This is a genomic window from Saccharothrix sp. CCNWYY140, assembly GCF_037401995.1.
GTDB lineage: Bacteria > Actinomycetota > Actinomycetes > Mycobacteriales > Pseudonocardiaceae > Actinosynnema.
Window position 1 is genome coordinate 1 of sequence record NZ_JBBEGC010000059.1, and the last position, 46,443, is coordinate 46,443.

Consider the following 46,443-nt stretch of genomic DNA (forward strand, 5'->3'; position numbering starts at 1 on the left):
CCTGACCCGCCCGCGCCTGCGCCCGCCTGACCCGCCCGCGCCTGCGCCCGCCTGACCCGCCCGCGCCTGCGCCCGCCCGCGTCCGCGCCGCCGGCGTCTGCCCGCACGGTCCGTCACGCGCCTCGGCACCGCCCCCCGACAAGCCACCCGAAGAGCGACCACCGCCCCACGCACCGTCACCGCGCACAGCGGCCGTCCCCGAGCTGGTTGCACCCGAAAACTCTTCCTTCAAGCGTGTGAAACGTGCCCGTAACACCAGCCCCCGGACAGTTCACCCGCGCGAAACCTGACACGTGACCGCGCGAAACAGGACGTATCGATGCTCCTCCGCAACCGACGTGCAGTGGAGGTCGACGTGGATACAGGGGACACCGCCTGGTTGCTCACCAGCTCCGCATTGGTGCTGCTGATGACCCCGGGACTTGCCTTCTTCTACGGGGGCATGGTCCGGTCCAAGAGTGTGCTCAACATGATGATGATGAGCCTGGGCGCAATCGGCGTGGTCGGTGTGCTCTGGGTGCTGGTCGGCTATTCCACCGCGTTCGGCACCGATGTCGGCGCCGGCCTGCTGGGCAAGCCGTTCGAGTTCTTCGGCCTGGACGGGCTGCTGGGCAAGGAGTCGCTGTTCGGGACCATCCCGACCACCGTCTTCGTCGCCTTCCAGGCCATGTTCGCGATCATCACCGTCGCCCTGATCTCGGGCGCGATCGCGGACCGCGCCCGGTTCGGGCCGTGGCTGCTGTTCGCCGGCCTCTGGTCGATCGTCGTCTACTTCCCGGTCGCGCACTGGGTGTTCGACTTCGACGGCAAGGACGCCGACGGCAACGTGATCGACCCCGGCGGCTGGATCGCCAACAAGCTCCTCGCGATCGACTTCGCGGGCGGCACGGCCGTCCACATCAACGCCGGTGCGGCCGGTCTCGCGCTGGCGATCGTGCTGGGCAAGCGCGTCGGGTGGCCCAAGGACCGCATGAAGCCGCACAGCCTGCCGCTGGTCGTGCTGGGCGCGGGTCTGCTGTGGTTCGGCTGGTTCGGGTTCAACGCCGGGTCCGCGGTCGCCGCGAACACCACCGCGGGCGTCACCTTCGTCAACACCCTGGTCGCCACGTCCGCCGCGATGCTGGCCTGGCTCGTGGTCGAGCGGGTCCGCGACGGCAACGCCACCACGCTGGGCGCCGCCTCGGGCATCGTCGCCGGCCTGGTCGCGATCACCCCGGCCTGTTCCAGCGTCACCCCGCTGGGCGCGATCGCCATCGGCGCGATCACCGGCGCGCTGTGCGCCCTGGCGGTCAGCCTGAAGTACCGCTTCGGCTTCGACGACTCGCTCGACGTGGTCGGCGTGCACCTGGTGGGTGGCCTGTCCGGCACCATCCTGATCGGCTTCTTCGCCAGCTCCGCGGCTCCGGCGGGCATCGACGGCCTCTTCTACGGTGGCGGTGTGGACCAGCTGTGGCGGCAGGCGGTGGGCGCGCTGGCCGTGCTCGCGTACTCCTTCGTCCTGAGCCTGGTCCTGGGCTACCTGGTGAAGCTGACCGTCGGGTTCCGCGCCGACCAGGAGTCCGAGGTCGGCGGCATCGACGAGGCCGAGCACGCGGAGACCGCGTACGAGTTCGGCAGCGGCCTCGGTTCGCGTGGCAGCACCAAGCCGAGTGTCGCCGCCGGCGCCACCGCGGTCCTTGAGGGGAGCAACAAGTCATGAAGTTGGTCACCGCCATCATCAAGCCGTTCACCCTGGACGACGTGAAGGCGTCGCTGGAGCAGCTGGGCGTGCTGGGCATGACCGTCAGCGAGGTCCAGGGCTACGGCCGGCAGAAGGGCCACACCGAGGTCTACCGGGGCGCCGAGTACGCCGTGGACTTCGTGCCCAAGCTGCGCGTCGAGGTGCTCATCGACGACGCCGCCGTGGACAAGGTGCTGGACGCGCTCGTCGAGGCCGCCCGCACCGGCAAGATCGGTGACGGGAAGGTCTGGGTGACGCCGGTCGACACGGTCATCCGGGTTCGGACCGGGGAGCGCGGCTCGGACGCTCTGTAGGAACGGGGGACGGCCGTAATGGACAACGCCGAGGCGGCCGTCGTCACGGCTGACGACCTGGTGCGAGCGAGGGACCGCCTGCTCGCGCCAGGTCGGCGCCGTCTGACGGGGGAGTCGTTGCGCGAGGCGCTGGTGGACCTGCACGAGTTCTGGCTCACCGCGCACGCCTCGCAAGCGGGTGTTGGTGGACCGGGCGGTGGGCTGGCCCTGGTCGCCGTGGGGGGACTGGGCAGGCGCGAGCTGGTGCCCTACTCCGACCTGGACCTGCTCCTGGTGCACAACGGGCACAAGGGAGTGGACGAGGTCGCGGAGAAGCTCTGGTACCCGTTGTGGAACTCGGGGATCGGGCTGGACCACTCGGTGCGCACGGTCGGCGAGGCGCTCCGCGTCGCCGCCGGAGACCTGCGCACCGCGCTGGGGTTGCTGGACCTCCGGCACATCGCCGGAGATGCCGAGATCAGCGCCCGGCTCGCGGACAGCGCGCGCCAGGCGTGGCGGTCGGGCGTGCGGACCCGGCTGGACGAGATGGCCGAGTCGGCGCAGCGCCGGTGGGCGCGCAGCGGCGAGATCGCGCACCGCGTCGAGCCGGACCTCAAGCACGGCCGGGGCGGGCTGCGGGACGTGACGCTGCTGGACGCGTTGTCCGCCGCGCAGCTGACCGACCGGCCGTCGGCCGAGGTCAACGAGGCCCGCAAGCTGTTGTTGGACGTCCGCACCGAGCTGCGCCGCGTGGCCCGCAAGCCGCGGGACGTGCTGCGCGCCCAGGACGGCGACGAGGTCGCCGCCGCGCTGGGCCTGGCGGACCGGTTCCAGCTGGCCCGCTCGATGTCGTCGGCGGCCCGCACGATCGTGTACGCGGTGGACGTGGCCATGCGCACGGCCCGTGCGGCCGTGCCGAAACGGGGTCTGGGCGTGTTCGCCCGCTCCCCGCTGCGCCGCCAGCCCGCGCGCCGCCCGTTGGACGAGGGCGTGGTGCTGCACGGCACGGAGGTCGCGCTGGCCCGGGACGCCATCCCGAGCCGGGACCCGGCGCTGCTGCTGCGCGTGGCCACGGCCGCCGCCCGCAGCAAGCACCCGATCGCGGCGGGCACTCTGGCCAAGCTCGCCGACTCCGCGCCCGAGCTGCGCCAGCCGTGGCCGCGCGAGGCCCGCGAGGAGCTGCTGGCCCTGCTGGGCAGCGGCATCGGCCTGATCGACGTGGTCGAGGCCCTGGACCGCACCGGCTTGTGGGGACGCCTGTTCCCCGAGTGGGGCGCGGTCCGCGACCTGCCGCCGCGCGACGCCGCGCACATGTGGACGGTCGACCGGCACCTGGTGCAGGCGACCGCGCACGCGGCACGCCTGGTGACCCGGGTGTCGCGCCCGGACCTGCTGCTGCTGGGCGCGCTGCTGCACGACATCGGCAAGGGCCGCCAGCAGGACCACTCCGAGGTGGGCGCGGCCCTGACGACCCAGGTCGCCGAACGGCTGGGCCTGTGGCCGCAGGACGTCGCCACCCTCACCGCCCTGGTCCGCCACCACCTGCTGCTGCCGCACACCGCGACCCGCCGGGACGTCGAGGACGAGGCCACCGTGCGCCGCGTCGTGGACACCCTCGGCGGCGACCCGGTGCTGCTGGAGCTGCTGTACGCGCTGGCCGAGTCCGACGCGCTGGCGACCGGTCCGGGCGTGTGGTCGGAGTGGAAGGCGTCGCTGGTCGGCGACCTGGTGGCGCGCTGCCGGGCGGCGATGGCGGGCGACCCGCTGCCCAAGCCCGAGCCGCTGGACCAGCGGCAGCAGGACCTGGCGGCGGCGGTGCTGGAGTCGGGCAAGCCGGACGTGCTCATCGACCCCGGCGACCACACCGCGACCGTCACCGTGGTCGCCAAGGACCGTCCAGGACTGCTGTCCCGGGCGGCGGGCGTGCTGGCCCTGAACTCCTTGGAGGTCCACTCGGCGGTCCTGGGCTCGCACGAGGGCGCCGCCGTGGACGTGTTCACGGTGTCCCCGAGGTTCGGGTCCCTGCCGGACGTGACCCTGCTGCGCGAGCAGCTGACCCGCGCGGTGGACGGCTCGCTGGCCCTGGCGGACAAGCTGGCCGCCAAGGAACGCGACTACGGCGGTCCGCCGCAGGACCCGCCGCCGCCGAAGGTGCTGTGGTTCGACGACGAGTCCACCGGCTCGGTCGTGCTCGAACTGCGTGCGGCGGACCGGATCGGGCTGCTGCACCACGTGGCCGACGCGCTGGAGCAGTCCGGTGTGGACGTCGTGTGGGCGCGGGTGTCCACATTGGGCTCCACGGTCGTGGACTCCTTCGCCATCACCGCTTCCGGCGCGCTGGACGCGGCCCAGCGCAAGAAGATCGAACGCGCCGTCCTGGTAGCCGCCCGCTGAGGGAATGCGTAGGTCTACGCACAACCGATCGGGGGTGCTCACGCTGCCCCCGCCCCCTTCGTACCGGCAGGCTTTGTGCCGTGACGCGGGGGGCCGCCCGGTAGGAGGGCGGTGAGGAGCGTCACCGGCGAAAGACCGGGGGCGGTCCGTTCGAGGGGTACAGACCGCCCCCGGTTTCCACCGGGAACTCGGGGGCGTCCGGAACGTCTCTTTAGTATGGAAGCGATGACCGTCGTCGCCGTGGCACCACGATCCCTGGTCGTGCTGGCGGGACTGCCCGGCGCGGGCAAGACCACCATGCTCGCCGACGTCGACACCGGGGGTGCGGCGGCCGTCGTGCTGGACTCCGACCAGGTGCGCGGCTACCTGCGGACGGTGCTGCCGGCGTCCCTGCCCTACCGGTTCTACCGACCGCTGGTGCACCTGGTGCACCGGCTGCGCATCCTCTGGTTCGCCCTGTTCACGTCCGGCCTGCTGCTGGTCCACGAGCCGTCCACCCGACCGACGACCCGAGCCGGCCTGGTGGCGGTCGGCGTCCTGAGCCACCGCCCCCGCCACTTCCTCTGGCTCGACGCGAGCGCCGAACAGGCGTTGTCCGGGCAGGTGCGGCGGGGTCGCCTGATCCGCTCCAAGTCCTTCACCCGGCACGTCAAGCGGGCCGAGCGGCTGCGCAGGAGGTTCGCCGAGGGGCAGGCCCCGCTGGGGTGGCAGGCCCTGACCGTGCTGTCCCGCGGCGACCGCCTCCGACTGGCCGTGGCCTGAGACCGGCTACCCTGGCGGGTGGTCATTGGTCCGACGACGTGCGAGGTCTGACGGCATCGTGTTCAACACCCTTTCCGACCGGCTCACGTCGGTCCTCCAGAACCTGCGCGGCAAGGGCCGGCTCTCCGAGGCCGACATCGACGCCACGGCGCGGGAGATCCGGGTGGCGCTGCTGGAGGCCGACGTCGCGCTGCCGGTCGTCCGGACCTTCATCGCCAAGATCAAGGAGCGCGCCAAGGGCTCCGAGGTCTCCCAGGCGCTCAACCCGGCCCAGCAGGTCGTCAAGATCGTCAACGAGGAACTGATCGCGATCCTCGGCGGCGAGACCCGGCGGCTCAACCTGGCCAAGAACCCGCCCTCGGTGATCATGCTCGCCGGTCTCCAGGGCGCCGGTAAGACGACCCTGGCGGGCAAGCTCGCCAAGTGGCTGCGCGGCCAGGGGCACACGCCGATGCTGGTCGCCTGCGACCTCCAGCGGCCCAACGCGGTCACCCAGCTCCAGGTCGTGGGCGAGCGGGCCGGCGTGCCGGTGTTCGCCCCCGAGCCGGGCAACGGCGTGGGCGACCCGGTGGACGTGGCCCGGCGCGGCATCGAGGAGGCCAAGCGGGCCCAGCACGACATCGTGCTGGTCGACACCGCGGGCCGCCTCGGCGTGGACGAGGAGATGATGCGCCAGGCGATCGACATCCGCGCCGCCGTGCAGCCCGACGAGGTGCTGTTCGTGGTCGACGCGATGATCGGTCAGGACGCGGTCAACACAGCGACCGCGTTCCGCGACGGCGTCGGCTTCACCGGCGTGGTGCTGACCAAGCTCGACGGCGACGCCCGCGGTGGCGCCGCGCTGAGCGTCCGCGAGGTGACCGGCCAGCCGATCCTGTTCGCGTCCAACGGCGAGAAGCTGGAGGACTTCGACGTCTTCCACCCGGACCGGATGGCGTCGCGGATCCTGGGCATGGGCGACATGCTCACCCTCATCGAGCAGGCCGAGCAGGCCTTCGACGCGGAGCAGGCCGAGGCCGCCGCGGTGAAGATGGGGTCCGGCCAGCTCACGCTGGAGGACTTCCTGGAGCAGATGCTCACCCTGCGCAAGATGGGCCCGATCGCGAACCTGCTGGGCATGCTGCCCGGCGCGGGCCAGATGAAGGACCAGCTCGCGAACCTCGACGAGAAGCACCTGGACCGCGTGCAGGCGATCATCCGCGGCATGACCCCGGCCGAGCGCGAAGACCCGAAGATCATCAACGCGTCCCGCCGGCTGCGCATCGCCAACGGCTCGGGCGTCCGGGTCAGCGACGTGAACGACCTGGTCAACCGGTTCTTCGAGGCCCGCAAGATGATGTCCCAGATGGCCGGCCGGTTCGGCCTGCCGGGCGCGCGGGGCCCGAAGGGCAAGGGCAAGAAGGGGAAGAAGGGCAAGAAGGGCCGCGGCCCGACGCCGCCGAAGATCCGCGGCGGCTTCCCCGGCATGCCCGGCATGCTCCCCGGCGGCATGCCGCCCGGCATGGGTGGCCCCGGCGGCATGGGCCAGCTCCCGCCCGGCCTGGACGGCGGCGGCCTCAACGACCTGCCCCCCGGCTTCGACCCGACGAAGTTCAAGTTCCCGAAGTGAGTGGCCTGCACCTGCGCGGTGTCGTCCTGCCCGAGGGCGGCGAACCGCGCGACCTGTGGGTGGTCAACGGACGCGTGCGCACCCGCCCGGTCCCCGGCGCGCGGACCGTCGTGGACGGCGGCTACCTCGTGCCGGGCCTGGTCGACGCGCACTGCCACGTCGGCCTGGGCCCGGAGGGCGCCGTGGACCTGCCTGCGGCGGTCGACCAGGCCCTGCTCGACCGCTCGGCCGGCACCCTGCTGATCCGCGACTGCGGCTCCCCGCTGGACACCCGGCCGTTGCAGGAGCGCCTGGACCTGCCGCGCATCATCCGGGCGGGACGGCACATCGCAAAGCCGAAGCGGTACATCAAGTACATCGGCGTCGAGCTGGAAGACGAGCGAGACCTCCCCGCGGCCGTGGCAGAGCAGGCGGCCCAGGGCGACGGCTGGGTGAAGCTGATCGGCGACTGGATCGACCGCTCGACCGGCGACCTGGCCCCGCTGTGGTCCGACGACGTGCTGGCGGAGGCGATCAAGGTCGCCCACGAGGCCAAGGCCCGGGTCACCGCGCACGTCTTCGGCGGCGAGGCCCTGCCGGGTCTGCTGGCGGCCGGCATCGACTGCATCGAACACGGCACGGGCCTTGACGACGACACCATCGCCCTCATGGCCGCCTCCGGCACGGCCCTGGTGCCGACTTTGATCAACATCGAGAACTTCCCCGGCATCGCCGACTCGGGCGCGGCGAAGTTCCCGAAGTACGCGGCCCACATGCGTCACCTGTACGCCCGCAACAAGGCCACCATCGCTTCGGCGATCGAGGCCGGCGTGCCGGTGTACGCGGGGACGGACGCGGGCGGCGGCATCCGCCACGGCCGCATCGTGGACGAGATCGCCGCTCTGCACGCGGTCGGCATGAGCCGCACGGACGCCTTGGCGTCGGCTTCCTGGGCTGCCAGGGAGTGGCTGGGCTTCCCATCGCTGACCGAGGGCGCGGCAGCGGACGTCGTGGTCTACGAGACCGACCCGCGAACCGACCTGGAAGCGCTGCGACACCCGAAACTAGTCATGCTGCGGGGCCGCATCCACTAACGCTCGAAGACCCGCCCCAACACCTCAACACCCGCCACGCACCGAAATGTCGTACCCCCGCGGGACAATGGAGACGGGGGCCGGAGGCCACGCCCACCGCACGTCCACCCCACCTCCAACACCACCGCACCACCACCTGCGCACACCCAGCCAGCCGCCCGCCACTGCCGCCCGCCGCTGCTGAGGCCTGCCCGCTGCCGCCCGACCCTGCCGCGCCGCTGCTTGCCCAGCGACCGCCCCTCCCCCCCCAAGCCGCCGCCCACCCCCAGCCGCCGCCCGCGCCTGCCGTGCCGCCACCCGCCGTGCCGCCGCCCGACCCCGCCGTGCCGCCACCTGCCGCGCCAGAGCCCGCGCCCGCCGCCCGTCCAGCCACCGCCGCCCAACCCGAAGCCGCAGTTAGGCGGGTGCCGGCCGGGATCCGACGCCGCCGTCAGGGTGATCTTGAACCCTGCACAGCGTCCGTTCAGCCGGTGCCGCTACGTTCGGACGAGTGGAGGAACGGCAGGACACCGGGCGGGCGCACTGGGGTTTCCTGGCGCTGTTCGTCGGCCTCGGCGGCTACCACCTGTCCTCCCTGGTCTTCACCGCCGTCACCGCCGACCGGTTCGCCGAGGTCGACGTCACCGACCCGCCCGTGCTGGGACCGCTGCTCCTCCTGGTCTTCCTCCCCAACGTCCTCCTCGGCCTCGGCCCCGTCGTCGTCTCCCACTTCCGCGGTCACGGTCCGGAGCGGGACTTCGGGCTTGTCCCCCGGGCGCGTGACATCAAGGTGGGCTTGGCCTGTGGTGGGTTGTCACTGCTCGCCGCCTGGGTACTCGGAGTCGTGCTGCTCCGCCTCAACCGCGACACCGGGTCCTCGCTGGAGCAGATCGAGGCGTTGTCCGGTGGCCAGTCCGTCTGGCTGGCGTGCGCGGCCCTGTTCGTCTTCCTGGGTGCGCCCCTGACGGAGGAACTCCTCACCAGGGGCGCCCTGTGGAGCGCGCTGGAGCACTACAAAGTCCCCAGGTACGCGATCCTGGGACTCACGGCGTTGATCTTCGCGTTCCTCCACGAGGAGTCGTGGCGCACCATCAGCCTGTTCGCCCAGGGCCTCGCCATCGGGGCCGCCCGGATGATCACCGGGCGGGTCTCGGCGAGCGTCGTGGCGCACGCGGCCAACAACCTGCTCCCCGCCGTCTACCTGTACGTAGGCGCCTCCTAGCTAGGGTTATCGACTGTGAATCCTCCGGATGAACCCCCGACAGGGCTGATCGAGGGCGTGCGCGCCGTCCACCGCGAGCCGGTGCCCGAACGCACCGGGCAGCGCTGGGGTTTCGGCGCGTTCCTGCTGGTCGAAGCGGTGTTCGTGCTCTCGGCGGTGTTCATCACCGCGACCGCCCGCGTGTCCGGCACGGACATCGGCTCGTCGGTGGCGTTCATCCTGGTCGGGTCGATGGTGCCGACCGTCCTGGCCGCCGCCGTCGCCGTGGTGATCACCCGGCTGCGCGGCAACGGTCCGCTGGTGGACCTGCGGCTGGGCTGGAACTGGGCGGACGTGAAGGTCGGCCTCAAGCTGGGCGCGCTGGGCCTGGTGCTGACCTACCTGGCGGCGCTGGTCTGGTCGCGCGTCGTGGGCGACCAGAACGCCACCTCCGCGATCGGCGAGCTGGTGGACGGCGCCGGGCTGCCGCTGGCCGCCGCCATCGCGATGTTCCTCTACGTCTGCTTCGTCGGGCCGATCTGCGAGGAGCTGATCTACCGCGGCCTGCTGTGGGGCGCGATCGAGCGGCAGGGCTGGAGCCAGTGGGCCGCGTTCGTGCTGACCACCCTGATCTTCGCGGCGAGCCACCTGGAGCCGCTGCGCACGTCCCTGCTGATCGTGATCGCCCTGCCCATCGGCATCGCCCGGCTGATCACCCGCAGGCTCACCGCGAGCGTCGTGGCGCACGTGGTCAACAACTTCCTGCCCGGTCTGACGCTGCTGCTGGTCTCCGTCGGGGTGATGCCGACGTGATCGACCTCAACTCCGACCTCGGCGAGGGCTTCGGCATCTGGCGGCTCGGCGACGACGCCGCCCTGCTCGACGTCGTGACCAGCGCGAACGTGGCCTGCGGGTTCCACGCCGGCGACCCGTCCACGATGCGCCGGGTGTGCGTGGAGGCCGCCGCGCGCGGGGTCGCCGTGGGCGCGCAGGTGTCGTACCGGGACCTGGCCGGGTTCGGGCGGCGGTTCATCGACGCGGACCCGGGCGAGCTGGCCGACGAGGTGCTGTACCAGATCGGTGCTTTGGAGGCGTGTGCTCGCGCGGCCGGTACGCGGGTGTCGTACGTCAAGCCGCACGGCGCCCTCTACAACGCGACCGTGCACCACGATGCGCAAGCCGCCGCCGTGGTGGCCGGCGTGAAGGCGTTCGGGGACCTTCCGGTGCTCGGACTGCCCGGTTCGCGTCTTCTTCATCACGCCGAGCAGGCGGGCCTGCGGCCGGTGCGCGAAGCCTTCGCCGACCGCGCTTACACCGCCGAGGGCACCCTGGTGTCGCGCAAGGACCCCGGAGCCGTGCTGACCAGCACCGAAGCCGTCCTCCAGCAGGTCCTGCGGCTCGCTGAGAAGGGTGAAATCATCGCCACAACGGGTGAAGTTGTGGCCGTCGAAGTGGACTCCCTGTGCCTGCACGGGGACACCCCGGGAGCCGTCGAGCACGCCCGCGCGGTGCGGAAAGCGTTGACCGGATCGGGTGTCGAAGTGGCCCGATTCGTGGTCGAGTAGACCTGTCTGGCAGAATGGTTGGCTGTTCGCCGTGGTCGGTCCCTCTCACCGTGCCCTGGCGCCAAGACCTCTGGGTTTTCCCACCCGTGCCCCACTCGGGTGAGGAGCGCCCGCACGTGAGCAAGAGAGAGCCTGAGGAGTACCCACACCCGTGGCCGTCAAGATCAAGCTTCAGCGGCTTGGCAAGATCCGTCAGCCGTACTACCGGATCGTCGTCGCCGACGCGCGCACCCGCCGCAACGGCAAGGCCATCGAGACGATCGGCAAGTACCACCCGAAGGAGGAGCCCTCGTTCATCGAGGTCAAGTCCGAGCGGGCGCAGTACTGGCTGGGCGTCGGCGCGCAGCCGACCGAGTCCGTCCAGCGCATCCTCGAGATCACCGGCGACTGGCAGAAGTTCAAGGGCCTGCCGGGCGCCGAGGGCACGCTGAAGGTCAAGGAGGCCAAGACCTCCAAGGCCGACCTGTTCGCCGCCGCGCTCGCCGCGGCCGGTGACGCGCCGACGACCGAGGCCACCACGCCGAAGAAGAAGGCGGCCAAGAAGTCCGATGAGGCCGAGGCTCCCAAGGACGAGGCGTGAGCTTGTTGGCTGACGCCCTCGAACACCTCGTTCGGGGCATCGTCGACCACCCGGACGACGTCCGGGTGAACCTGGTCACGACCCGGCGCGGTCGCACGCTCGAGGTCCACGTCCACCCGGACGACCTCGGCAAGGTGATCGGCCGCTCCGGCCGCACCGCGACCGCCCTGCGCACCGTGATGGCCGGTATCGGTGGTCGTGGCGTGCGCGTCGACGTGGTCGACACCGACCGCTGAGCGCGCGCATGGACGTCGTCGTCGGCCGCGTGGCCAAGGCGCACGGCATCCACGGTGAACTCGCCGTGGACGTGCGCACCGACTCGCCCGACCAGCGGTTCGCCGTCGGGTCGGCGCTGGTCGGCAAGCTGCGCGACGGCACGCGCCGCACCCTCACCGTCGCAGCCGCCCGGAACCACTCCGGGCGGCTGCTGGTGCGTTTCGAGGAGGTCCTGACCAGGGACGTCGCCGAGACGTTGCGCGGCACGCTGCTGTTCGTCAGCACCGAGGACCTGCCGCCGACCGGCGACCCGGACGAGTTCTACGACCACGAGCTGGAAGGCCTGCGCGCCGAACTGCTCGACGGCACGGTCGTGGGCACCGTCCTGGAAGTCGTGCACGGCCCCGGCGGCGAACTGCTGGTGCTCAAGCGGGACAGCGGTGAGGCGCTGGTCCCGTTCGTCAAGCAGATCGTGCCCACGGTGGACGTGCCCGGCGGGCGCGTCGTGCTCGACCCGCCCGAAGGCCTGCTCGATGCGGATTGACGTCGTCACGATCTTCCCGGAGTACCTCGACCCGCTGCGCGCCGCACTGCTCGGCAAGGCCATCGACAAGGGCCTGATCAGCGTCGACGTGCACGACCTGCGCAAGTGGACGCACGACGTCCACAAGGCGGTCGACGACAGCCCTTACGGCGGCGGTCCGGGCATGGTCATGAAGCCCCAGGTGTGGGGTGACGCGCTGGACGAGGTGTGCGCGGGGGAGCCGACCCCGCGCTTGATCGTCCCCACGCCCGCGGGGCGTCCTTTCACCCAAGCGCTGGCGCATGAATACGCCGCCGAAGAGCGTTTGGTGTTCGCGTGCGGCCGTTATGAGGGCATCGACCAGCGTGTGGTGGACGACGCGTCCCGCCGCATGCGGGTGGACGAGGTGTCCATCGGCGACTACGTGCTGGTCGGCGGCGAAGTCGCCGTGCTGGTGATCGTGGAGGCCGTGGTGCGGCTGCTGCCCGGCGTGCTGGGCAACCCCGCGTCCGCCGCGCAGGACTCCTTCTCCGACGGCCTGCTGGAAGGCCCCTCCTACACCCGGCCCGAGGTGTGGCGGGACCTGGCCGTGCCCGACGTGCTGCGCTCGGGCAACCACAAGGCGATCGACCGCTGGCGGCGCGACCAGGCGCTGCGCCGCACGCGGGAACGCCGCCCCGACCTGCTGGCCGCCCTCCCGGAGGGCGCGCTGGACAAGCACGACCGCAAGCTGCTGGACGAGCTGGGCTGAGCCCCGATTTCGTGGGGGACAGCCCCGTCTGGCACACTGGACAGGTTGCTGCACCCGGGTAGACCGGTGTGCGCTTTGAGCCCGCCCCCATGCACGTGTGCGAGTTGAGATGGCACGCGCCTCTGGGGAAGTGAATGAAAACGTAGAGGACGGACCATGAACACCCTGGACGCTCTTGACGCCCAGTCGCTGCGCTCCGACATCCCGAGCTTCCGGCCGGGCGACACGCTGAAGGTCCACGTCCGCGTCATCGAGGGCAACCGCGAGCGCGTCCAGGTGTTCCAGGGCGTCGTCATCCGCCGCCAGGGCGGTGGCATCCGCGAGACCTTCACCGTGCGCAAGGTCTCCTTCGGCGTGGGCGTCGAGCGCACCTTCCCGGTGCACTCCCCGAACATCGCGGAGATCGAGGTCGCCTCCCGCGGCGACGTGCGTCGCGCGAAGCTGTACTACCTCCGCGACCTGCGCGGCAAGGCCGCCAAGATCAAGGAGAAGCGGGACGCGAAGCCGGCCTCCTGACGCCGGATCGACGCGTTACCGATAACCTGCCCCACGTGGCAGAACCCGTGCACCGCGCCGCAGGCGAAGACGGTCAGGACGAACCCGACGCCGAGTCCCCCGAGGGCTCGGCGTCGGGCGGTGAGCCCCAGAAGGGCAAGCCCCAGAAGAAGAAGCCCCCGCTGTGGCGGGAGCTGCTCGTCCTGGCGGCGACAGCCCTGGTGCTCACCTTCCTGATCCAGACGTTCCTGGCCCGGGTGTACGTCATCCCGTCGGCGTCGATGGAGAAGACGCTGCACGGCTGCACCTCCCCGTGCTTCGGCGACCGGGTCCTGGTCGACAAGCTCGTCTACGACTTCGGCGAGATCGAACCGGGCGAGGTCGTGGTGTTCCGCGGCCCCGAGTCCTGGGGCCAGAACGACTTCCAGTCGCCCCGCTCCGAGAACCCCGTCGTGCGCGGCTTCCAGGGCCTGATGTCCCTGGTCGGTCTCGCGCCGCCGGACGAGCGCGACTTCGTCAAGCGCGTGATCGCCGTCGGCGGCCAGACCGTGGAGTGCTGCGACGAGCAGCACCGCATCAAGGTCGACGGCAAGCCGCTGGACGAGCCGTACATCTACTGGCAGCCCGGCACCGGTCCCGAGGACCACGAGCCGTTCGAGCCGGTCAAGGTGCCCGAGGGCACCCTGTGGGTGATGGGCGACAACCGCACCAACTCCACCGACTCGCGGCGCCAGGGCGGCGGCAAGGTCAACGGCGTCGTGCCCGAGGAGAACGTGATCGGCAAGGCGCGCGTGATCGTGCTGCCGCCGGGGCGCTGGCAGGGCATCAGCGACCACAACCCGCAGGCCGTGGCGCTGGGCGCGCCCGCGTGGCAGCAGGGCGTCCCGCTGGGCATGGGCCTGCTGGGCGCCTTCCCGCTGGTGTTCTTCGGCAAGCGGCTGCGACGTCGGTTGACCAGGTCCACACAGGGCTGATGGGTAGGCTGGGAGGGTGGTAGACGTCGCACCTTCCCACGGTTCCTCCGACGAGGACTCCTCCCGTGCCTCCGACGAGGAGAAGATCGAGGCGTGGCGTCAGCGCTCACGCAAGAAGGCCAAGAAGAAGGGGTCCTTCTGGCGTGAGCTGCCGATCCTGGTCGTGGTGGCGGTCGGGCTCGCGTTCCTGATCCAGACGTTCCTGGCGCGGGTCTACATGATCCCGTCGGAGTCGATGGAGCAGACCCTGCACGGGTGCACCTCACCGTGCTTCGGGGACCGGGTGCTGGTGGACAAGGTCACCTACAACTTCACCGAACCGTCGCCGGGTGACGTCGTGGTCTTCCACGGGCCGGACGCGTGGATCAACCAGGAGTTCGCGCCGCTGGAGCCGAACAACCCGGTGGTCGGGTTCTTCCAGGGGCTGGGTTCGCTGGTCGGGGTGCCGACGGCGAACAAGGAGGACTTCGTCAAGCGGGTCATCGCGGTCGGCGGGCAGACGGTGTCGTGCTGCGACAACCAGAACCGGGTCATGGTCGACGGCAAGCCGCTGGACGAGCCCTACCTGTACTGGGAGCCGGGGCGCGGGACGTCCCAGGACTCGTTCGCCGAGGTCACGATCCCGGACGGGTACCTGTTCGTGCTCGGCGACAACCGCAACGACTCGTGCGACTCGCGGTGCCAGGCGCGGGACCAGGGACCGCAGGCCGGGCTGGTGCCGGTGGACAACGTGGTGGGCAAGGCGCGGGTGATCGTGCTGCCCCCGTCGCGCTGGCAGGGCGTGGGCGACCACAACCCGCAGGCCGTGGCGCTGGGCGCGCCCGCGTGGCAGTCCGCGGTGCCGCTCGGCGTGGGCTTGGTGGGCGCGTGGCCGTTGCTGCTGCTCAGCCGTCGGGTGCGCGCTCGGGTCCGGCTCTTCCGGGAGCGCCGTTCCGGGCTGGGATAGGGTCGGGTGGTGATCCGCAAGCCGCCTCGCGCGCAGGTACGGCAGACCGCGGGCATCTGGGCGTTCCAGGCCGCGTTGGACCGGCGCGGCCTCGGCCCGGTGGCCGGGGTGGACGAGGCCGGGCGCGGTGCGTGCGCCGGGCCGCTGGTCATCGCGTCGTGCGTGCTCAAGCCGGGTGACGCGGCCCGGTTCGAGGGCCTGACCGACTCGAAGCTACTCACCGCCGCCGCGCGCGACCGCATGTACGACCTGGTGCTCAAGCGCGCCGTGGACTACGCGGTGATCGTGGTGCCCGCGGCCGAGGTGGACCTCATCGGCGTGCACGTGGCCAACATCGAGGGCATGCGGCGGGCGGTGGCGCAGCTGTCCGCGCACCCCGGGTACGTGCTGACCGACGGCTTCCCCGTCCCGGGCCTGACCGCGCCGAACATGCCGGTCGTCAAGGGCGACCGGGTGGCGGCGTGCGTGGCGGCGGCGTCCGTGCTGGCCAAGGTCACCAGGGACCGCATCATGACCTCGCTGCACGCCGAGCACCCGGTGTACGGGTTCGACGTGCACAAGGGCTACAGCACCCCCGAGCACCAGGCCGCGCTGCTGGAACACGGGCCGAGCGCGGAGCACCGCTGGTCGTATGCGAACGTGGCCTCGGCGGGGGCTCGACACGGCTTGACCGCGCCGCACCGGGTGGCGCGCGACGTGCTTTCGCCCGCCGTGGTCCAGAATGGAACATCGCCGCAGACCAGCGGTGGCAGGCTCGCGACGAGGAGGGGCGCGGACTCGATGAGCACGACCCGCGCGGAGGCGCAATGAGTGCAGAGGATCTCGAGAAGTACGAGACCGAGATGGAGTTGTCGCTGTACAAGGAGTACCGCGACATCGTCAGCCAGTTCTCGTTCGTCGTGGAGACCGAGCGGCGGTTCTACCTGGCCAACTCGGTGGACGTGCAGGTCCGCAACGCGGACGGCGAGGTCTACTTCGAGGTGCGGATGTCCGACGCCTGGGTGTGGGACATGTACCGGCCTGCCCGGTTCGTGAAGAACGTCCGGGTGATCACGTTCAAGGACGTCAACGTCGAAGAGCTCGACAAGCCCGACCTGCGCCTGCCCGAGGACGGTCCGTTCAACTCCTGACCGCCGCTCAGCTTCGGAAGGGGTCCACCCACCACGGGTGGGCCCCTTCCGTGTTTCTCACTCTTTCGTGTTACTTGGTCGCCTGAAGTTGTCCACAGGCCCGAAGTTGTCCACAGTTCCGAATTCACTGCCGGCATTGATCCTCCCGCTCCGCCACAGTCGAGGCACGATAACTCGACCTCCCGGAGGCGGAAATGGACACCCAGGAACTCGGCCGACGCGGTGAAGACCTCGCGTGCCGGTACCTAGAAGAGCACCAGCGCCTGGTCATCCTCGCGCGCAATTGGCGCTGCAAAGCGGGCGAACTGGACGTGGTGGCGACCGACCGCGAACAACTGGTCGTCTGCGAAGTCAAATGCCGCTCCGGAACCACCCACGACCACCCCTTGGAAGCCGTCACCCCGGAGAAATTGGGCCGGATCGGCGACCTGGCGAGGCGGTGGCTGCGCGCGCACGGCCTGGGCTGGATGCGCATCCGGTTCGACCTGATCGGCATCCACTGGCCGCCCACGGGTCCGGTCCGGCTGCACCACGTGCGAGGAGCCTGAGATGGCACTCGCACGGGCGTGGTGCGTCGCCCTGTTCGGGGTGGACGGCGTACCGGTGGAGATCGAAGCGGACGTGGGCGCGGGCGCCGTGCTCACCAAGCTCGTCGGCCTACCCGACGCGGCCCTCCAGGAGTCCAAGGACCGCGTGCGCGCGGCCGTGAGGAACACCGGACACGAGTGGCCCACCCAACGCGTCACGCTGGGCCTGTCACCGGCGTCCCTGCCGAAGGTCGGCTCCAGCTACGACCTGGCCTTGGCGTGCGTGGTCCTCGCGGCCTCGCAGGCCGTGCCGGCGGAGCGCCTGGAGGGCACCGTCCTCCTGGGCGAACTCGCCTTGGACGGCCGAGTCCGCTCGGTCCGCGGCGTCTTGCCCGCCCTCCTGGCCGCCCGCAGAGCCGGCCTACCCCGAGCAGTGGTCCCCACGGCGTCCCTACGCGAAGCAGCACTGGTGGACGGTGTCGAGCTGTACGGCGCCGACTCGCTCGGGAACGTCGTGGATTGGCTAGCCGGCAACAACAGCGCACTACATCGCCCGCCGCCCTTCACACCCCCACCTCCGACTCCTGGCCCCGACCTCGCAGACGTGGTCGGCCAGCCGGAGGCAAGGTGGGCACTCGAAGTCGCTGCCGCCGGCGGGCACCACGTCCTGCTCACGGGTCCTCCCGGCACCGGCAAGACGATGCTGGCAGAACGCCTGGTAAGCCTCTTGCCACCGCTTACTCCGGACGAGGCGCTGAGTGTCACCGCCGTGCACTCCATCGCCGGTTTGTTGGAACCCGAGACACCACTGGTCTCGACGCCGCCGTTCGTGTCACTCCACTCCACCGCCTCCACCGCGGCGTTGGTGGGCGGTGGCAGCGGATTGGCGAAACCGGGCGCGGTGAGTCGGGCGCACAAAGGTGTCTTGTTCATCGACGAGGCCTGTGAATTCGGTTCCACGAAACTCGACGCATTGCGCACTGTTCTGGAGGAAGGTGAAGTACGGATCGCCAGGCTCCACGGCATCGCGCGCTATCCGGCCCGCTTCCAATTGGTGCTGGCCACCAATCCGTGTCCCTGCGCTCCTGCGAAGGACATCGACTGCACCTGCGTCCCGGGCATCAAGCGCCGCTACCAGGCCAAACTGTCGGGCCCACTCCTGGATCGCGTGGATCTCCGAGTCCTGATGCGCCCGCTCACCGTGATGATGGACGCCGGTCTTCCCGACCCGGAATCCACCGCGACGGTGCGACAACGCGTGGCGAACGCCCGCGCCCGTGCCCACGCCCGCTGGTCCCGCCACGGCTGGCACACGAACGCCGAGGTCCCGGGCCCGATCCTGCGCCGCGAGTACCGCCTCCCCAGGCAGACGACATCCCTCCTGGACCGAGCGCTGTCCAGGGGCGCACTGACCGGCCGAGGCGCGGACCGCTGCCTGCGCGTCGCCTGGACCTTGGCCGACCTGGCCGAAACCGACCTCCCCACCGAGGACCACGTCGGCGCGGCCCTCGAATTCCGCGAACGGAGAACCCCATGACCCACCCCCACCCCCACCCGTGGCGCATCCGCCAGGTGACCCCCCAACCCCACGCACACCCACCCCCTCCCGAGACCGCCCGAGAGGGTCCCTACGCCGGCCGCCCCACCCTCCGCCGCCCCACCCTCCGCCGCCTCCAGGACAAGTCCGCCGGCCGAACTTGGACCCTCGGCTGGCCAGGCACCCGAATCCGCCTACCGATCCAACCCCAATCCCAACAACGCCAATCCCCACCACGAGAGGACAGGTCGTCATGACCACCAACTGCCCCGGAACCAACCACCCCCACCACACCGCCACCCCCGCCTACGCCGGGACGACCAACGGACGCGGTGGTCCCCATGCCTGCCGCGACTACCGATGTCGAGCCGCAGGCAGGTGCAGGTACCCGTGCCCGACGAACGCCGGTCACGCCCTCACCTGCCCTTGTCTCGACTCCGGCGGTGGCGGTGGCGGTGGCGGTCCGTCGCCGCAGGCCCCGGATGGCGAGTGCGCGGCGCTGGCTTCTGGCGGCAGTGGCGAGTGCGCGGCGCGGGCGACCGGTGGCAACGGCGGGTGCCCGGCTGGGGTCTTCGGCTGCGATGGCGGGTGCTGGTCTTGGCCCATTGCTGCTCATGGCGGCGCTCACGGCAGTGGTCATGGCAGCGGCTATGGCAGTGGTCACGGCGGTGGTCACAGCGGTGGTCACAGCGGTGGTCTTGGCGGCGGCTACGGCGGTGGTCATGGCGGTGGTCGTGGCGCTGGCCGTCACGGCGGGCGTGGGCGGTGGCCGGGGGCTGGTGTTGGCGGAGTCGGGCCGGGTTGGGGTGGGGTGGTGGGTGGTGAGCCGCGATGAGGTTCGGCTTGCGCGTGCCTACCTGTCCCGGGTGGCCGAGCCGCCGGCGACCGCGCTTGCCGAGTTCGTCGCCGAGTTCGGTGCCGTGGAGGCGGCTCGGCGGGTGCGGAAGGGCGAGGTCCCCCAATCCGTCGCCAACCAGACCTCGGCCCGGCGTGACGACTACCGGGCCGAAGAAGACCTCGCGGCGGTCGAAGGACTTGGCGGTCGGCTGGTCATCCCCGAAGACGACGAGTGGCCGGAGTGGCCGTTCAACGCACTCGCCATCGCCGCTGCCCACGGCCTGCGGTGTGGGCTGGCGCCGTTGGCTGTCTGGGTGCGTGGCTCTGGTGACCTCGCCGCGTTGGCCGAGCGGTCGGTTGCGGTGGTCGGTAGTCGGGCGGCCACGGGGTACGGGCAGCACGTTGCCGCCGAGTTCGGGTTCGGGCTGGCCGAAGCCGGGGTGACGGTGGTGTCCGGTGCCGCGTACGGCATCGATGGTGCCGCTCACCGGGGAGCGCTGGCCGCGGGCGGTCCGACGATCGCCGTGCTCGCGTGCGGGGTGGACATCGCCTATCCGGCGGGGCACCAGGGGCTGTTGGAGCGCATCCCGCAGCACGGTCTGGTGGTGAGCGAGTACCCGCCCGGCTGTCGACCCGCTCGGTACCGGTTCATCACCCGGAACCGGCTCATCGCGGCGCTCGGCGAGGGCACGGTCGTGGTGGAAGCCGGGCGGCGCAGCGGGGCGAAGAACACCGCCGCCTCTACCGCGGCGCTGGGGCGGGTGCTGATGGCGGTGCCGGGGCCGGTCACGTCCTCGACGTCGTCCGGGTGCCACGACCTGCTGCGTTCGGGCGAGGCGCAGCCGGTGAGCAGTGTGGCGGAGATCATCGAGTCGACCGGGCGGCTCGGGGTGGACCTCGTCGAGGCCACGCGGAACACCGAAGCCGGACTTCCACAGGGCGAGGCGCTGCGGGTGTACGAGGCGCTGGGTCTGCGGACGGGTGCGAGCGCGGAAGCCATCTCGGTCGAGTCGGGGGTCGAGCTGTCGCGGGTGCGGGCGCTGCTGCCCGAACTCGAGCTGATCGACCTCGCGCAGCGGGTCGATGCGGGCTGGAAGCGCTCCCAGGAAGGAGGTGCGCGTGGCGATACTTGACCAAGTGCGCCCGAGGGCGCAGCGTCAGGGGTTATGTCCCCGCCGCCGCACGCTCGGACACCCCGCGTCGACCTGGTCGGCCTGCGCCGTGAGCTGCCCGAGGACGTGGCGGCCGTGGTCGATCGCTACGAACACCACCTGGCGATGGAGCGCGCGCTGTCCCCGCACACGGTCCGCGCCTACCTGGCGGACGTGGTCGCCCTGCTGGTCCACCTCGCTTCCGGCACGCCCGCCGACGCCGCGGTGGAGGCGGTCGACCTGGCCGGACTCCGCTCGTGGTTAGCCGCGCAGCACGCCGCCGGTGCCAGTCGCACCTCGCTGGCCCGGCGCGCGGCCTCCGCCCGCGCGTTCACGGCGTGGGCGACCCGCACCGGCCTGCTCGCGGACGACCCGGGGCCGCGGCTGGCCGCGCCCAGGCCGCACCGGACGCTGCCCGCCGTGCTCCGTCAGGAGCAGGCGAAGGCGGCGATGACAGCAGCGGAAGTAGGTGCGGAACAGGGCGATCCGGTTGCGCTGCGTGACCAAGCCGTGGTGGAGTTGCTGTACGCCACAGGTGTTCGGGTCGCCGAGTTGTGCGGCCTCGACCTCGACGACATCGACTACTCCCAAAGGGTGATCCGGGTTCTGGGCAAGGGCAGGCGCGAACGCACCGTCCCGTTCGGCGTACCGGCTGAACGGGCAGTACGGCGCTGGGTGGAACAGGGCCGATCGGCGCTGGTCAGCGACCGTTCACACCGGGCGCTTTTCGTCGGCGCGCGCGGCGGCAGGCTCGATCCGCGTACCGCCAGGAGGGTTGTTCACGATGTAGTGGGTGCGGTACCGGAGTCCGCCGACATCGGCCCGCACGGTCTGCGGCACTCCGCGGCCACGCACCTGTTGGAAGGGGGAGCGGACCTGCGTACCGTTCAAGAGCTTCTCGGTCACGCTACGCTCGCAACGACTCAGCTCTACACACACGTCACCGTCGACCGGTTGAAGGCGATCCATGACCGAACCCACCCCCGCTCCTGACGTCGCAGGGGGAGGTTCGCGGACCGCAACCGTGACCTCTCCCACCGCCGCGCACGTCGGGACTTCGTCGGAGGCGCCCTCCCCAGCCGCGCCCGCGCCGACCGGGACGAACGGTCACCACGGAGCCCCCGACGACTCCCGCCGCAACGGCCACACCCACACCCGAGCCACAAAGACCGCAACCACCAAAGCCGCAACCGCCAAGACCGCAAGCGCCAAGACCACCCTCGCCGAAGCTCCTGCCGCCAAAGCCGCGACCGCCGCAGCCCCAGCCGCCGCTGACATCCCGCCCGCCGACCGCACCACGGCGAACCACCTCGCCGATGACCTCGCGGCCACCACCCAGCACGCCGCCGCCGACCGCGCCGCAGACGAGCACGCTGCCCCTCGCGCCGCCGCTGACGACCGTGGTGCTGAGGCCGCTGCCGGCCGCCCGGAGCTGGGCGGCGTTGTTGCCGGCCGGCGTGTGGAGGCTGGTGCGGAGGAGGGCTCGGCTGCTGGAGGCGTTACTGCCGGCGGTGTGGCTGCGGGCGGTGTGGCTGCGGGCGGTGTGGCTGCGGGCGGTGTGGCTGCGGGCGGTGTGGCTGCGGGAGGCGCTGTGGTCGGTGAGCCTGGGGTTTGGGCTGGTGGTGAGGGTGTTGTCGACCTGCCGGGTGTTGATTCGATGGCTGACGACGTTCCGGTGATCCCACCGTCCGCACGACCCGCTCACCCGGCCTCCGAGTCGCGCACCGCGGACGACGTCGAGGCCGGGATCATCGCCCTCTGGCACACCTACGGCGAGTCCCACCAGCAAGCTCTGCGCGATCGCCTGGTCCTCCACTACGCGCCGCTGGTGAAGTACGTCGCCGGTCGGGTCGGTACCGGGTTGCCCGCGCACGTGGACGTCGCCGACCTCATCCAGTCCGGCATCTTCGGTCTGGTCGACGCGATCGAGAAGTTCGAACCTGAACGTGGCCTGAAGTTCGAGACCTACGCGATGCAGCGCATCCGGGGTGCGATCCTCGACGACCTGCGCTCCCAGGACTGGGTGCCGAGGTCGGTGCGCAGCCGTGCCAGGGACGTGGAACGCGCCCTCGAACGGCTCGGTGCCCGGCTCCAGCGCACGCCCACCGACCGGGAGTTGGCCGCCGAGCTCAAGATCGGGCTCGCCGAGCTGCGCGAGCTGTACGCCCAGCTCCAGCTCACCAGTGTCGTGGCCCTCGACGAGCTGATCGCCGCCGGTCGCGCCGCCGGAGGCGCCGGGGGCGCGTCGTTGGCCGAGTCGCTGCCCGACGAAGGGGCGGAGGACCCGATCGCGACGCTGGTCGACCAGGACAGCCGCCGTCAGCTCGCCGACGCGATCGCCCAGCTCGCCGAGCGCGACCGGGTCGTGGTCACGCTCTACTACTTCGAGAACCTGACGCTCGCCGAGATCGGCAAGGTGCTGGGCGTCACCGAGTCCCGCGTCTGCCAGCTGCACACCCGGGCCGTCCTGCGGCTGCGCACGAAGCTCAACGAACAACTCGAATCCTGAGCCCATCGGTGCCGCCCCCGGGCGGACCCGTGGGCAGCAGGCGCACTCGGCCGGCGGCCACCAGTGCCAGCGGGTCCAGGTAGGTGCGGCCGGTCTTGGGGGTTGTTCGGTGTGCGCCCCAGTGCAGGCAGGGGGTGGGGCAGCCGGCGTGGCCCGGTTCGAGGGTGGCGATCGGGGTTCCCCTCGTCACGCGGCGGCCCGGTTCGACGGTGGGGATCACCGGTTCGTAGGTCGTGCGGATGCCACCTTCGTGGGACAGCGCGACCACCTGGCGGTCGCCCACCGGGCCGGCGAACACCACGGTCGCGTCGGCTGCCGCCATGACCTGGGTGCCGGCCGGAGCGCCCAGGTCCACGCCGCGGTGGCCGGGGCCGTAGGGCGTGGTGGGGGCCTCGAAGGTCCTGAGGACGACCGGTGGCGGGGGTAGCGGCCAGGCGTAGCGGGGTGGGCGTGCGGTCGCCGGAGTGGTGATGGTGCACGTCAGGAGGGTTGCCAGGGCCACGGCCAGGAGCGCGGTCGGGGTGGCTGGGGCGCGGTGCGTGGTGGTCATGTGTTCGACGGTCCTCACCTGGGCGGATGGGTGCCAGGGGGTGATCGCGAACTGTGGACAACTCCGGGGCTGTGGACAACTCGGGGGCGGTTCGGGGTTCTGCCCGCGGCGGCGTACACTCGTTGCGCGGCCCGTGTGAGCGCGGGACGACTTCGCGTGCCATTGCAGATCCGATCCACCTCTCGTGGTCGAGTCACGGCGTCCGGCGGTCCTGAGGTGAAACTCCGGTTCGGGCGGCGGCAGGGGCACCAGGGCGGCGGTCCGACCCGGAACGCCGCGACCAACCGGAACGCGTGCCGGCCCGCCCGGCGCGCCTGATCGAAGAGGTGCGAAACCGGCTATGGCCGTCGTCACCATGAAGCAGCTGCTCGACAGCGGCGTGCACTTCGGGCACCAGACCCGTCGCTGGAACCCGAAGATGAAGCGCTACATCTTCACCGAGCGCAACGGCATCTACATCATCGACCTCCAGCAGACGCTGTCGTACATCGACCGCGCCTACGAGTTCGTGAAGGAGACCGTCGCGCACGGCGGGTCCATCCTGTTCATCGGCACCAAGAAGCAGGCGCAGGAGGCCATCGCCAACGAGGCGCTCCGCGTCGGCATGCCCTACGTGAACCAGCGCTGGCTGGGCGGCATGCTCACCAACTTCTCCACCGTGCACAAGCGCCTCCAGCGGCTCAAGGAGCTGGAGTCGATGGAGCAGACCGGCGGTTTCCAGGGTTTCACCAAGAAGGAAATCCTGATGATGAACCGCGAGAAGGACAAGCTGGAGCGCACGCTCGGCGGTATCCGCGACATGTCCAAGGTGCCCAGCGCCGTGTGGATCGTGGACACCAAGAAGGAGCACATCGCGGTCGGTGAGGCGCGCAAGCTCAACATCCCGATCGTCGCGATCCTCGACACCAACTGCGACCCGGACGAGGTCGACTACCCGATCCCGGGCAACGACGACGCCATCCGGTCCGCCGCGCTGCTGACCAAGGTCGTCGCCGAGGCCGCCGCCGCCGGCCTCATGGCCCGCTCCGGCGCCCGCACCAACGCCGCCGCCGGCGACGACAAGCCCGAGCCGGGCGTCGCCACCGACGAGCCGCTGGCCGAGTGGGAGCAGGAGCTGCTCGTCGGCGCCGAGGCGACCGACAAGCCGGCCGCCGCCGAGGGTTCCGAGACCGTCCAGTCCTGATCCGTCGCGCGCCGCGCCCGCACTCACCCGCGGGCGCGGCGCGCACCGGGCCGCCCCTATCCCCGCGCGTATCCCGCAGAAGGAACGGAAAACCGCACGATGGCGAACTACACCGCCCAGGACGTGAAGCGCCTGCGCGAGCTGACCGCCGCAGGCATGATGGACTGCAAGAAGGCGCTGGAGGAGACCGACGGCGACTTCGACAAGGCGGTCGAGCTCCTGCGCATCAAGGGTGCGAAGGACGTCGACAAGCGCGCCGCGCGCACGACCTCCAACGGCCTGGTGGCCGCCGAGGACGGCGTGATGATCGAGCTGCGCTGCGAGACGGACTTCGTCGCCAAGAACTCCGACTTCCAGGACCTGGCGTCCCGGATCGTCGCCGTCGCCAAGGCCTCGCGCCCGGCCGACGTCGAGGTGCTCAAGGCGACCGACCTCGACGGCCAGACCGTCGACGCCGCCGTCCAGGAGCTGTCCGCCAAGATCGGCGAGAAGCTGGAGCTGGCCAAGGTCGCCGTCTTCGACGGCACCGTGACCACCTACCTGCACCGCCGTGCCGCCGACCTGCCGCCCGCCGTGGGCGTCGTGGTCGAGTACACCGGTGACAGCGAGGACGCCGCCCGCGGCGCCGCCATGCAGATCGCCGCGATGCGCCCCCGCTACCTCACCCGCGACGAGGTGCCGGCCGACGTCGTCGCCAACGAGCGCCGCATCGCCGAGGAGACCTCGCGCGAGGAGGGCAAGCCGGAGGCGGCGCTGCCCAAGATCGTCGAGGGCCGGGTGAACGGCTTCTTCAAGGACGTCGTGCTGCTGGAGCAGGCTTCGGTGACCGAGTCCAAGAAGACCGTCAAGGCCGTGCTGGACGAGGCCGGGATCGCCGTCACCCGCTTCGCCCGGTTCGAGGTCGGCGAGGCCTGATTCGCGTGAGGGCGGGGTTGCGCGAGGATGCAACCCCGCCCTTGCCGTGTCCAGAGGAGGACCTGTGAGCGCAGAGGTAGCCCACCCGGGCCCAGACGACGCCGAATCCGGCGGTTACCGCCGGGTCATGCTCAAGCTCGGCGGTGAGATGTTCGGCGGCGGCGGCGTGGGTGTCGACCCCGACGTCGTCCAGACCGTCTCCCGCCAGATCGCCGCGGTCGTCCGAACAGGCGTCCAGGTCGCCGTCGTCATCGGTGGCGGCAACTTCTTCCGGGGCGCGGAACTCCAGCAGCGCGGCATGGACCGCAGCCGCGCCGACTACATGGGCATGCTCGGCACGGTGATGAACTGCCTCGCCCTCCAGGACTTCCTGGAGCGCGAGCACGGCATCGAGACCCGGGTGCAGACCGCCATCACGATGGGCCAGGTCGCCGAGTCCTACATCCCCCGCCGCGCCATGCGCCACCTCGAGAAGGGCCGCGTGGTCATCTTCGGCGGCGGCGCGGGCATGCCGTACTTCTCCACCGACACCACCGCCGCGCAGCGGGCGCTGGAGATCGGGTGCGAGGTCGTGCTGATGGCCAAGGCCGTGGACGGCATCTACACCGCCGACCCCAAGACCGACCCGGAGGCGCTGATGTTCGACCACATCACCCACCGCGAGGTGCTGGAGCGCGGCCTCAACGTCGCCGACGCCACCGCGTTCAGCCTGTGCATGGACAACAACATGCCGATCATGGTGTTCAACCTGCTCACCGAGGGGAACATCGCGCGCGCCGTGCGTGGTGAGAAGATCGGGACGCTGGTGAGCACCCCCGGTGGTCGCCCGTCCTTCTAGACCTGCTGGGATTCGAGCCGAACTGCGCACACCACAAGGAGTAGCCGTGATCGACGAGACCCTCCTCGACGCCGAGGAGAAGATGGAAAAAGCGGTGTCCGTGGCGAAGGAAGACCTCGCGTCCGTGCGCACCGGCCGCGCTACACCCGCCATGTTCTCCCGCATCGTCGTCGAGTACTACGGTTCGCCGACCCCGTTGAACCAGCTGGCCAGCGTCGCCATCCCGGAAGCCCGGATGGCGGTCATCAAGCCCTACGACACCAGCCAGCTCAACTCGGTCGAGAAGGCCATCCGCGACTCCGACCTGGGCGTCAACCCCAGCAACGACGGCTCGGTCATCCGCGTGGTGATCCCCCAGCTGTCCGAGGAGCGCCGCCGCGAGATGGTCAAGGTGGCCAAGGGCAAGGGCGAGGACGCCAAGGTCTCCATCCGCAACATCCGCCGCAAGGCCAAGGAAGAGCTGGACCGCCTGGTCAAGGACGGCGAGGTCGGCGAGGACGACGGCTCCCGCGCCGAGAAGGAGCTGGAGAACGTCACCCACCGCTACGTCGCCCAGGTCGACGAGCTGGTCAAGCACAAGGAAGCCGAGCTGCTCGAGGTCTAGCTGTGTTGGATGGCGCCGCCTCCGGCGTCGCGGCGAGGCCGCCTGGAAGTCGGCTCGTCGCGCCGCGTTTCCCGCCGATCGAAAAGCGTGATCGTCGGGAAAGGCACCGCGACAAGCCGACGCGGCCTCGCGGGTCGGGTTGGCGGGGTCGCCAGTCGTGTGGTTGGGTCGGCCGGGTCCCCGGCCGCGAGGTCGGCTCGGCCGGGTGACCGGTCGTGATGGGAGCACAGGTGTCAGGCGGCGGTGAGCAGGGCGCGGTCCCGAAGAGCCCGTCGCGGGCGGGTCGGGACCTGCGCGCGGCCATCGCCGTCGGCGTGGGCCTCGGCGTGGTCATCCTGCTCGCGCTGTTCACGGTGCGGCAGTTGTTCATCGGTGTCGTCGCCATCGCCGTCGCCGTGTCCGTCTACGAGCTGACGGGCGCGTTGAAGCGCGCCGCGGACATCCGGGTCGCGCTGGTGCCCGTGCTCGTGGGCGCCCAGGCCGTGGTGTGGCTGGCCTGGCCGTTCGGGCGCGACGGCGTGCTGACGGCGTTCGTCGTCACCGTCCTGGTGTGCCTGCTGTGGCGGCTCAAGGACGGCGCGGACGGCTACCTGCGGGACGTCACCGCGTCCGTGTTCACGGTCGTGTACGTGGCGGTCTTCGCCTCCTTCGCGGTCATGCTGGTGGTCCCCGAGGACGGGGTCTTCCGGGTCCTGGCCTTCCTGATCGGCGTGGTCCTGTCCGACACCGGCGGCTACGCGGCCGGCGTGTTCTTCGGCAAGCACCCGATGGCGCCCACCATCAGCCCGAAGAAGTCCTGGGAGGGCTTCGCGGGGTCGATGGTGGCGGGCGTGGTCGGCGGCGCGCTCACCGTGAGCCTCATGCTGGACGGCCAGTGGTGGCAGGGCGCGTTGTTCGGCGCGACCCTCGTGGTCACCGCGACGACCGGCGACCTGGTCGAGTCGCTGATCAAGCGCGACCTGGGGCTCAAGGACATGGGCAGCCTGCTGCCCGGCCACGGCGGTCTCATGGACCGCATGGACTCGCTGCTCCCTTCCGCGGTCGTCTCCTGGCTGCTCCTGAACGCTTTCGTGCCGGTGTGAGGCACCGCCCGAGCGCACGGCACCGCTGGCGGTTGAACGGCTCCGACCCCTCGTGCGGGGCCGTTCCGCCGGTGGCGCGGGTCGCTCAGGCGTCCGGTGTTGTCGGCCAGGCCGGGGTGATCAGCGAGAACACCGAGCCGTAAGGGTCGCGCACCACCGCGATGCGGCCGTAGGGCGAGTCGAACGGCGCCACGTCCACCGTGCCGCCCAGCTCGGGGATCCGCTCCGCCGCCTTGTCGGTGCCGACCTCGGGTGACACGGCGAAGTACACCATCCAGTGCGGCGCCAGGTCCGGCGGGAAGTCCGCGCCCATGCGCAGCCGACCGGCCACCTCTGTGCCGTCGACCGACCAGACCACGTAGTCCAGCTCGCCATCGCCCACCTGGCGCTCCTCGTAGCCGAACAGCGAGCGGTAGAAGTCGTCTGCCACATCGGTGTCGCGGGTGACGACCTCCTGCCACGCCAACGCGCCGGGTTGCCCGACCAGCACCGACTCGTCCGCTGTGGCCTGCCAGAACCCGATGACCGCGCCCGCCGGGTCGGTCACCAGCTGGACGTGGCCCTTGCCCGGGATCTCCAGTGGACCCATGATCGTCTTCGCGCCCAGCTCGGCGGCCTGCGCGGACGTGCGGGCGAGGTCGGCTGTGTGCAGGTAGAGCGACCACCCCGGCGGTGTGCCCTGCGCCGACGTGGACGGCGGGTAGAGGCCTGCCACGGGTGTGCCGTCGACCAGCGCGATCGTGTAGCCCTCGAACGCTTCCTGGTAGGTCCAGCCGAGCAAGCCCGTGTAGAAGTCGCGGCTCGCGGCCAAGTCGCCCGTGGGCGCTTCCAGCCAAGCCGGGGTTCCGGGGGTGGACATCTCCCTCTCCTGCCGTCGATGCGGGTGTGGTGTGGATCGCATCGGACGTTACGGGAGGGGTACGACAATTCCCGGCATGCGCGCTCGGGAGGGATCCGGGTCAGTCGTCGAAGGGGTCGTCGACCGGCGCGCCGATCTCCTGTTCCGACAGCGGCACGGCCCTGGACGGGTCGATCACCGAGAACACCGAACCGGTGTGGTCCGCGACCACGGTCACGCGCCCGTACGGGGTGTCGTACGGCTCCACCGTGATGCGTCCGCCCAGCTCAAGCACCCTGGACGCGACCGTGTCGGCGCCGATCTCGGGCGCGGCGGTGAAGTACACCATCCAGTGCGCGGGGGTGTCGGACGGGAACGCCCGGCCCATCCGCTGCCGCCCCAGCACGGTGTGCCCCTCGACGCCCCAGATCGTGTAGTCCACCGCGTGCCCGTCACCGATCTGGGTGATTTCGAAGCCGCACAGCTCGCGGAAGAACTCGTCCGCCACCGCGCCGTCCCACGTGTTCAGCTCGGCCCACGCGTAAGCGCCGTGCCCGTCGGTGCCGAACAGCCAGTCCTGCGGCACGTGCCGGAACCCCACCACGCCGCCGGTCGGGTCCGCGACCAGCGTGGACACCTCGTCCGGCTCGCGCAGGACGTGCCCGCCCAGCGCGTGCACCCGCTCCGCCGTGGCGCGGGCGTGCGGGGTGTTGAGGTACAGCGTCCACCCGAAACCGCCGTCCGCGGGCACCAACTCCGCCACCGGCAGCCCGTCCACCACGGCGATCGTGCGCCCGTGCACGTCGGCGTAGGTCCAGCCGAACAGCCCGGCGTAGAACTCGATGGCGGCCCGCTCGTCCACCACGGGCAGCTCGACCCAGCAGGGCGCGCCGTGGTGCAGCTCGGCCAAGGCGGGAGAGTTGGGGACGATCGACACCGTCTACCTCCTGCGAAGCCGGGGTGGATGATCACGCTACGGCTCTACAGTCGTCCCGTGAAGGGATTCGTCCGCGCCGCGTTGGCGGCCGTCCGTCCGGCCACGGTCCTGCCCAGTCCGAACATCTGGCACTGGCCCGACGTGTACGAGGTGGAGAACCGCGCACAGGACGTGGACGGCGCCATCTGGCAGGCGCTGCGCGAGGCCTGCGACTGGACCGGCGGGGACGTGGTGGACGTGGGCTGCGGCGACGGGTTCCACCTCGCCTGGTTCGCCAAACACGCGAAGTCCGTGATCGGCGTCGAACCGCACCCGCCGCTGGTGCAACGGGCGGCGAAACGGGTCGCGGACGTGCCCAACGCCTCCGTCGTGGCCGGTCCCGCGCAACGCCTGCCCCTGCCGGACGCGAGCGCCGACCTGGTCCACGCCCGCACCGCCTACTTCTTCGGGGCGGGCTGCGAGCCGGGCCTGGTCGAGGCCGACCGGGTGCTGCGGCCCGGCGGCACGCTCGCGATCGTCGACCTGGACGGCACGGCCGAGCCCTACGGGCCGTGGCTGTGCGCCGACGAACCCCGCTACCACCCGGCGGAGGTGGAGGAGTTCTTCGCCGCGCAGGGCTTCGCGCTGCGCCGGGTGCGGGCGCTGTGGCGGTTCGAGACGCGCGCGGACCTGGAGGCCGTCCTGCGCATCGAGTTCTCCGCGCGGATCGCGGCACGGGCGATCGCTCAGGTCCAGGGCCTGTCGTTCGAGGTCGGCTACCGGGTCCACACGAGACGGAAACCCACCGGTCTCGTGCTGCGGTGAGAGCGTGCACATAGGATCGGGGGCGTGGAGAACCGGAACGCGGTCAGGTTGGGACGCCGGGTCGGCGTGGTGGGTCTGGGGTGCTGGCAGCTCGGCGCCGACTGGGGCCAGGTGGACGAGTCGGACGCGCTGGCCGTGCTGCACGCCGCCGCCGACACCGGGGTGACGTTCTTCGACACCGCCGACGTGTACGGCGACGGGCGCAGCGAGCAGCTGGTGGGCCGGTTCCTACGGGAACGCGGCGACGCGGGCCTGACCGTGGCGACCAAGATGGGGCGCCGGGTCGAGCAGGTCCCGGAGAACTACACCCGCGAGAACTTCCTGGCCTGGAACGACCGGTCCCGCGCGAACCTCGGCGTGGACACCCTCGACCTGGTCCAGCTGCACTGCCCGCCGACGCCGGTGTACTCCACCGACGAGGTGTTCGACGCGCTGGACGAGATGGTCGAGGCCAAGCGGATCGCCGCGTACGGCGTGTCCGTGGAGACCGTCGAGGAGGCGCTGACCGCCATCGCCCGACCGGGGGTGGCCAGCGTGCAGATCATCCTCAACGCGTTCCGGCTCAAGCCCCTTGAGCAGGTGCTGCCCGCCGCCGCCGAGGCCGGTGTCGCGATCATCGCGCGCGTGCCGCTGGCGTCCGGGCTGCTGTCCGGCAAGTACACGCGGGACACACAGTTCGGTTCGGACGACCACCGCAACTACAACCGGCACGGCGAGGCTTTCGACGTCGGAGAGACGTTCTCCGGCGTGCCTTACGAGGTGGGGCTGGAGGCCGTGGAGCGGCTGCGCCCGTTGGTGCCGGCCGGTGCGACGCTCGCGCAGTTCGCGCTGCGCTGGATCATCGACCAGCCGGGCGTCACCGTGGTGATCCCGGGCGCTCGCAACCCGGAGCAGGCGCGGGCGAACTCGGCGGCGGCGGACCTCGCCCCGCTGACCGTGCAGGACGAGGTCCGCGCCGTCTACGACGAGCTGGTGCGACCGTTGGTGCACGACCGCTGGTAGGTCAGCCGGTGCACCGCCGCCGGTAGGTCACGCCGGCGGTAGGTCACTCCTCGTCTTCCTCGACGTCCAGTTCGCCGAGGATCGCGTACAGCTTGCGCCGGGCCTCGTTGAGGACCTCCACGGCGCGGGCCTGCTGCTCACGCGTGCCCGCGTGGGCCATCTGGTGCATGGCCGCGCCCAAGTGCCGCGCGGCCGTGCGCAGCTTCGCCGCGCCCGCGTCCTGGTCGTCGGTGACCTGCTGCCACGGCGGGGTGTCGCCGAGCTTGGCCGCCTCGGCGCTGCCCGCCTCGGTGAGCGCGAACAGCTTCTTGCCGCCGGCCTCCTCGGTGGAGGTCACCAGGCCCTCGTCGGCCAGCAGCTGGAGGGTCGGGTAGACCGAGCCGGGGCTGGGTCGCCACAGGCCGTCGGTGCGCTGCCCGATCTCCTGGATCATCTCGTAGCCGTGCATGGGCCGTTCGGCCAGCAGGCTCAACACCGCCGCGCGCACGTTGCCCTTGCGCTGCCGGCCGCGTCCGCCGCGCCGGAAGAAGTCCGGCGGGCCGGGCGGGATCGGCGGTCCGCCGAAGCCCGGGAAGCCGCCGAAACCGCGTCGCGGGTCGCCGAAGCCGTGGTCGCGCTGGAAGCGCTCGTGGAGCCGGTGTCCTGGGTGGTGGGGGTGCATACGCATGTCGTTGCTCCTTCATCGATCGGTTCTGACACATCAACGATATATCGGAACCTGTCGCGATGCAACGGTCGATGCCGTCGTGCGGTCGTGGGACACTGGGAGGTGCTATGACTGCCCTTCCCCTCGTGTTCGACGCGCCCAAGCGCGGCCTGCCGCCGCGCCACCTCGCCGACCTCACCGCCGACCAGCGGAAAGAGGCCGTGGCGGCGCTGGGTGAGAAGCCCTTCCGGGCCGCTCAGCTGTCCCACCACTACTTCAGCCGGCTCACCGTCGACCCGGCGGAGATGACCGACATCCCGGCGGCGTCACGCGACCGCCTGGTGACCGACCTCATGCCCCCGCTGTGGACGCAACTGCGCGCGGTGGAGGCGGACGGCGGCACGACCCGCAAGACCCTGCTGCGCGCGCACGACGGCACGCTGGTCGAGTCGGTGCTGATGCGCTACCCGGACCGGGCGACCCTGTGCATCTCGTCGCAGGCGGGCTGCGGCATGGCGTGCCCGTTCTGCGCGACCGGCCAGGGCGGCCTGACCCGCAACCTGTCGACGGCCGAGATCGTGGACCAGGTGCGGCGGGGCGCGGCGGCCATGCGCGACGGCGAGCTGCCGGGCGGGCCGGGCCGGTTGTCGAACATCGTCTTCATGGGCATGGGCGAGCCGCTGGCCAACTACAAGCGGGTGGTCGAGGCGGTGCACCGGATTTGTGATCCGGCGCCTTCCGGGCTAGGGATCTCGCAGCGGTCGGTGACGGTGTCGACGGTGGGTCTGGTGCCCGCGATCCGTCGTCTGACCGAGGAGAACTTGCAGGTCAGGCTAGCGGTGTCGCTGCACACGCCGGATGACGAGTTGCGGGACACGCTGGTGCCGGTGAACACGCGGTGGAAGGTCGCCGAGGTGTTGGAGGCGGCGCGTGGGTATGCGGATCGGACTGGTCGGCGGGTGTCGATCGAGTACGCGTTGATCCGGGACATCAACGACCAGCCTTGGCGGGCGGATCTGTTGGGGAAGATCCTGCGCAAGCACTTGGGGCAGTTGGTGCACGTGAACGTGATTCCGTTGAACCCGACGCCGGGGTCGAAGTGGGACGCGTCGCCCAAGCCGGTGGAGCGGGAGTTCGTGCGGCGGGTCAACGACCAGGGTGTGGCCTGCACGGTGCGGGACACGCGGGGCCAGGAGATCGCTGCGGCGTGCGGCCAGCTCGCGGCCGAGGGCTGAGGTCTGGAGGGCTCACGGCCAGGTGTGCCACAATTGTGGCCATGACCGTTGAACCGCTGCGATCGGTGCGCGACCACCTGTCGGACTTCGTCGACCGGGCTGAGCGCGAGCACGAGCGCGTGGTGGTCACCCGGAACGGGCGGCCCGCGGCCGTGCTGATCGGGTACGAAGATCTGGCGGCGCTGGAGGAAACGCTGGAGATCCTCAGTGACCCGAACGCGATGGCGGCGATCCGGGAGAGCCGTGACGAGGTGGCCCGCGGCGAGGTGGTTCGCGGCGTGGAAGCCATTCGGGCACTGCGGCCTCGTTCGTGACCCAGCCGTACGACCTCCAGGTTTCCGCCAGTGCGGTGCGCACCATCCAGGACAAGTTGTCCGATGGAGTGGCCTCGGCCGTGATCGAGTTCATCACGCACACGTTGCTGGACAACCCCCACCGCGTGGGCAATCCGCTGCGTTACGAGCTGGAGGGAGTCCACTCTGCTCGGCGTGGAGCCTTCAGGGTGCTTTACGAGATCGATGACGAACGACGCGAGGTCACGGTGCTTCGCGTTGAACACCGCGCTGACGTGTACCGACCGCGTTGAGGCGGCGGCGGTTGTAAGACGGTGGGCATGGGTGAGCCGCCGGCCAACTACAAGCGGCGGTCAGAGGGCGCTGAGCAGCAGTTCCCCGACGAGGGCTATCTCGTCGGAAGTGGTGCCCGCGCCGGCCGGAGTTGTCCGCGCCAGGCGCAGCGTCCGGCCGGCTCGTTCGACGAACCAACTTCGAACGTGCAACGCCGCGTCGAGTTTCAACTGCGTGGCTGAAGCCGCCAATTGGGTGCGGACATCCGGCCCGGTCCGGTGGTCGAGGACGAGCCGGACGATGTCGACCAGATCCGTGGCTTCCTTGGCCTTCGACCGGTTCGGCAGGGCTTGCAGTTTCGTGGCGACCAGCGGACCCGGCTCGGCGACCCGCACGGTGTGCTCGAACGCCGTTCCCCCTGCGGTCGCGCGGATCGCGAGCGGTGTCGCCGATCCGAGTGCCCAGTCGTGAGCGAGGGTGTACAGCCGGTCGGTGGGATCGTCGGGCAGGTGCACGAGGTCCAGTTCGCTGATCTCGAGCACGTCGATCCGCACCTCTCCGGCCGGTGTCGGCACCAGTGCGCCGGCCCCGTCGATCGCGGTCGCGCCGCCCGCGAGCAGGACTTCCAGTTGTCCGGTCTCACCGGTCGCGCGTCGGCTGACGGTGTCGACGTCGGTGGTGACGCGATGTGCGGCCGTTCCGAGTCGGGACAACACGGCCAGACCGCCGACGAGCGTGATCGCACGGCCCAGTCGGCGCTCGACCTCGGGGATCGCGAGGAGCAGTGCGAGCGTGCTCGGGCCGTACAGGTCGACCCTGGCGACAGGATCACCAGACACGGATCACGTCCGCGGGTGGGGTCCACCCCTCGAGGATCTCGCGGCCACGGCCCGGATCGGCTGCGAGGTCGAGTGCGACGAACAAGGGATGAGCCAGCGGTCGGCCTTGGCCGCCTGGTGCCGGACGGCGGGTCGTGCACACCTGTGGCACCGGCGCGACGCGCAGTGTCGCACCCCGGGTCGATTCGGACGGGGGAACGCCGAGCATCGTCGCTGCGCGTTGGGCTGTCATCTCGTTCGGCACGTAGAAGTCCGGGGGGTAGTCGGCGCGAACGCCCGCCGGGGCTCCGTACTCGACCGCGGCCAGGGTGTCCGTGAGTGCCCAGCCGACGCCTGCGGGATCGTCCCAGGCAGTCCCCAGAACCTTGGCGATCGTGGGGTCGTCGAGCAGGTCGATCCTGCTCACCGCGGTCGTGGTCGGCCTCCAGGCGTCCGCGGTGTCCCAGAACAGGTCCGGCAGGACCGGGAGCCTCGCGTCGTCGACGAGACCTGCGTCGCGCAACGCGGACATGGCGGCGGAGACGGTGCTCGGCGAACGGCTCAGCGCACGGGCCAGAGTGCGGACCGAGGCGGGCCGGTCGGGTGCGAGGAGCATGGCCGAGGCCACCTCGAGGGTCGCGTTGCCGGCGAACACGTTCCGGGGGCGTTCGGCGAGCGGGGCCACCGGCACTGCGGTGTCGATGTGCACACCGGGACCGACCAGGCGCAGGTGGCCGCGCCGGTCGAGCCAACCCCAGCCGTTCGCCGCCAGGAGCTTCCGCGCTCCGGCGACGACCCGATCGGCGACCACGAGGTGAACCACGTCGTCCGCCGGCTTGGTTCGTGGCAGCCCGCTGAGCCACTTGGCCACGCTTTCCGGGGTGGCGGTCGCCATGCTTTTGACCTCGACGGCCACCGGCACTCCGTGGACGTCGAGCACGAGGTCTGCTCCGGCGTCGGAGGCAGTTTGCGGTGTCACTCCGAGGCCCAGGGCCGTGAACACGGCCGCCACGAGCTGCTCGAATTCAGCACCGGGGTGCACAGTTAGATACTCAGTCCTGTTCGGTGTTCTGTCAATACCGAACACCGAACAGGACTGTCAGGAAGTTCTGACCACGATGGCGGTGGCGTTGTCGTTGCCGCCTGCGGCTTCCGAGTCGGCTAGCAGGGCCTGTACCGCCGCCTCCGGCGAGGATGTGCTCAGGATCTCCAGGATGCGGTGGTACGGGACCTGTTCGGCCACCCCATCCGTGCACAGCAGGTACACGTCGCCAGAACGTGGCTGGACCTGGAGCAGGTCGGGGTCCGGGTGGGATGGGTGGCCGACGTAGCGGGTGAGTTGGTAGCGCGCCGAGTGGGCTTGGGGGGAGTCGTGGGGCCACCAGCCGTGGACTGCGCCCAGCCAGGCCATTGTGTGGTCCACGGTCAGCAGTTCCAGTAGGCCCGAGCGCAGGCGGTAGGCGCGGGAGTCGCCCAGCTGGGCTATCCACAGGCTGTCCGGGGTTTCCACCAGGGCGGTCAGGGTGCAGCCGGCCAGGGTGGATGAGCGGCGGCCGAAGTCGGCTACCTGCTGGTGTGCCTCGGTCAGGGCTGGGCGGATGCCGGCGATGCCCGATGCCCGGACGTGGGAGACGACCAGGTCCACTGCGGTGCGGCCGGCCATCGCGCTGCCGGGGCCGTCGCCCATGCCGTCCGCCACGACCGCCAGGAGCGGCTCGGTGGACAGGTGGGCGACGTCGAAGTTGGCGTGGTAGCGGCGGCCGGGGTCAGAGCCCGCCGCGGCGGAGTGCACGGGTCAGCGACGCCACGAGGTGCGGCTGCGGACCTGCTCCCAGATCAGCAGGATCGCCATGCCGGCGCCGAAGGCGACCACCCAGATGTCCTCGGTGCGCCCGTGGTGGTTGCCGATGAGCAGCGAGAACGTCGCCAGCACGGACAGCCAGCCCGCGATGCGGATGCCCTTGGGGAAAGTGCCGTGCCAACCCCACTCGGCCGACGGCTCGTCGTGGGTGTCGACCGCCGGACGCTTGTCCAGTTCCGAGGACGAAGACACAGCCGCACGACCTTCCTGCCCGATCAAGTTCACGTACGGCGTCATCGTCGCACATCATGGGCACGGGGGAGACGTGAGGTGCGCGGCACTGCCCCGGCGTCCAACGTCACGCGCTGTGCGAAAGGCGACGAGTTGACCGACCAGCCCGGCTTCCACCCGGCACGGCAGCCCACCCCGGACACGTCCGCACCCGTCGACGTCGGCCTGCACGGGGTCACCAAGCGCTTCTCCGACCAGACCGCGGTGGACGACCTCTCGCTGCGGGTCCACGAAGGTGAGTTCTTCTCGGTGCTCGGCCCCTCGGGCTGCGGCAAGACGACCCTGCTGCGCATGATCGCCGGGTTCGAGCACCCGGACGCGGGGCGCATCGAGCTCGACGGCGTCGACATGGTCGGCGTGCCGCCCTACCGTCGGGACGTCAACACCGTCTTCCAGTCCTACGCCCTGTTCCCGCACATGTCGGTGTGGGACAACGTGGCGTACGGCGTGAAGCGCAAGGGCGTGCGCGGCGACGCCTTGAAGAAGACCGTGGGCGAACACCTGGAGCTGGTGCGGTTGAGCCAGTACGCCAAGCGGCGCCCGGCGCAGCTGTCCGGCGGGCAGCAGCAACGGGTGGCGATCGCCCGTGCGCTGGCCGCCGGACCCCGGCTGCTCCTGCTGGACGAACCGCTGGGCGCGCTGGACGCCGTGTTGCGCAAGGAACTCCAGATGGAGTTGATGCGCATCCAGCGCGAGGTGGGCACGACGTTCCTGTACGTCACCCACGACCAGGAAGAGGCCTTGGTCCTGTCGCACCGCGTGGCCGTGATGAACGCGGGGAAGGTCGAGCAGGTCGGCTACCCCGAGGACGTCTACGAGCGGCCCGCGACCCGGTTCGTGGCCGGGTTCATCGGCACCTCCAACGTCCTGGACGCCAAGGTGTCCGGTGTGGACGGTCGGTGGGTCGAGCTGGACGCGGCGGGCGCGACCACGCTGCGCGCGCCGCTGGTCGGCGAGGTCCGCCACGGGCAGCGGGTGGCGGCGACCGTGCGGCCGGAGAAGGTCCACCTCTACGACCACGCCGCCGAACCGCCCGCGGGCTGGTGCGTGGTCGCCGGCACCGTCCGCGACGTCGTGTACACCGGGGTGTCGACCCAGTTCGTGGTCGACGTGCCCGGTGGCGGCGAGCTGGTCGCGTTCGTGCAGAACACCCGCAGGATCGACGACGCGGGTGCGCCCGGCCAGCCCGTGCGGATGGGCTGGGACCCCGACTTCACCGTGCTGTTGGAGAGCGCCGATGACTGATCGAAACCTCCGGATCGCCCGCCTGTGGGACGCCGGGGTGAGCCGCCGCACGATGCTGCGCTCGACCGCGTTCTTCGCGCTCGCCGCGACGGGCGCGTGCGGCGTGGGCGAAGCGCCGTCGAACCCGGCCGCGCCGACCTCGAAGGCCAAGGCGGTCAACGCGAAGGACGAGCCGAAGCTCAACTTCTACAACTGGACCGACTACATCGCGCCCGACACCCTGTCCGGCTTCAAGACGGCCAGCGGGATCGACGTCACCTACGACAACTTCAGCACCAACGACGAGATGGAGGCCAAGATCGCCTCCGGGGCGGCGGGCTACGACCTCGTCGTGCCCAGCGACAACTTCCTGCGCCGGTTCCTGCGCGCGGGCCTGCTCTCGCCGCTGGACCACGACCTGCTGCCGAACCTGAAGAACCTGGAGAAGCGGTTCACCGAAGCCGACTACGACCCGGGCAACGTCTACTCGGTGCCGTGGGCGTGGGGCACGACGGGCCTGGCGTACGCGAAATCGCAGGTCGGCGACGTGTCCGGGTTCTCGGCCTACGACCTGGCCGCCGCGCAGGGCCGCAGCACGATCCTGGACGAGGCCCGTGACGGTCTCGCCCTGGGCCTGCTCAAGGCCGGCCACGACCCGAACACGACCGACCCCAAGCACCTCGACGACGCGGTCAAGGTGCTGCTGGAGTTGAAGAAGAAGATCGGCCAGATCACCTCCGACGTCATCGAGCCGCTGACCGGCGGGCAGGTGCCGTTGGCGCAGGCCTACTCCGGTGACGCGTTCCAGGCCCGGGACGCCAACCCGGACATCGCCTACGCGATCCCGGCCGAGGGCGGTCTGTCCTATGTGGACCTCCTGTGCATCCCGAAGGACGCGCCGCACGCCGCCAACGCGCACAAGTTCATCGACTACGTCCTCGGGCCGGAGGTGGGCGCGGCGCTGGCCAACGCCATCCGGTACGGCAGCCCGAACGCCGCCGCAAAGCCGTTGATCGACAAGGAACTGCTGGACGACCCGCTGGTGTACCCGTCCGACGAGCAGTTGGCGAAGCTGCCGTTCACCAAGGACCTGGGCGCGGAGGTCGAGGCGCGGTACGCCGACGCGTGGACCAAGGTCAAGACGGGCTGATGGCCGCTCCCCGGCGCCGGTGGCTCGTCGCCACCGGCCTGCTCACGCCCACCGGGCTGTGGCTCGGCGCGTTCCTGATCGCACCGCTGGTGCTGGTCGTGCAGTTCAGCTTCGCCACGCGGGACACCGGCGTGGCGCGGGCGGTGCTGCCGTGGACCGTGCAGGCGTACCGGACCGCGCTGGACCCGGCGTTCCTGCCGATCTTCGGCCGCACGCTGGCCTACGCCGGTCTGACGACGGTGCTGTGCCTGCTGCTGGGGTTCCCGCTGGCGTGGTTCATCGCGCGGCACGGCGGGCGGTACCGGACGGCGCTGCTGGCGGCGGTGCTGGTGCCGTTCTGGTCGTCCTACCTCGCCCGGATCTACGCGTGGAAGGCGCTGCTGGACGGGGAAGGGCTGGTCAACCGGCTGCTCGGGGCCGTGGGGCTGGGGCGTGATGGCGGGTTCCTGCTCACCCACGGCGCCGTGGTGCTGGGGCTGACGTACGGGTTCCTGCCGTTCATGGTGCTGCCGCTGTACGTGGCGTGCGAGCGGTTCGACCACCGGCTGGTGGAGGCGTCCTACGACCTCGGCCACGGGCGGGTGTCGACGTTCCGCCGGGTGGTGCTGCCCGGGGTGTTCCCGGGGGTGCTGGCGGGGTCGCTGCTGGTCCTGGTGCCCGCGGCGGGGGACTTCGTGACGCCGCGCCTGCTGGGCGGGGTGGACCAGTCGACGTTCGGCAGCGTGATCGACGACCAGTTCCGCGGCGGCAACAACTGGCCGCTGGGGTCGGCGATGGCGGTCCTGCTGCTGGTCCTGGTGGTCGTGGTACTGGTGCTGCGGGGGCGGCGCGGGGAGGACGTGCTGTGAGCCGGCGGCCGTGGGTGCTGGGTGCGGTGGCGGCCTTCGTCTTCGCCTTCCTCTACCTGCCGGTCCTGTGGCTGGCGCTGGTGTCGTTCAACGACTCGCGGTCGCTGAGCCGGATCACGGGGCTGTCGACCCGGTGGTACGCGGAGTTGTTCGGCGACTCCCGGGTCCTCGAGTCGCTCGGGCTGACCTTGCGGCTGGCCGGGGCCAGTGCCGTGGTGTCCACGGTCATCGGGACGCTGGCGGCGTTCGGGCTGCGGCGCGCGTTTCCGGGGCGTGGGCTGTGGACGGTGCTGCTCAGCGTGCCGCTGGTGGTGCCCGAGGTGGTGCTGGGTGTGGCCTTGCTGGGGTTCTGCGTGAAGCTCGCGGGCATCCCGCTGGGGTTCGGGGCGCTGCTCGCGGCGCACGTGGCGTTCTCGCTGAGCTTCGTGGTCGTGGTGGTGCGGGCGCGGGTGGCGGGGATGGACGCGCGGCTGGAGGAGGCCGCCGCGGACCTCGGGGCCGGGCCGCTGGTGGCGTTCCGGACGGTGACCCTGCCGCTGGTGGCCCCGGCGGTGGCGGCCGGGGCGGCGTTCGCGTTCCTGCTGTCCTTCGACGACGTGGTGACCTCCAGCTATCTGACCGGCGTCGGGTCGACGACACTGCCCGTGTTCGTCTATGCGCAGGCGAGTAAGCGAGGGGTGTCGCCGGAGATCGTGGCGCTCTCGACGCTTATGGTCGCCACGAGTGCGGCCCTGCTCATCGCGGGTGTCCTGATTGCCGCGAAACGTGCGCGGGCGTCAACTTTCGTCGGCTCTATCAGCGACGAATGAACGGCGTGGCGCGCGGGGGGAGTGTTTACCGTTGTCCGTTGTGACGTCCGTCGTTCAGCGCCTGCGGCCCGAGGCGGTGGCCCTGAGGGCCGCCCCGCGGGAGTTCCTCCGCACCCACGCCGAGCGGCTGGGCCAGGTCACGGCGTGGCGGGTCGGGCGGGAGCTGCTGGCCATCGCGCTCATCGTCGTGCTCGACGTCTACCCAGGCTTCCTCGCCGGTCCCGGGCAGGTCGACGACTGGCGCCTGATCCCCATCGGCGTCGGGTACGTGGGCCTGTACGTGCTGCGCCTGGGCTTCCCGGCGATCGCGCTGCTGGGCGCGGTCTGGGTCGTGTTCGGCTACGAGCACGGCGGCATCGCCGCGATCATCATGCTGGCCTACGCGGCCGGCTACCGGATCGTGTCGTGGCAGCGTGCGCTGGTCACCGCCGCGCTGGGCCTGGCCGTCTACATGCTCGCGTGGGACATGTCCGCGCCGACGCTCAGCGGGCCGCTCGGGTCGTGGGTCATCCTCACCGTGTACGGCATGGTCGTGGTCCTGCCGTACCTCGTCGGCCGCTACACCGCGCAGCGCAACGCCTTGGTCGCGGCCTTGCAGGAGCGCGAGGAGCGGGTCGTGCGGGAACGGCGCATGGTGTCCCGCCAGGTCCGCCTGCGCGAGCGCAACCGCATCGCGCAGGACATGCACGACAGCCTCGGCCACCGGCTCAGCCTCATCTCCGTGCACGCGGGCGCGTTGTCCCTGGACGCCGGACTCGGCGAGAAGCAGCGCGAGGCCGTTCAGGTGCTGCGCAGCGCGGCGCTGACGGCGATGGAGGAGCTGCGCGGCGTCATCGGCGTGCTGCGCCGCGACGAGCCCGACGAGGAGCAGGTCCGGCGCACGGTGGACGCCATCGACGAGCTGGTCGACGGCGCGCGGCGGGCCGGGGTGCGGGTGAGCCTGGTGCGCGGCGGCCAACCGTGCCCGCTGCCCGCGAAGGTCAGCCACGCCGCGTACCGGATCGCGCAGGAGGGCCTGACCAACGCCAGCAAGCACGCGCCGGGCGCGAGCGTGCAGGTGACCGTGAAGTACGAGCCGGACGCGCTGGTGGTCGAGGTCCGCAACAACCCGCCCCGCGTCAAGCCGCGCGACGGCGCCGGGTTCGGGCTGATCGGCCTGGGCGAACGGGTGCGCTTGGCGGGCGGCATGCTGCACGTCGGCGAACTGCCTTCGGGGGGTTTCCGGATCGCCGCCGTGCTGCCGTACGAGGACACCGCCGCCTCCGACGACGAGCCGTCCGACGAGTTCGAGATGCCTGTTGAGCAGGCCAAACCCGCTACCGGCATCCGTAAGTGGGCCGGGGTCGGGTCGATCGGGCTGGCCGGGGTGGTGGTGCTGGTCGTGGTCGCCGGGTACGTGTGGCTGGGCAGCCAGCCGCTGACCAGGGTCGTGACGCCGGAGGTGTACGAGCGGGCCTCGGTCGGCGACGCGGAGGCGGACCTGCGGGGGCGGTTCCCGGGCGGGTCGTCGCCGGTGCTCAGCGACCTGCGGGACGGTTCGGAACCCGAGCCGGGAGGCGCGGTTTGTGAGTACTTCGTCACCGACGAACAGACCTACACGTCCGGCGGGATCAAAGTCGTGCGCTTCTGCTTCGCGGACGGCAAGCTCGTCGAGAAGAAGATCCACCTGCACCGTGGGGCGTGAACGTTGATCCGTGTCCTCATCGCCGACGACGAGCCTTTGATGCGAGCGGGCATCAAGGCCATCCTCGGCACCGCCGACGACATCGAGCTGGTCGCCGAGGCGGGTGACGGGCGGGAGGCGGTCCGGATAGCCCAGGAACGGCGGGTGGACGTCGCGGTCCTGGACATCCGCATGCCCCGGCTGGACGGGCTGGCGGCGGCGCGGGAGCTGCGGACCGTGGCGCCTTCGGTGCGGGTGGTGATGCTGACCACGTTCGGTGAGGACGACAACATCGTGCGCGCGCTGTCCGACGGGGCGGCGGGGTTCTTGTTGAAGGACTCCGCGCCGGAGGAGTTGTTGCGGGCGGTGCGGGCGGTTCACTCGGGTGAGGCTTATCTGTCACCGATGGTGACCAGTCGGGTCGTGGGGATGGTGGCTCAGGTCGGGCAGCCTCGGCGGCAGGAGGCCATTCGGCAGGTGGAGGGGCTGACCGAGCGGGAGGTCGAGGTGTTGGCGCTGCTGGGGTTGGGGATGTCGAACGCCGATGTGGGGCAGCGGTTGCACATGAGTGAGGCGACGGTGAAGACGTATGTGAGCCGGTTGTTGGCCAAGTTGGGGCTGACCAACCGGGTGCAGGCGGCGTTGCTGGCTCGGGACGCGGGCTTGGCGGGCTGATCAGCGCTTCACCGGCTGAGCTGCGGGGCTTTTGTCGGTACCCGCTGGGAAAATGGTGTCGGGGGCCGGAGGCCGGCGGTGTGAGTTCGTGAAGGCGGCGGGAGCGCGTGAAAAAGCCCCCTGTCGACCGGGGGGATAGTCGACAGGGGGCCTGGGTCGCGGCGCGCGAGGGGGGAGCGCGCTCCGCGAAGAGGGGTTAAGCCCGGGCCCTGTTGCCTGTCACCAGGCGGTAGATGCCCAGCACGACCAGCGAGCCGAGGATTGCCAGCAGCCAGGTGCTCAGGTCGAAGAACGTGTTGATGTCGGTGCCGAACAGGGCCTGGCCGATGAACCCTCCGATGATGGCCCCGACGATGCCGAGCAGCATCGTGATGATGATGCCACCCGGGTCGCGACCAGGCATGATCGCCTTGGCGATGGCGCCTGCGATCAGCCCGAGTACGATCCAACCCAAGATGCCCACGGGGGCTCTCCTTCCTGCCGGCCTCGACGGGCGGAATCCGTCGTGGCGCTTGATCAGGGGTTGCCCACGTTCGAGTGAGCCCACGCATCCGTTATCATTCCGTGACCTGAGTACCGCCGTGGGGTCTATCAGGTTGGTTCCGGAACAATGGGCGGTGATGAGCACACCACGCACGGTCCTGGTCCTCGGGTCGACCGGGTCGATCGGTACCCAGGCACTCGACGTCATCGCCGCCAACCGCGACCGCTTCACGGTCGTCGGGCTCGCCGCGGGCGGGTCGGATCCGGCCGTGTTGGCCGCCCAGGCCGTCGAGCACGGCGTCGCGGCCGTGGCCGTCGCCAAGGCGACCGCCGTCGAGGACGTCACGCTCGCCCTCTACGCCGAGGCGCAGAAGCGCGGGTACTCGAAGGGCGACTACAAGCTGCCGCGGATCGTCGCCGGGCCGACCGCGATGGTCGACCTGATCGACTCGACGCCCGCCGACGTCGTCCTGAACGGCATCACCGGCTCGATCGGCTTGGAGCCGACTCTCCGGGCGCTCGACTCCGGCTCGACGCTCGCCCTGGCCAACAAGGAGTCCTTGATCGCCGGCGGGCCCCTCGTGCTCAAGGCCGCCAAGCCCGGTCAGATCGTGCCGGTGGACTCCGAGCACTCCGCCCTCGCCCAGTGCCTGCGCGGCGGCACGGACGCCGAGGTGGCCAAGCTCGTGCTGACCGCCTCCGGTGGGCCGTTCCGGGGTCGCCGCAGGTCCGAGTTGGAGGGCATCACCGCAGCTCAGGCCCTCGCCCACCCGACCTGGTCGATGGGGCCGGTGATCACGATCAACTCGGCGACCCTGGTCAACAAGGGGCTGGAGCTGATCGAGGCGCACCTGCTGTTCGGCGTGCCCTACGAGCGCATCGACGTGGTCGTGCACCCCCAGTCGGTGATCCACTCGATGGTCACCTTCACCGACGGTTCGACCCTCGCGCAGGCCTCCCCGCCGGACATGCGGCTGCCCATCGCGCTCGCGCTGGGCTGGCCCGAGCGCATCCCCGGCGCCGCCGCCGCGTGTACCTTCGAGTCACCGACCGCCTGGACGTTCGAGCCGCTGGACGACGAGGTCTTCCCGGCGGTCCGGCTGGCCAGGCAGGCGGGCTCCGGCGGGGGTTGCCTGCCGGCGGTGTACAACGCCGCCAACGAGGAAGCGGTCGCGGCCTTCCTGGGCGGTGGCACGGCGTTCACGTCCATCGTGGACACGGTGGAGCGGGTGCTGGCGGAGGCGGACGGCTGGGCGCACGAGCCCGCCGACGTCGCCGAGGTGCTCGCCGCCGAGGATTGGGCCCGCTCGCGGGCGCGGGAACTCGTGGCCACTTCGGTGGGGTCTGGAAGGGACTGAGAGTGGTCTTCTTTTTGGGCATCTTGCTGTTCGCCCTGCTGATCGGCATCTCGATCGCCCTGCACGAGCTGGGCCACCTGGCCACCGCGAAGATGTTCGGGATGAAGGTGACCCGGTACTTCATCGGGTTCGGGCCCAAGATCTGGTCTTTCCGCCGCGGCGAGACCGAGTACGGCCTGAAGGTCATCCCGGCCGGCGGGTTCTGCGAGATCACCGGCATGACCGCCCTGGAGGAGGTCCGGCCGGAGGACCAGCACCGCGCCTTCTACCGGCAGAAGACCTGGAAGCGGGTCGTGGTGCTCAGCGCGGGCTCCATCACCCACTTCATCCTGGGCTTCTTCATCCTGTACCTGATGGCCGCGATCATCGGCATCCCCAACCTGCGCAACACGCCGCTGGTGGCGGAGGTCGCGCCGTGCGTCACCAGCGTCACGGTCACCGAGTGCAAGCCCGGCGACACCTCGCCCGCGCAGCGGGCCGGCTTCCAGGCCGGTGACGAGATCCTCGCCGTCGCCGGCACGGCCACGCCGACCTGGACCGACGTGCTGAAGGTGACCCGCGACCGGTTCGGCGCCACCGACTTCAAGGTCAAGCGCGGCGAGCAGGAACTGGTGCTCAGCGTGGACGTGACCCGGGTCGACCGGGAGTACGTGCGCAAGGACGGCTCGACGTACAAGAAGGAAGTCGGCGCGATCGGCATCCTGCACCAGACCGAGTTCAACTACAACGCGTTCACGGCCTTCGGCGGGGCCACCAAGTACACCGGCGACATGTTCGTCAACACGTGGAACGGCCTGCTCAAGTTCCCGGAGAAGATCCCCGCCGTGGTCAAGGCCATCGGCGGCGGCGAGCGCGACCTGGACACCCCGGTCAGCGTGGTCGGCGCGTCCCGGCTGGGCGGCGAGGCGGTTGAGCAGGGCCTGTGGCCGTTCTTCTGGCTGATGCTGGCCGGCCTGAACTTCTTCGTCGGCGTGTTCAACCTGCTGCCGCTGCTGCCGCTTGACGGTGGTCACATCGCCGTCAACCTGTACGAACGGGTGCGAAACTGGATCCGGAAGCTCCGCGGCCTCCCCGCGGGCGCTCCGGTCAACTACCTGCGGTTGTTGCCGCTGACCTACTTCGTGATCTTCGTGGGCGGTGCGGTGACGCTGCTGACCGTGACCGCGGACATCGTCAACCCCATCCGACTCCAGTGATCCTTGTGAGAGGTGTTTGTCCATGAGTGACGGCGTGCTGCTCGGGATGCCGGCGTTGCCGCCCCCGGTGCTGTCCGAGCGCCGCAAGACCCGCCAGTTGATGGTGGGGTCCGTCGGTGTGGGCAGTGAGTTCCCGGTGTCGGTGCAGTCGATGA

At 70.8% G+C, this 46,443-nt stretch carries 51 protein-coding genes; 42 read left to right on the forward strand and 9 right to left on the reverse strand.

Features of this window, described 5'->3' with window-relative positions:
* Positions 1 to 319 precede the first annotated feature (319 nt).
* From WBN91_RS23830 to WBN91_RS23945, 24 genes are all read left to right on the forward strand, one after another.
* On the forward strand, positions 320 to 1,699 hold the full coding sequence (locus WBN91_RS23830) for an ammonium transporter (RefSeq protein ID WP_337726291.1): 1,380 nt from the start codon (positions 320 to 322) through the stop codon (positions 1,697 to 1,699).
* Positions 1,696 to 2,034 carry a P-II family nitrogen regulator gene (locus WBN91_RS23835; protein WP_337726292.1) on the forward strand — a complete coding sequence of 113 codons (339 nt, stop codon included), beginning with the start codon at positions 1,696 to 1,698 and terminating at the stop codon, positions 2,032 to 2,034. The genes WBN91_RS23830 and WBN91_RS23835 overlap by 4 nt, the downstream gene beginning before the upstream one ends.
* 18 nt (positions 2,035 to 2,052) lie before the next feature.
* A complete protein-coding gene (locus WBN91_RS23840) occupies positions 2,053 to 4,407 on the forward strand; it encodes a [protein-PII] uridylyltransferase (RefSeq protein ID WP_337726293.1) in 2,355 nt (784 codons plus the stop codon).
* 225 nt (positions 4,408 to 4,632) lie between these two features.
* Positions 4,633 to 5,169, forward strand: a complete 537-nt coding sequence (locus tag WBN91_RS23845; RefSeq protein WP_337726294.1) for an AAA family ATPase — start codon at positions 4,633 to 4,635, stop codon at positions 5,167 to 5,169.
* A gap of 58 nt (positions 5,170 to 5,227) precedes the next feature.
* The gene (gene ffh, locus WBN91_RS23850) at positions 5,228 to 6,778 is read left to right on the forward strand and encodes a signal recognition particle protein (RefSeq protein ID WP_337726295.1); all 1,551 of its coding nucleotides are present in this window, start codon (positions 5,228 to 5,230) and stop codon (positions 6,776 to 6,778) included.
* A complete protein-coding gene (locus WBN91_RS23855; RefSeq protein WP_337726296.1) occupies positions 6,775 to 7,851 on the forward strand; it encodes an amidohydrolase family protein in 1,077 nt (358 codons plus the stop codon). Before ffh ends, WBN91_RS23855 begins: the two co-directional genes overlap by 4 nt.
* A 490-nt stretch (positions 7,852 to 8,341) precedes the next feature.
* On the forward strand, positions 8,342 to 9,052 hold the full coding sequence (locus tag WBN91_RS23860) for a CPBP family intramembrane glutamic endopeptidase (RefSeq protein ID WP_337726297.1): 711 nt from the start codon (positions 8,342 to 8,344) through the stop codon (positions 9,050 to 9,052).
* A gap of 15 nt (positions 9,053 to 9,067) precedes the next feature.
* Positions 9,068 to 9,844, forward strand: coding sequence for a lysostaphin resistance A-like protein (locus WBN91_RS23865; RefSeq protein WP_443217786.1), 777 nt, complete (start codon positions 9,068 to 9,070; stop codon positions 9,842 to 9,844).
* Positions 9,841 to 10,596 (forward strand): LamB/YcsF family protein, encoded by a 756-nt coding sequence (locus WBN91_RS23870; RefSeq protein ID WP_337726298.1) that lies wholly within the window; start codon positions 9,841 to 9,843, stop codon positions 10,594 to 10,596. The genes WBN91_RS23865 and WBN91_RS23870 overlap by 4 nt, the downstream gene beginning before the upstream one ends.
* A 151-nt stretch (positions 10,597 to 10,747) precedes the next feature.
* Positions 10,748 to 11,176: a 30S ribosomal protein S16 gene (gene rpsP, locus WBN91_RS23875; RefSeq protein ID WP_337726299.1), complete on the forward strand. Its 429-nt coding sequence runs from the start codon at positions 10,748 to 10,750 to the stop codon at positions 11,174 to 11,176.
* Positions 11,173 to 11,412, forward strand: a complete 240-nt coding sequence (locus tag WBN91_RS23880; RefSeq protein ID WP_015104447.1) for an RNA-binding protein — start codon at positions 11,173 to 11,175, stop codon at positions 11,410 to 11,412. The genes rpsP and WBN91_RS23880 overlap by 4 nt, the downstream gene beginning before the upstream one ends.
* An 8-nt stretch (positions 11,413 to 11,420) precedes the next feature.
* Complete coding sequence (gene rimM, locus WBN91_RS23885; protein WP_337726300.1) at positions 11,421 to 11,936, forward strand: ribosome maturation factor RimM; 516 nt, start codon at positions 11,421 to 11,423, stop codon at positions 11,934 to 11,936.
* Complete coding sequence (gene trmD / locus WBN91_RS23890; RefSeq protein ID WP_337726301.1) at positions 11,926 to 12,666, forward strand: tRNA (guanosine(37)-N1)-methyltransferase TrmD; 741 nt, start codon at positions 11,926 to 11,928, stop codon at positions 12,664 to 12,666. The genes rimM and trmD overlap by 11 nt, the downstream gene beginning before the upstream one ends.
* Before the next feature lie 156 nt (positions 12,667 to 12,822).
* The gene (gene rplS, locus WBN91_RS23895) at positions 12,823 to 13,182 is read left to right on the forward strand and encodes a 50S ribosomal protein L19 (protein ID WP_121226485.1); all 360 of its coding nucleotides are present in this window, start codon (positions 12,823 to 12,825) and stop codon (positions 13,180 to 13,182) included.
* A gap of 35 nt (positions 13,183 to 13,217) precedes the next feature.
* The gene (gene lepB / locus WBN91_RS23900) at positions 13,218 to 14,135 is read left to right on the forward strand and encodes a signal peptidase I (RefSeq protein ID WP_337726302.1); all 918 of its coding nucleotides are present in this window, start codon (positions 13,218 to 13,220) and stop codon (positions 14,133 to 14,135) included.
* Between the two features lie 16 nt (positions 14,136 to 14,151).
* Entirely contained in the window at positions 14,152 to 15,081 is a 930-nt protein-coding gene (gene lepB / locus WBN91_RS23905) for a signal peptidase I (protein ID WP_337726303.1), read from the forward strand.
* Between the two features lie 9 nt (positions 15,082 to 15,090).
* The gene (locus tag WBN91_RS23910; protein ID WP_337726304.1) at positions 15,091 to 15,891 is read left to right on the forward strand and encodes a ribonuclease HII; all 801 of its coding nucleotides are present in this window, start codon (positions 15,091 to 15,093) and stop codon (positions 15,889 to 15,891) included.
* Positions 15,888 to 16,211, forward strand: a complete 324-nt coding sequence (locus tag WBN91_RS23915; RefSeq protein ID WP_015104440.1) for a DUF2469 domain-containing protein — start codon at positions 15,888 to 15,890, stop codon at positions 16,209 to 16,211. Before WBN91_RS23910 ends, WBN91_RS23915 begins: the two co-directional genes overlap by 4 nt.
* 194 nt (positions 16,212 to 16,405) lie before the next feature.
* Complete coding sequence (locus WBN91_RS23920; protein WP_337726305.1) at positions 16,406 to 16,759, forward strand: YraN family protein; 354 nt, start codon at positions 16,406 to 16,408, stop codon at positions 16,757 to 16,759.
* A 1-nt stretch (position 16,760) separates the two neighbouring features.
* On the forward strand, positions 16,761 to 18,275 hold the full coding sequence (locus WBN91_RS23925) for a YifB family Mg chelatase-like AAA ATPase (RefSeq protein WP_337726306.1): 1,515 nt from the start codon (positions 16,761 to 16,763) through the stop codon (positions 18,273 to 18,275).
* 821 nt (positions 18,276 to 19,096) lie between these two features.
* Positions 19,097 to 20,245: a DNA-processing protein DprA gene (gene dprA, locus WBN91_RS23930; RefSeq protein ID WP_337726335.1), complete on the forward strand. Its 1,149-nt coding sequence runs from the start codon at positions 19,097 to 19,099 to the stop codon at positions 20,243 to 20,245.
* A 33-nt stretch (positions 20,246 to 20,278) separates the two neighbouring features.
* Positions 20,279 to 21,256, forward strand: a complete 978-nt coding sequence (locus WBN91_RS23935; RefSeq protein WP_337726307.1) for a tyrosine recombinase XerC — start codon at positions 20,279 to 20,281, stop codon at positions 21,254 to 21,256.
* Between the two features lie 323 nt (positions 21,257 to 21,579).
* The gene (locus tag WBN91_RS23940) at positions 21,580 to 21,942 is read left to right on the forward strand and encodes a hypothetical protein (protein ID WP_337726308.1); all 363 of its coding nucleotides are present in this window, start codon (positions 21,580 to 21,582) and stop codon (positions 21,940 to 21,942) included.
* Positions 21,921 to 22,772: a FliA/WhiG family RNA polymerase sigma factor gene (locus tag WBN91_RS23945; RefSeq protein WP_337726309.1), complete on the forward strand. Its 852-nt coding sequence runs from the start codon at positions 21,921 to 21,923 to the stop codon at positions 22,770 to 22,772. Before WBN91_RS23940 ends, WBN91_RS23945 begins: the two co-directional genes overlap by 22 nt.
* On the opposite strand, the gene WBN91_RS23950 is transcribed toward WBN91_RS23945, so the two are convergent.
* Positions 22,750 to 23,322 carry a M23 family metallopeptidase gene (locus WBN91_RS23950; RefSeq protein WP_337726310.1) on the reverse strand — a complete coding sequence of 191 codons (573 nt, stop codon included), beginning with the start codon at positions 23,320 to 23,322 and terminating at the stop codon, positions 22,750 to 22,752. The two genes, WBN91_RS23945 and WBN91_RS23950, sit on opposite strands and share 23 nt — an antisense overlap.
* A gap of 340 nt (positions 23,323 to 23,662) precedes the next feature.
* Here WBN91_RS23950 and rpsB point away from each other — a divergent pair, with 340 nt between their 5' ends.
* The 5 genes from rpsB to WBN91_RS23975 all read left to right on the forward strand — a co-directional run bounded on the left by rpsB (position 23,663) and on the right by WBN91_RS23975 (position 27,944).
* Positions 23,663 to 24,505 carry a 30S ribosomal protein S2 gene (gene rpsB / locus WBN91_RS23955; protein ID WP_121226500.1) on the forward strand — a complete coding sequence of 281 codons (843 nt, stop codon included), beginning with the start codon at positions 23,663 to 23,665 and terminating at the stop codon, positions 24,503 to 24,505.
* Positions 24,506 to 24,604: 99 nt separating this feature from the next.
* Complete coding sequence (gene tsf, locus WBN91_RS23960) at positions 24,605 to 25,420, forward strand: translation elongation factor Ts (protein ID WP_337726311.1); 816 nt, start codon at positions 24,605 to 24,607, stop codon at positions 25,418 to 25,420.
* 127 nt (positions 25,421 to 25,547) lie between these two features.
* Complete coding sequence (pyrH, locus tag WBN91_RS23965) at positions 25,548 to 26,258, forward strand: UMP kinase (RefSeq protein ID WP_337726336.1); 711 nt, start codon at positions 25,548 to 25,550, stop codon at positions 26,256 to 26,258.
* A gap of 46 nt (positions 26,259 to 26,304) precedes the next feature.
* Positions 26,305 to 26,862 carry a ribosome recycling factor gene (gene frr, locus WBN91_RS23970; protein ID WP_337726312.1) on the forward strand — a complete coding sequence of 186 codons (558 nt, stop codon included), beginning with the start codon at positions 26,305 to 26,307 and terminating at the stop codon, positions 26,860 to 26,862.
* Between the two features lie 218 nt (positions 26,863 to 27,080).
* Positions 27,081 to 27,944, forward strand: a complete 864-nt coding sequence (locus WBN91_RS23975) for a phosphatidate cytidylyltransferase (protein WP_337726313.1) — start codon at positions 27,081 to 27,083, stop codon at positions 27,942 to 27,944.
* Positions 27,945 to 28,029: 85 nt separating this feature from the next.
* Here WBN91_RS23975 and WBN91_RS23980 read toward each other — a convergent pair whose 3' ends face one another.
* Together WBN91_RS23980 and WBN91_RS23985 are read right to left on the reverse strand one after the other, a co-directional pair.
* Positions 28,030 to 28,803, reverse strand: coding sequence for a VOC family protein (locus tag WBN91_RS23980; protein WP_337726314.1), 774 nt, complete (start codon positions 28,801 to 28,803; stop codon positions 28,030 to 28,032).
* A gap of 100 nt (positions 28,804 to 28,903) precedes the next feature.
* On the reverse strand, positions 28,904 to 29,719 hold the full coding sequence (locus tag WBN91_RS23985; protein WP_337726315.1) for a VOC family protein: 816 nt from the start codon (positions 29,717 to 29,719) through the stop codon (positions 28,904 to 28,906).
* A 57-nt stretch (positions 29,720 to 29,776) separates the two neighbouring features.
* On the opposite strand from WBN91_RS23985, the gene WBN91_RS23990 reads away from it, so the two are divergent.
* Together WBN91_RS23990 and WBN91_RS23995 are read left to right on the forward strand one after the other, a co-directional pair.
* Entirely contained in the window at positions 29,777 to 30,523 is a 747-nt protein-coding gene (locus WBN91_RS23990) for a class I SAM-dependent methyltransferase (RefSeq protein WP_337726316.1), read from the forward strand.
* A 24-nt stretch (positions 30,524 to 30,547) separates the two neighbouring features.
* Positions 30,548 to 31,525: an aldo/keto reductase gene (locus tag WBN91_RS23995; protein ID WP_337726317.1), complete on the forward strand. Its 978-nt coding sequence runs from the start codon at positions 30,548 to 30,550 to the stop codon at positions 31,523 to 31,525.
* A gap of 43 nt (positions 31,526 to 31,568) precedes the next feature.
* On the opposite strand, the gene WBN91_RS24000 is transcribed toward WBN91_RS23995, so the two are convergent.
* Positions 31,569 to 32,192, reverse strand: coding sequence for a PadR family transcriptional regulator (locus tag WBN91_RS24000; protein WP_337726318.1), 624 nt, complete (start codon positions 32,190 to 32,192; stop codon positions 31,569 to 31,571).
* A gap of 107 nt (positions 32,193 to 32,299) precedes the next feature.
* On the opposite strand from WBN91_RS24000, the gene rlmN reads away from it, so the two are divergent.
* The 3 genes from rlmN to WBN91_RS24015 are packed head-to-tail and all read left to right on the forward strand — an operon-like array spanning position 32,300 to position 33,992.
* Positions 32,300 to 33,406 carry a 23S rRNA (adenine(2503)-C(2))-methyltransferase RlmN gene (rlmN, locus tag WBN91_RS24005; RefSeq protein ID WP_337726319.1) on the forward strand — a complete coding sequence of 369 codons (1,107 nt, stop codon included), beginning with the start codon at positions 32,300 to 32,302 and terminating at the stop codon, positions 33,404 to 33,406.
* Positions 33,407 to 33,447: 41 nt separating this feature from the next.
* Positions 33,448 to 33,720 (forward strand): type II toxin-antitoxin system Phd/YefM family antitoxin, encoded by a 273-nt coding sequence (locus WBN91_RS24010; protein WP_337726320.1) that lies wholly within the window; start codon positions 33,448 to 33,450, stop codon positions 33,718 to 33,720.
* Complete coding sequence (locus tag WBN91_RS24015) at positions 33,717 to 33,992, forward strand: type II toxin-antitoxin system RelE family toxin (RefSeq protein ID WP_337726321.1); 276 nt, start codon at positions 33,717 to 33,719, stop codon at positions 33,990 to 33,992. The genes WBN91_RS24010 and WBN91_RS24015 overlap by 4 nt, the downstream gene beginning before the upstream one ends.
* A 60-nt stretch (positions 33,993 to 34,052) precedes the next feature.
* Here the strand turns inward: WBN91_RS24015 and WBN91_RS24020 are convergent, their stop codons facing one another.
* Genes WBN91_RS24020 through WBN91_RS24035 form a run of 4 tightly spaced genes read right to left on the reverse strand, consistent with a single transcriptional unit; the run spans position 34,053 to position 36,888 of the window.
* Positions 34,053 to 34,811 carry a hypothetical protein gene (locus WBN91_RS24020; protein ID WP_337726322.1) on the reverse strand — a complete coding sequence of 253 codons (759 nt, stop codon included), beginning with the start codon at positions 34,809 to 34,811 and terminating at the stop codon, positions 34,053 to 34,055.
* Complete coding sequence (locus WBN91_RS24025; protein ID WP_337726323.1) at positions 34,801 to 35,877, reverse strand: hypothetical protein; 1,077 nt, start codon at positions 35,875 to 35,877, stop codon at positions 34,801 to 34,803. The genes WBN91_RS24020 and WBN91_RS24025 overlap by 11 nt, the downstream gene beginning before the upstream one ends.
* 12 nt (positions 35,878 to 35,889) lie before the next feature.
* Positions 35,890 to 36,582: a PP2C family protein-serine/threonine phosphatase gene (locus WBN91_RS24030; protein ID WP_337726324.1), complete on the reverse strand. Its 693-nt coding sequence runs from the start codon at positions 36,580 to 36,582 to the stop codon at positions 35,890 to 35,892.
* A gap of 3 nt (positions 36,583 to 36,585) precedes the next feature.
* Entirely contained in the window at positions 36,586 to 36,888 is a 303-nt protein-coding gene (locus WBN91_RS24035; RefSeq protein ID WP_337726325.1) for a DUF2631 domain-containing protein, read from the reverse strand.
* Between the two features lie 33 nt (positions 36,889 to 36,921).
* Between WBN91_RS24035 and WBN91_RS24040 the strand changes: the two genes are divergently transcribed.
* The 6 genes from WBN91_RS24040 to WBN91_RS24065 are packed head-to-tail and all read left to right on the forward strand — an operon-like array spanning position 36,922 to position 43,251.
* The gene (locus WBN91_RS24040; RefSeq protein WP_337726326.1) at positions 36,922 to 38,127 is read left to right on the forward strand and encodes an ABC transporter ATP-binding protein; all 1,206 of its coding nucleotides are present in this window, start codon (positions 36,922 to 36,924) and stop codon (positions 38,125 to 38,127) included.
* Positions 38,120 to 39,256 carry a polyamine ABC transporter substrate-binding protein gene (locus WBN91_RS24045; RefSeq protein WP_337726327.1) on the forward strand — a complete coding sequence of 379 codons (1,137 nt, stop codon included), beginning with the start codon at positions 38,120 to 38,122 and terminating at the stop codon, positions 39,254 to 39,256. Before WBN91_RS24040 ends, WBN91_RS24045 begins: the two co-directional genes overlap by 8 nt.
* Positions 39,256 to 40,104 (forward strand): ABC transporter permease, encoded by an 849-nt coding sequence (locus tag WBN91_RS24050; protein ID WP_337726328.1) that lies wholly within the window; start codon positions 39,256 to 39,258, stop codon positions 40,102 to 40,104. Before WBN91_RS24045 ends, WBN91_RS24050 begins: the two co-directional genes overlap by 1 nt.
* The gene (locus WBN91_RS24055; RefSeq protein WP_337726329.1) at positions 40,101 to 40,913 is read left to right on the forward strand and encodes an ABC transporter permease; all 813 of its coding nucleotides are present in this window, start codon (positions 40,101 to 40,103) and stop codon (positions 40,911 to 40,913) included. Before WBN91_RS24050 ends, WBN91_RS24055 begins: the two co-directional genes overlap by 4 nt.
* Before the next feature lie 40 nt (positions 40,914 to 40,953).
* Positions 40,954 to 42,597, forward strand: a complete 1,644-nt coding sequence (locus WBN91_RS24060) for a sensor histidine kinase (RefSeq protein ID WP_337726330.1) — start codon at positions 40,954 to 40,956, stop codon at positions 42,595 to 42,597.
* Between the two features lie 3 nt (positions 42,598 to 42,600).
* Positions 42,601 to 43,251, forward strand: a complete 651-nt coding sequence (locus WBN91_RS24065; protein WP_337726331.1) for a response regulator transcription factor — start codon at positions 42,601 to 42,603, stop codon at positions 43,249 to 43,251.
* Between the two features lie 196 nt (positions 43,252 to 43,447).
* Here the strand turns inward: WBN91_RS24065 and WBN91_RS24070 are convergent, their stop codons facing one another.
* A complete protein-coding gene (locus WBN91_RS24070; RefSeq protein WP_121226543.1) occupies positions 43,448 to 43,714 on the reverse strand; it encodes a GlsB/YeaQ/YmgE family stress response membrane protein in 267 nt (88 codons plus the stop codon).
* A 157-nt stretch (positions 43,715 to 43,871) separates the two neighbouring features.
* Here WBN91_RS24070 and dxr point away from each other — a divergent pair, with 157 nt between their 5' ends.
* Positions 43,872 to 45,092 carry a 1-deoxy-D-xylulose-5-phosphate reductoisomerase gene (gene dxr / locus WBN91_RS24075; protein ID WP_337726332.1) on the forward strand — a complete coding sequence of 407 codons (1,221 nt, stop codon included), beginning with the start codon at positions 43,872 to 43,874 and terminating at the stop codon, positions 45,090 to 45,092.
* A 2-nt stretch (positions 45,093 to 45,094) separates the two neighbouring features.
* A complete protein-coding gene (locus tag WBN91_RS24080) occupies positions 45,095 to 46,288 on the forward strand; it encodes a M50 family metallopeptidase (protein WP_337726333.1) in 1,194 nt (397 codons plus the stop codon).
* Positions 46,289 to 46,443: the final 155 nt, after the last annotated feature.

Excerpts from the sequence above, each read along its gene's own strand:
- WBN91_RS23920 (WP_337726305.1), top strand. The coding sequence starts at position 16,406 with ATGGACACCCAGGAACTCGGCCGACGCGGTGAAGACCTCGCGTGCCGG.
- rlmN (WP_337726319.1), top strand. The coding sequence starts at position 32,300 with ATGACTGCCCTTCCCCTCGTGTTCGACGCGCCCAAGCGCGGCCTGCCG.
- WBN91_RS24035 (WP_337726325.1), bottom strand. The coding sequence starts at position 36,888 with ATGACGCCGTACGTGAACTTGATCGGGCAGGAAGGTCGTGCGGCTGTG.
- WBN91_RS23840 (WP_337726293.1), top strand. The coding sequence starts at position 2,053 with ATGGACAACGCCGAGGCGGCCGTCGTCACGGCTGACGACCTGGTGCGA.
- rplS (WP_121226485.1), top strand. The coding sequence starts at position 12,823 with ATGAACACCCTGGACGCTCTTGACGCCCAGTCGCTGCGCTCCGACATC.
- WBN91_RS23845 (WP_337726294.1), top strand. The coding sequence starts at position 4,633 with ATGACCGTCGTCGCCGTGGCACCACGATCCCTGGTCGTGCTGGCGGGA.
- WBN91_RS23935 (WP_337726307.1), top strand. The coding sequence starts at position 20,279 with ATGTCCCCGCCGCCGCACGCTCGGACACCCCGCGTCGACCTGGTCGGC.
- WBN91_RS24010 (WP_337726320.1), top strand. The coding sequence starts at position 33,448 with ATGACCGTTGAACCGCTGCGATCGGTGCGCGACCACCTGTCGGACTTC.
- WBN91_RS23835 (WP_337726292.1), top strand. The coding sequence starts at position 1,696 with ATGAAGTTGGTCACCGCCATCATCAAGCCGTTCACCCTGGACGACGTG.
- WBN91_RS23830 (WP_337726291.1), top strand. The coding sequence starts at position 320 with ATGCTCCTCCGCAACCGACGTGCAGTGGAGGTCGACGTGGATACAGGG.
- WBN91_RS23940 (WP_337726308.1), top strand. The coding sequence starts at position 21,580 with ATGACCTCGCGGCCACCACCCAGCACGCCGCCGCCGACCGCGCCGCAG.
- tsf (WP_337726311.1), top strand. The coding sequence starts at position 24,605 with ATGGCGAACTACACCGCCCAGGACGTGAAGCGCCTGCGCGAGCTGACC.
- trmD (WP_337726301.1), top strand. The coding sequence starts at position 11,926 with ATGCGGATTGACGTCGTCACGATCTTCCCGGAGTACCTCGACCCGCTG.
- WBN91_RS23975 (WP_337726313.1), top strand. The coding sequence starts at position 27,081 with ATGGGAGCACAGGTGTCAGGCGGCGGTGAGCAGGGCGCGGTCCCGAAG.
- WBN91_RS23915 (WP_015104440.1), top strand. The coding sequence starts at position 15,888 with ATGAGTGCAGAGGATCTCGAGAAGTACGAGACCGAGATGGAGTTGTCG.
- WBN91_RS24000 (WP_337726318.1), bottom strand. The coding sequence starts at position 32,192 with ATGCGTATGCACCCCCACCACCCAGGACACCGGCTCCACGAGCGCTTC.
- rpsB (WP_121226500.1), top strand. The coding sequence starts at position 23,663 with ATGGCCGTCGTCACCATGAAGCAGCTGCTCGACAGCGGCGTGCACTTC.
- WBN91_RS23950 (WP_337726310.1), bottom strand. The coding sequence starts at position 23,322 with ATGACCACCACGCACCGCGCCCCAGCCACCCCGACCGCGCTCCTGGCC.
- WBN91_RS23945 (WP_337726309.1), top strand. The coding sequence starts at position 21,921 with ATGGCTGACGACGTTCCGGTGATCCCACCGTCCGCACGACCCGCTCAC.
- pyrH (WP_337726336.1), top strand. The coding sequence starts at position 25,548 with ATGCTCAAGCTCGGCGGTGAGATGTTCGGCGGCGGCGGCGTGGGTGTC.
- rimM (WP_337726300.1), top strand. The coding sequence starts at position 11,421 with ATGGACGTCGTCGTCGGCCGCGTGGCCAAGGCGCACGGCATCCACGGT.
- WBN91_RS23925 (WP_337726306.1), top strand. The coding sequence starts at position 16,761 with ATGGCACTCGCACGGGCGTGGTGCGTCGCCCTGTTCGGGGTGGACGGC.
- dxr (WP_337726332.1), top strand. The coding sequence starts at position 43,872 with ATGAGCACACCACGCACGGTCCTGGTCCTCGGGTCGACCGGGTCGATC.
- WBN91_RS24045 (WP_337726327.1), top strand. The coding sequence starts at position 38,120 with ATGACTGATCGAAACCTCCGGATCGCCCGCCTGTGGGACGCCGGGGTG.
- WBN91_RS24050 (WP_337726328.1), top strand. The coding sequence starts at position 39,256 with ATGGCCGCTCCCCGGCGCCGGTGGCTCGTCGCCACCGGCCTGCTCACG.
- WBN91_RS23980 (WP_337726314.1), bottom strand. The coding sequence starts at position 28,803 with ATGTCCACCCCCGGAACCCCGGCTTGGCTGGAAGCGCCCACGGGCGAC.